The 55,846-nt window shown below is 72.9% G+C and carries 53 protein-coding genes, 1 tRNA gene and 1 pseudogene (2 of these 55 cut by a window edge); 36 read left to right on the forward strand and 19 right to left on the reverse strand.

All coding sequences use genetic code 11. The annotated features are described in order from the left end of the window. From ROT00_RS08205 to ROT00_RS08230, 6 genes are all read left to right on the forward strand, one after another. Window positions 1-995: the 3' portion of a LacI family DNA-binding transcriptional regulator gene (locus ROT00_RS08205; RefSeq protein WP_404773863.1), read on the forward strand. Its footprint begins 10 nt before the window's first position; 995 of the gene's 1,005 nt are visible here — the last part of the coding sequence; its start codon lies beyond the left edge, outside the window; its stop codon occupies window positions 993-995. A 154-nt stretch (window positions 996-1,149) separates the two neighbouring features. Continuing rightward, entirely contained in the window at window positions 1,150-2,664 is a 1,515-nt protein-coding gene (locus tag ROT00_RS08210; protein ID WP_404773865.1) for a sugar ABC transporter ATP-binding protein, read from the forward strand. Between the two features lie 50 nt (window positions 2,665-2,714). Continuing rightward, complete coding sequence (locus tag ROT00_RS08215; protein WP_404774076.1) at window positions 2,715-3,695, forward strand: ABC transporter permease; 981 nt, start codon at window positions 2,715-2,717, stop codon at window positions 3,693-3,695. Next, a complete protein-coding gene (locus tag ROT00_RS08220) occupies window positions 3,692-4,762 on the forward strand; it encodes an ABC transporter permease (RefSeq protein WP_404773867.1) in 1,071 nt (356 codons plus the stop codon). The genes ROT00_RS08215 and ROT00_RS08220 overlap by 4 nt, the downstream gene beginning before the upstream one ends. Before the next feature lie 67 nt (window positions 4,763-4,829). Next, window positions 4,830-5,870: a rhamnose ABC transporter substrate-binding protein gene (gene rhaS / locus ROT00_RS08225; protein ID WP_404773868.1), complete on the forward strand. Its 1,041-nt coding sequence runs from the start codon at window positions 4,830-4,832 to the stop codon at window positions 5,868-5,870. 119 nt (window positions 5,871-5,989) lie between these two features. Continuing rightward, entirely contained in the window at window positions 5,990-6,805 is an 816-nt protein-coding gene (locus ROT00_RS08230) for a hypothetical protein (protein ID WP_404773870.1), read from the forward strand. A 55-nt stretch (window positions 6,806-6,860) separates the two neighbouring features. Here the strand turns inward: ROT00_RS08230 and ROT00_RS08235 are convergent, their stop codons facing one another. The 8 genes and pseudogenes from ROT00_RS08235 to ROT00_RS08270 all read right to left on the reverse strand — a co-directional run bounded on the left by ROT00_RS08235 (window position 6,861) and on the right by ROT00_RS08270 (window position 13,521). Beyond that, window positions 6,861-7,601, reverse strand: coding sequence for a creatininase family protein (locus ROT00_RS08235; RefSeq protein WP_404773871.1), 741 nt, complete (start codon window positions 7,599-7,601; stop codon window positions 6,861-6,863). After that, a complete protein-coding gene (locus ROT00_RS08240) occupies window positions 7,598-8,578 on the reverse strand; it encodes an aldo/keto reductase (protein WP_404773873.1) in 981 nt (326 codons plus the stop codon). The genes ROT00_RS08235 and ROT00_RS08240 overlap by 4 nt, the downstream gene beginning before the upstream one ends. Window positions 8,579-8,750: 172 nt before the next feature. Then, window positions 8,751-9,617 (reverse strand): helix-turn-helix transcriptional regulator, encoded by an 867-nt coding sequence (locus tag ROT00_RS08245; protein WP_404773875.1) that lies wholly within the window; start codon window positions 9,615-9,617, stop codon window positions 8,751-8,753. Between the two features lie 26 nt (window positions 9,618-9,643). Then, window positions 9,644-10,888 (reverse strand): cytochrome P450, encoded by a 1,245-nt coding sequence (locus ROT00_RS08250; protein ID WP_404773877.1) that lies wholly within the window; start codon window positions 10,886-10,888, stop codon window positions 9,644-9,646. Window positions 10,889-10,902: 14 nt separating this feature from the next. Further along, window positions 10,903-12,108, reverse strand: a complete 1,206-nt coding sequence (locus ROT00_RS08255) for an NAD(P)/FAD-dependent oxidoreductase (protein ID WP_404773878.1) — start codon at window positions 12,106-12,108, stop codon at window positions 10,903-10,905. Continuing rightward, a pseudogene (locus ROT00_RS08260) lies at window positions 12,105-12,302 on the reverse strand (ferredoxin); the annotation flags it as partial. The pseudogene ROT00_RS08260 and the gene ROT00_RS08255, both read right to left, overlap by 4 nt. Window positions 12,303-12,543: 241 nt before the next feature. Beyond that, window positions 12,544-13,257: a M23 family metallopeptidase gene (locus ROT00_RS08265; protein WP_404773879.1), complete on the reverse strand. Its 714-nt coding sequence runs from the start codon at window positions 13,255-13,257 to the stop codon at window positions 12,544-12,546. Between the two features lie 190 nt (window positions 13,258-13,447). Then, window positions 13,448-13,521: transfer RNA gene (locus ROT00_RS08270), tRNA-Gly, on the reverse strand. A gap of 52 nt (window positions 13,522-13,573) precedes the next feature. Between ROT00_RS08270 and dcd the strand changes: the two genes are divergently transcribed. The 3 genes from dcd to ROT00_RS08285 all read left to right on the forward strand — a co-directional run bounded on the left by dcd (window position 13,574) and on the right by ROT00_RS08285 (window position 16,502). Further along, window positions 13,574-14,179 carry a dCTP deaminase gene (dcd, locus tag ROT00_RS08275; RefSeq protein ID WP_404773880.1) on the forward strand — a complete coding sequence of 202 codons (606 nt, stop codon included), beginning with the start codon at window positions 13,574-13,576 and terminating at the stop codon, window positions 14,177-14,179. A 165-nt stretch (window positions 14,180-14,344) separates the two neighbouring features. Beyond that, complete coding sequence (locus tag ROT00_RS08280) at window positions 14,345-15,322, forward strand: alpha/beta hydrolase (RefSeq protein ID WP_404773881.1); 978 nt, start codon at window positions 14,345-14,347, stop codon at window positions 15,320-15,322. Between the two features lie 118 nt (window positions 15,323-15,440). Next, entirely contained in the window at window positions 15,441-16,502 is a 1,062-nt protein-coding gene (locus ROT00_RS08285) for a helix-turn-helix domain-containing protein (RefSeq protein ID WP_404773883.1), read from the forward strand. Here the strand turns inward: ROT00_RS08285 and ROT00_RS08290 are convergent. Next, window positions 16,468-17,391 (reverse strand): alpha/beta hydrolase, encoded by a 924-nt coding sequence (locus tag ROT00_RS08290; RefSeq protein WP_404773884.1) that lies wholly within the window; start codon window positions 17,389-17,391, stop codon window positions 16,468-16,470. The genes ROT00_RS08285 and ROT00_RS08290 overlap by 35 nt on opposite strands. A gap of 90 nt (window positions 17,392-17,481) precedes the next feature. On the opposite strand from ROT00_RS08290, the gene ROT00_RS08295 reads away from it, so the two are divergent. Then, window positions 17,482-18,162, forward strand: coding sequence for a TetR/AcrR family transcriptional regulator (locus tag ROT00_RS08295; RefSeq protein ID WP_404773886.1), 681 nt, complete (start codon window positions 17,482-17,484; stop codon window positions 18,160-18,162). Between the two features lie 376 nt (window positions 18,163-18,538). Here the strand turns inward: ROT00_RS08295 and ROT00_RS08300 are convergent, their stop codons facing one another. Beyond that, entirely contained in the window at window positions 18,539-19,480 is a 942-nt protein-coding gene (locus tag ROT00_RS08300) for a MarR family winged helix-turn-helix transcriptional regulator (RefSeq protein WP_404773887.1), read from the reverse strand. A 102-nt stretch (window positions 19,481-19,582) separates the two neighbouring features. On the opposite strand from ROT00_RS08300, the gene ROT00_RS08305 reads away from it, so the two are divergent. Then, on the forward strand, window positions 19,583-20,239 hold the full coding sequence (locus ROT00_RS08305; protein ID WP_404773889.1) for a MarR family winged helix-turn-helix transcriptional regulator: 657 nt from the start codon (window positions 19,583-19,585) through the stop codon (window positions 20,237-20,239). A 6-nt stretch (window positions 20,240-20,245) separates the two neighbouring features. Here ROT00_RS08305 and ROT00_RS08310 read toward each other — a convergent pair whose 3' ends face one another. After that, entirely contained in the window at window positions 20,246-21,679 is a 1,434-nt protein-coding gene (locus tag ROT00_RS08310; RefSeq protein WP_404773890.1) for an MFS transporter, read from the reverse strand. Window positions 21,680-21,870: 191 nt separating this feature from the next. Between ROT00_RS08310 and ROT00_RS08315 the strand changes: the two genes are divergently transcribed. Then, a complete protein-coding gene (locus ROT00_RS08315; protein WP_404773892.1) occupies window positions 21,871-22,359 on the forward strand; it encodes a hypothetical protein in 489 nt (162 codons plus the stop codon). A gap of 52 nt (window positions 22,360-22,411) precedes the next feature. Here the strand turns inward: ROT00_RS08315 and ROT00_RS08320 are convergent, their stop codons facing one another. Next, the gene (locus ROT00_RS08320) at window positions 22,412-23,284 is read right to left on the reverse strand and encodes a serine protein kinase RIO (protein WP_404773894.1); all 873 of its coding nucleotides are present in this window, start codon (window positions 23,282-23,284) and stop codon (window positions 22,412-22,414) included. A 342-nt stretch (window positions 23,285-23,626) separates the two neighbouring features. On the opposite strand from ROT00_RS08320, the gene ROT00_RS08325 reads away from it, so the two are divergent. Beyond that, window positions 23,627-23,899: a DUF4190 domain-containing protein gene (locus tag ROT00_RS08325; protein WP_404773895.1), complete on the forward strand. Its 273-nt coding sequence runs from the start codon at window positions 23,627-23,629 to the stop codon at window positions 23,897-23,899. Window positions 23,900-24,124: 225 nt separating this feature from the next. On the opposite strand, the gene ROT00_RS08330 is transcribed toward ROT00_RS08325, so the two are convergent. From ROT00_RS08330 to ROT00_RS08340, 3 genes are all read right to left on the reverse strand, one after another. Next, window positions 24,125-24,910, reverse strand: coding sequence for a sulfite exporter TauE/SafE family protein (locus ROT00_RS08330; protein WP_404773896.1), 786 nt, complete (start codon window positions 24,908-24,910; stop codon window positions 24,125-24,127). After that, a complete protein-coding gene (locus tag ROT00_RS08335; RefSeq protein ID WP_404773898.1) occupies window positions 24,907-26,487 on the reverse strand; it encodes a gamma-glutamyltransferase family protein in 1,581 nt (526 codons plus the stop codon). The genes ROT00_RS08330 and ROT00_RS08335 overlap by 4 nt, the downstream gene beginning before the upstream one ends. A 200-nt stretch (window positions 26,488-26,687) precedes the next feature. Then, a complete protein-coding gene (locus ROT00_RS08340; protein WP_404773900.1) occupies window positions 26,688-27,443 on the reverse strand; it encodes a FadR/GntR family transcriptional regulator in 756 nt (251 codons plus the stop codon). Between the two features lie 181 nt (window positions 27,444-27,624). Here ROT00_RS08340 and ROT00_RS08345 point away from each other — a divergent pair, with 181 nt between their 5' ends. The 6 genes from ROT00_RS08345 to ROT00_RS08370 all read left to right on the forward strand — a co-directional run bounded on the left by ROT00_RS08345 (window position 27,625) and on the right by ROT00_RS08370 (window position 34,122). Then, a complete protein-coding gene (locus ROT00_RS08345) occupies window positions 27,625-28,806 on the forward strand; it encodes a M24 family metallopeptidase (RefSeq protein ID WP_404773902.1) in 1,182 nt (393 codons plus the stop codon). A gap of 91 nt (window positions 28,807-28,897) precedes the next feature. Beyond that, window positions 28,898-30,550 carry an ABC transporter substrate-binding protein gene (locus tag ROT00_RS08350; RefSeq protein ID WP_404773904.1) on the forward strand — a complete coding sequence of 551 codons (1,653 nt, stop codon included), beginning with the start codon at window positions 28,898-28,900 and terminating at the stop codon, window positions 30,548-30,550. Window positions 30,551-30,591: 41 nt separating this feature from the next. After that, on the forward strand, window positions 30,592-31,542 hold the full coding sequence (locus ROT00_RS08355; RefSeq protein WP_404773906.1) for an ABC transporter permease: 951 nt from the start codon (window positions 30,592-30,594) through the stop codon (window positions 31,540-31,542). Continuing rightward, window positions 31,539-32,411, forward strand: coding sequence for an ABC transporter permease (locus ROT00_RS08360; protein ID WP_404773908.1), 873 nt, complete (start codon window positions 31,539-31,541; stop codon window positions 32,409-32,411). The genes ROT00_RS08355 and ROT00_RS08360 overlap by 4 nt, the downstream gene beginning before the upstream one ends. Beyond that, window positions 32,408-33,292 (forward strand): ABC transporter ATP-binding protein, encoded by an 885-nt coding sequence (locus ROT00_RS08365; protein WP_404773910.1) that lies wholly within the window; start codon window positions 32,408-32,410, stop codon window positions 33,290-33,292. Before ROT00_RS08360 ends, ROT00_RS08365 begins: the two co-directional genes overlap by 4 nt. Further along, the gene (locus ROT00_RS08370) at window positions 33,289-34,122 is read left to right on the forward strand and encodes an ABC transporter ATP-binding protein (RefSeq protein WP_404773912.1); all 834 of its coding nucleotides are present in this window, start codon (window positions 33,289-33,291) and stop codon (window positions 34,120-34,122) included. The genes ROT00_RS08365 and ROT00_RS08370 overlap by 4 nt, the downstream gene beginning before the upstream one ends. 31 nt (window positions 34,123-34,153) lie before the next feature. Here ROT00_RS08370 and ROT00_RS08375 read toward each other — a convergent pair whose 3' ends face one another. Further along, on the reverse strand, window positions 34,154-35,029 hold the full coding sequence (locus tag ROT00_RS08375) for an IclR family transcriptional regulator (protein WP_404773914.1): 876 nt from the start codon (window positions 35,027-35,029) through the stop codon (window positions 34,154-34,156). Between the two features lie 130 nt (window positions 35,030-35,159). Between ROT00_RS08375 and ROT00_RS08380 the strand changes: the two genes are divergently transcribed. The 10 genes from ROT00_RS08380 (at window position 35,160) to ROT00_RS08425 (ending at window position 45,469) form a co-directional block, all read left to right on the forward strand. Continuing rightward, on the forward strand, window positions 35,160-35,825 hold the full coding sequence (locus tag ROT00_RS08380; protein WP_472974908.1) for an ABC transporter permease: 666 nt from the start codon (window positions 35,160-35,162) through the stop codon (window positions 35,823-35,825). Continuing rightward, window positions 35,818-36,864 carry an ABC transporter ATP-binding protein gene (locus tag ROT00_RS08385; protein WP_404773915.1) on the forward strand — a complete coding sequence of 349 codons (1,047 nt, stop codon included), beginning with the start codon at window positions 35,818-35,820 and terminating at the stop codon, window positions 36,862-36,864. The genes ROT00_RS08380 and ROT00_RS08385 overlap by 8 nt, the downstream gene beginning before the upstream one ends. Continuing rightward, a complete protein-coding gene (locus ROT00_RS08390) occupies window positions 36,861-37,649 on the forward strand; it encodes an ABC transporter permease (protein ID WP_404773917.1) in 789 nt (262 codons plus the stop codon). Before ROT00_RS08385 ends, ROT00_RS08390 begins: the two co-directional genes overlap by 4 nt. Window positions 37,650-37,734: 85 nt before the next feature. Next, the gene (locus ROT00_RS08395; protein ID WP_404773918.1) at window positions 37,735-38,670 is read left to right on the forward strand and encodes a glycine betaine ABC transporter substrate-binding protein; all 936 of its coding nucleotides are present in this window, start codon (window positions 37,735-37,737) and stop codon (window positions 38,668-38,670) included. After that, window positions 38,670-39,185, forward strand: a complete 516-nt coding sequence (fae, locus tag ROT00_RS08400) for a formaldehyde-activating enzyme (RefSeq protein ID WP_404773920.1) — start codon at window positions 38,670-38,672, stop codon at window positions 39,183-39,185. Before ROT00_RS08395 ends, fae begins: the two co-directional genes overlap by 1 nt. Continuing rightward, a complete protein-coding gene (locus ROT00_RS08405) occupies window positions 39,182-40,285 on the forward strand; it encodes a mandelate racemase/muconate lactonizing enzyme family protein (RefSeq protein ID WP_404773921.1) in 1,104 nt (367 codons plus the stop codon). Before fae ends, ROT00_RS08405 begins: the two co-directional genes overlap by 4 nt. 22 nt (window positions 40,286-40,307) lie before the next feature. Next, window positions 40,308-41,804 carry an aldehyde dehydrogenase gene (locus ROT00_RS08410; RefSeq protein WP_404773923.1) on the forward strand — a complete coding sequence of 499 codons (1,497 nt, stop codon included), beginning with the start codon at window positions 40,308-40,310 and terminating at the stop codon, window positions 41,802-41,804. Between the two features lie 40 nt (window positions 41,805-41,844). Next, window positions 41,845-42,771 (forward strand): NAD(P)-dependent oxidoreductase, encoded by a 927-nt coding sequence (locus ROT00_RS08415; RefSeq protein ID WP_404773925.1) that lies wholly within the window; start codon window positions 41,845-41,847, stop codon window positions 42,769-42,771. Further along, entirely contained in the window at window positions 42,768-43,961 is a 1,194-nt protein-coding gene (locus tag ROT00_RS08420; protein WP_404773927.1) for an iron-containing alcohol dehydrogenase family protein, read from the forward strand. The genes ROT00_RS08415 and ROT00_RS08420 overlap by 4 nt, the downstream gene beginning before the upstream one ends. Further along, window positions 43,958-45,469 (forward strand): NAD-dependent succinate-semialdehyde dehydrogenase, encoded by a 1,512-nt coding sequence (locus tag ROT00_RS08425; protein WP_404773928.1) that lies wholly within the window; start codon window positions 43,958-43,960, stop codon window positions 45,467-45,469. The genes ROT00_RS08420 and ROT00_RS08425 overlap by 4 nt, the downstream gene beginning before the upstream one ends. A 68-nt stretch (window positions 45,470-45,537) precedes the next feature. On the opposite strand, the gene ROT00_RS08430 is transcribed toward ROT00_RS08425, so the two are convergent. Further along, complete coding sequence (locus ROT00_RS08430) at window positions 45,538-46,137, reverse strand: hypothetical protein (RefSeq protein WP_404773930.1); 600 nt, start codon at window positions 46,135-46,137, stop codon at window positions 45,538-45,540. Between the two features lie 113 nt (window positions 46,138-46,250). Between ROT00_RS08430 and ROT00_RS08435 the strand changes: the two genes are divergently transcribed. Then, complete coding sequence (locus ROT00_RS08435) at window positions 46,251-47,753, forward strand: dihydrolipoyl dehydrogenase family protein (RefSeq protein ID WP_404773932.1); 1,503 nt, start codon at window positions 46,251-46,253, stop codon at window positions 47,751-47,753. A gap of 110 nt (window positions 47,754-47,863) precedes the next feature. Here ROT00_RS08435 and ROT00_RS08440 read toward each other — a convergent pair whose 3' ends face one another. Further along, the gene (locus ROT00_RS08440; RefSeq protein ID WP_404774079.1) at window positions 47,864-48,880 is read right to left on the reverse strand and encodes a magnesium and cobalt transport protein CorA; all 1,017 of its coding nucleotides are present in this window, start codon (window positions 48,878-48,880) and stop codon (window positions 47,864-47,866) included. Between the two features lie 427 nt (window positions 48,881-49,307). On the opposite strand from ROT00_RS08440, the gene ROT00_RS08445 reads away from it, so the two are divergent. From ROT00_RS08445 to ROT00_RS08465, 5 genes are all read left to right on the forward strand, one after another. Next, complete coding sequence (locus ROT00_RS08445) at window positions 49,308-49,682, forward strand: VOC family protein (RefSeq protein ID WP_404773934.1); 375 nt, start codon at window positions 49,308-49,310, stop codon at window positions 49,680-49,682. Window positions 49,683-49,961: 279 nt separating this feature from the next. After that, window positions 49,962-51,851: a molecular chaperone DnaK gene (gene dnaK, locus ROT00_RS08450; RefSeq protein ID WP_404773936.1), complete on the forward strand. Its 1,890-nt coding sequence runs from the start codon at window positions 49,962-49,964 to the stop codon at window positions 51,849-51,851. 2 nt (window positions 51,852-51,853) lie between these two features. Next, on the forward strand, window positions 51,854-52,459 hold the full coding sequence (locus ROT00_RS08455; RefSeq protein WP_404773938.1) for a nucleotide exchange factor GrpE: 606 nt from the start codon (window positions 51,854-51,856) through the stop codon (window positions 52,457-52,459). Window positions 52,460-52,649: 190 nt separating this feature from the next. Further along, on the forward strand, window positions 52,650-53,636 hold the full coding sequence (locus ROT00_RS08460) for a DnaJ C-terminal domain-containing protein (protein WP_404773939.1): 987 nt from the start codon (window positions 52,650-52,652) through the stop codon (window positions 53,634-53,636). Between the two features lie 3 nt (window positions 53,637-53,639). Then, the gene (locus tag ROT00_RS08465; RefSeq protein ID WP_243570092.1) at window positions 53,640-54,056 is read left to right on the forward strand and encodes a heat shock protein transcriptional repressor HspR; all 417 of its coding nucleotides are present in this window, start codon (window positions 53,640-53,642) and stop codon (window positions 54,054-54,056) included. A gap of 30 nt (window positions 54,057-54,086) precedes the next feature. Here the strand turns inward: ROT00_RS08465 and ROT00_RS08470 are convergent, their stop codons facing one another. Further along, window positions 54,087-54,833, reverse strand: coding sequence for a hypothetical protein (locus tag ROT00_RS08470; protein WP_404773941.1), 747 nt, complete (start codon window positions 54,831-54,833; stop codon window positions 54,087-54,089). 73 nt (window positions 54,834-54,906) lie between these two features. Between ROT00_RS08470 and ROT00_RS08475 the strand changes: the two genes are divergently transcribed. After that, window positions 54,907-55,846 carry the 5' portion of a class I SAM-dependent methyltransferase gene (locus ROT00_RS08475; RefSeq protein WP_404773942.1) on the forward strand. 227 nt of this gene lie beyond the right edge of the window, so only the first 940 of its 1,167 coding nucleotides appear in the window; the start codon lies at window positions 54,907-54,909; the stop codon falls past the right edge of the window.

Consider the following 55,846-nt stretch of genomic DNA (forward strand, 5'->3'; position numbering starts at 1 on the left):
GCGTGAAGGACGTCGCGGCCGCCGCCGCGGTGTCGGTCGGCACGGTGTCGAACGTGCTGAACCGCCCCGACAAGGTGGCGCCCGCCACGGTCGCCCGCGTGCAGGCCGCCATCGACCGGCTCGGCTTCGTCCGCAACGACGCGGCCCGGCAGCTGCGCGCCGGGCGCAGTCGCAGCATCGGCCTCGTCGTGCTCGACAGTGCGAACCCGTTCTTCGCCGAGGTCGCCCGCGGGGCGGAGGAGCGCGCCGCCCGCGAGGGCATGTCGGTGCTGCTCGGCAACAGCGATCAGACGCCGAGCCGGGAGCGCGCCTACCTCGAGCTGTTCCGCGAGCAGCGGGTGAACGGCGTGCTCCTGACGCCGACCGATCTGGAGGCCGCCGCCGTGCGCCGGCTTGCCGAGAGCGGCATCCCGCTCGTGATCGTCGACGGCGAACTGCCGGGCGGCGGGGTGCCGTCGGTGGCCGTCGACGATGTGCAGGGCGGCATGCTGGCCGTCGCGCACCTGCTGGAGCAGGGGCGTCGCCGCATCGCCTACATCGGGGGGCCGCGCTCGATCCGCCAGGTGGCCGACCGCCTCGAGGGGGCTCGCCGCGCCCTCGCCGCGGTCCCGGAGGCGACGCTCGAGGTGATCGAGCTCGACGCCCTGACGGTGCTCCACGGCCGGGACGCCGGCGAGGAGATCGCCCGCCGCGCCGCGGCCGATCGCCCCGACGCCGTGTTCTGCGCGAACGATCTGCTCGCGGTCGGGGTGCTGCAGGGCACCGCGATCCTCGGCGAGGTGCGGGTGCCCGACGACCTCGCCCTCATCGGCTACGACGACATCGACTTCGCGCAGTCCGCGGTGGTGCCGCTCTCCTCCGTGCGGCAGCCCGCGCGCGCGATCGGCGCCGCGGCGGTCGAGCTGCTGCTCGAGGCGCTCGACTCCGAGGGGGCCGCCATCCGGCACGTCCGCTTCCAGCCCGAACTCGTCGTGCGGGCGTCGACCGGCCGGTGATCGCGGCCGCGGGTCGGGTCGCGGGGGCCGTATCCGATCCGTGACTTGACCGACGGGCGACGGATGCCTACAGTTGCCCTGAATCGAAAGTGAATCGATTCATACCGACCAGTGATCCACCGATCCCCCAACACCCTCAACGAGGAGGAACCCCGTGCCGAGCACTGACGCACCTGTGGTCCTCGAGCTCTCGGAGGTCGTCAAGTCGTTCGGCGCCGTCGTGGCGCTGCGCTCCGCCAGCCTGCAGTTGCAGGCCGGCTCGATCCACGCCCTCATCGGCGAGAACGGCGCGGGCAAGTCCACGCTCGTGAAGATCGTCGCCGGCCTCTACCGCCGCGATGCCGGCGAGTTCCGGCTCGACGGCGAGGACGTCGACTTCACCTCCACCGCCCAGTCGAAGGCCGCGGGCGTCGCGGTCATCTACCAGGAGCCGACGCTCTTCCCCGACCTCTCCGTGACCGAGAACATCTTCATGGGCCGCCAGCTCACCGGCCGCTTCGGCCGGATCGATCGCAAGGCGATGCGCCACGAAGTGGAGCGCCTCTTCACCCGGCTCGGCGTCGTCATCGACCCGGACCGCCCGGCCGAGGGCCTGTCGATCGCCGACCAGCAGGTCATCGAGATCGCCAAGGCCGTCTCGCTCGACGCGAAGGTCCTGATCATGGACGAGCCGACCGCGGCCCTGTCCGGCGTCGAGGCCGAGCGGCTCTTCGCGATCGCCCGCAGCCTGCGCGACGAGGGCCGCGGCCTCATCTTCATCTCGCACCGCTTCGACGAGGTCTTCGCCCTCTGCGACACGGTCACCGTCATGCGCGACGGCTCGTACATCGCGACCACGCCGATCGCCGAGACCACGCCGGGCGAACTCGTGCGCCAGATGGTCGGCCGCGAGGTCACCGAGCTGTTCCCCAAGCAGGAGACGGTCGTCGGCGAACCGCTGCTCGAGGTCGAGGGGCTCACCTCGCCCGGTGTCTTCCACGACATCAGCTTCACCGTGCGCGCCGGCGAGATCGTCGGGCTCGCGGGCCTCGTCGGCGCCGGCCGCAGCGAGGTCGCCCGCGCCGTGTTCGGCGTCGACCAGTACCGCGAGGGCAGCGTCACGCTCAAGGGCCGGCGCATCCGCCGCGGACGGCCCACCGAGGCCATGCGCGCCGGACTCGCCCTCGTCCCCGAGGACCGCCGCAAGCAGGGCCTCGTCATCGACTCCGGCGTCGGCCGCAACATCACGATGGCGATCCGCCGCGAGCTCTCCCGCTTCGGCCTCATCACCACCGGCCTCGAGAACCGCGCCGCCCGCGTCTGGGCGAGCCGGCTCGAGGTGAAGTCCTACGCCCTCGACACCGTCGCGGCGACCCTCTCCGGCGGCAACCAGCAGAAGGTCGTCCTCGCCAAGTGGCTCGCGACGAAGCCCGACGTGCTCATCGTCGACGAGCCCACGCGCGGCATCGACGTCGGCACGAAGTCCGAGGTGCACCGCCTGCTCTCGGAGCTCGCCGGTCAGGGCATGGGCATCCTCATGATCTCCTCCGAGCTGCCAGAGGTGCTCGGAATGGCCGACCGCGTGCTGGTCATGCGCGAGGGCCGCATCACCGCCGAGATCGACCGTGCGGACGCCACCAGCGAGAACGTGATGTTCGCCGCCACCCACGCATCGGAGCAGCACTCGTGACCTCCTCTCCCCCCACCACGGTGATCCCCGTCTCCGGGATCACGAAGCACATCGGCGCGCTCGGCAAGGCGCGCGAGTTCGGCATCCTGATCGCCCTCGTCCTCGTGGTGATCGCCGCGACGACGATGAACCCGAGCTTCCTCTTCTCGAGCGACGGCTGGCGCGACCTGCTGCTCACCCCGTCGATCCTGGTGCTCGTCGCCGCCGGGCAGGCGATCGTCATCATCACCCGCAACGTCGACCTCTCGGTCGGCTCCGTGATGGGGCTGTCGGCCTACCTCACCGGCCGGCTCTTCATCGACGTGCCCGGCCTGCCGATCCCCGTGGTCGTGCTGCTGGCGGTGCTGTTCGGCGCCTTCCTCGGCCTCGTCAACGGCTCGCTCGTGGCGTTCGCCCGCGTGCCCGCCATGGTGATCACGCTCGGCACGCTCTACGCCTACCGCGGCATCAACGTGATGTGGGCCGGCTCGACCCGGGTGAACGCGTCCGACATGCCGAAGGAGTTCCTCGCCATCGGCACCGGCCAGTTCCTCACGATTCCGATCCTCGCCATCGTCGCGTTCGTCATCCTCGCCGCCGCGGCCTGGTACATGCGCAACACCCGCGGCGGCCGCGAGTACTACGCGATCGGCTCCGACCCGGCCGCGGCCGAGCTCTACGGTCTGAAGGTCACCCGCCGCGTGCTCACCGCCTTCACCCTGTCGGGCGCGCTCGCCGGACTCGCCGGCGTCTTCTACGTCGCGCGCTACGGCACCGTCAGCTCGCAGGCCGGCGCCGGCTGGGAGCTCGACGCCGTCGGCGCGGCCGTCATCGGCGGCGTCGCGATCACGGGCGGCATCGGCACCGTCTGGGGTGCCGCCATCGGCGCCGTGCTGCTCATGACCATCAACCGGGCGCTCCCGATCCTCGGCATCCCCGACTTCTGGCAGCGCGCCGTCGTCGGCGTGCTCATCATCGGCGCCATCGTGCTCGACCGCTGGCTCGCGGTGCGGCAGAGACAGCGACTCATCGAAGCGAGGGACGAGTCATGACCACGACGACCACCCCGGCGACCCCGACCGCCACGACCAACCGGGTGAGCCGCGACTTCGAGAAGCCGCTCTGGCGGCGGGTGCTGCTCACCCGCGAGATGGCGATCGTGGTGCTCCTCGTCCTCGTCGTCGCCTACGCGATGCTCACGGTGCGCGGCTTCGCGCAGCCGATCACCCTCAACTACCTGCTGCTCGACATCGCGCCGATCCTGCTCATCGCGCTGCCGATGACGCTCGTGATGATCACCGGCGAGATCGACCTGTCGGTCGGCAGCATGGTCGGCCTCGCGAGCGTCGTCACGGGCGCCGGGGTGCACGCCGGCCTGCCGTTCGAGCTCGCCGCCGTGCTGGCGCTCCTCGTCGGCGCCATCGGCGGCGCGTTCAACGGCTTCCTCGTGACGGTGGTCGGCCTGCCCTCGCTCGCGGTCACGATCGGGACGCTCGCGCTCTTCCGCGGCCTCGCGGTGGGCCTGCTCGGCACCACCGCCGTGACCGACTTCCCCGAGGGCTGGACGGCCCTCGCGAAGGCGAAGATCGCCGGCACGACGATCCCGTACATCATGATCCCGTTCCTGATCCTGCTCGTGATCTTCGTGGTGGTGCTGCACTTCACGCCCTTCGGCCGCGGCATCTACGCGATCGGGCAGTCGAAGGACGCCGCCCGGTTCTCGGGCGTGCACCTGGAGCGCACGAAGTTCCTGCTCTTCATGGCGGCCGGGCTCGTCGCGGCGTTCGCGGGCGTCTTCTACACGCTGCGCTTCGGCAGCGCCCGCGGCGACAACGCCACCGGGCTCGAGCTGCAGGTCATCGCCGCGGTCGTGCTCGGCGGGGTCTCCGTCTTCGGCGGACGCGGCCAGCTCTACGGGGTCGTCGCCGCGGTGCTCCTGATCGGCGTGCTCTCGAGCGCCCTCCGCCTCGCGAACGTCACCTCCGACGTCATCAACGTCATCACCGGCACGCTGCTGGTGGTCTCGGTCGTCAGTGCGAGCCTGCTCGCCTGGCTGCAGAAGGTCCGGCGACGACGCTCGGGCCCGGTCTCCTCCGTCGCAGCACCCACAGCATCTTGACGACGCTGCGCGTCCCCCGGCCGACGGCATCCGTCTCGGTCGCCAGCACGAAAGGAATGGAAGAACAATGAAGTTTGCACACAAGCGTGCGACCGCCGTGGCCGCGGCCGCGGTGGCGGCTGCCCTCGCGCTCTCCGGCTGCGCCGACACCGGCTCGACGGGCGGCGGGTCCGGCGAGGGCGGCGGCGGCAGCGACAACCTCTCGATCACCTTCCTGCCGAAGAGCCTCGGCAACCCGTACTTCGACACCTCGAGCAAGGGCGGCAAGGCGGCCGTCGAGGAGCTCGGCGGCACCTTCGCCGAGGTCGGCCCGGCGGAGTCCGGCCCCGACGCCCAGGTGAGCTACATCAACACCGCCACCCAGCAGGGCGTCGGCTCGCTCGTCGTCTCGGCGAACGACCCGAAGGCGATCTGCGACGCGCTCAACGAGGCTCGCGACGCCGGCGTCAAGGTCGTCACCTTCGACTCCGACACGAACCCCGACTGCCGCGACCTCTTCGTGAACCAGGCGACCGCCGACGGCATCGCGAAGGTGCAGGTCGACCTCATCGCCGAGCAGATCGGCGACGCGGGCGAGATCGCGATCGTCTCGTCGACGGCGAACGCCACGAACCAGAACACCTGGATCGACAAGATGAAGGAGCTGCTCGCCGCCGACCACCCGAACATCCAGCTCGTGGACGTCGTCTACGGCGACGACGACGAGCAGATCTCGTTCGACAAGACGGCGGCCGTGCTGCAGTCGCACCCGAACCTGAAGGGCATCGTCTCGCCGACGACCATCGGCATCTCGGCGGCCGCGCGCTACCTCTCGACCTCGGACTACAAGGGCAAGGTCGCGCTGACCGGCCTCGGCACGCCGAACCAGATGCGCGAGTACATCGAGGACGGCACCGTCACCGCCTTCGCCCTCTGGAACCCCGAGGACCTCGGCTACCTGTCGGCGTACGCCGCCGCCGCGCTCATCAACGGCGACATCACTGGCAAGGAGGGCGACACCTTCACGGCCGGCAAGCTCGGCGAGTACACCGTCGGCGCGGACGCCACCGTGCTCCTCGGCGACCCGTACGTGTTCGACAAGGACAACATCGACGACTTCGACTTCTGAGTCGTCGCCGGGCCTCCCGGCACCACCGCAGGAGCGCCCCGGCCGGGATCGGCCGGGGCGCTTCGCCGTGGGGGCGCGGCGCGCTTGCCGGATGGCTCCCGCTCGACCATCCTCGGATCATGCGCCCTCCCGCCCGCCGGGCGACGCGCGGCCTCGCCGTCGCCGTCATCGGCACCGCCGTCCTCGGCCTGATCGGGTGCGGGGACGGGCGGCCCTCGGCGGACGCGGCGTCGCACGCGGCCGCACGATCCGCGGTCGCCGATGTCTCGCGCGGGCTGTACCGGGGCGGCACCGACCTCATCGACGACTACGCGCGCTGGGCCGACGCCGATACGCGCGGCGCGAGCGTCGAGCTCATCGGGTACGAGGCGTTCCCGGGCGCGGAGCACGGCGAGCCGTTCGGCGCGCTGCAGTTCCGGGCCTCCGTGCAGCGCCCCCAGCAGGGCGAGCCGTACGTCGCCTGCTTCGAGTCGGAGTTCGACTTCTGGGGCGTGGTGATCGGCGACGGCTCCGGATGGGACGACGACGAGGCGGTCGCCCGCGACATCGAGTGCCCTCCCGGCGCGAGCCGCATCCCGCCGCCCGTCGACACCCGCACGGTGCACGTGGTGCCGGAGGGCGCGGAGGCGGTGGTGGTCGAGGTCCTCACGAATGCGCCGGTCTCCGCGTCGGCCGACGCGATCACCGCCGAGATCGTCGAACGGATGCCGCAGCCGACGGGCGAGCGCGAGGCGCCGTTCGAGCCCGAGACGCTGGTCGTCGACGGTGAGATCGGCTTCGCGATGGGCGACGCCGACGACTGCCTGCTGGTGAAGCGCGACGCGGCGGGCGTGCAGGTGCTGTCCGTGCCCGGCGTCCTGTTGCAGCCCGGCGAGCTCGGGTGCGGCCCGGACACGGCGCTGCGGCCGGTCGACCAGCTGCGCTCGCCGCACTGACCGGGTGCCCGACGTTCAGGGAGGTCGGGCAACCCGGGTGGAAGTGGTGGCCGGCTCAGCCGGCTTCCGCGAGGCCCGCGACCCAGTCCACGAGGTGGGCGAGGAGCGGTTCGGCGTGCTCGGTGTCGAGCCGGCGGGGATCGGCGCCGAAGACGCCGTGCAGCGGGTGGTCGGCGCGGTGCCGGTCCTGGCCGTAGGGATCCTCGCCCGCCGGCGCCGGGTGCGTCTCCGGGTCGGGCAGTGCCTCGACGCGCACGAGCTCGGGGGAGAGGGCGTGCAGCACGAGCGATTCGAAGCGGCCGGCGTGGTCCGGCGCGACCGGCGGGGTCGGCGCCTGGCCGAGCGTGCGGGCGACGGCGCGCAGCGGGGCATCCGTGCCGTTCCAGCGATCCGCCACCCGCTCGACGAGCTCGCGCTGCTCCTCGGCGAAGTGACCGCTCAGGATGACGGCGCGGCGCACGCCGAGCTCCGACAGCCGGGCGAGGCTCTCGCCGAGCAGCGCCTCGATCGCCTCGGGGGTGTCGCTCATGATCGTCCACGGGTAGCGCGAGTGCTCGCCGCCGACGGCCTGGTAGTACGGGGGCAGCACGACGCCGCCGTGCCGCCCGGCGGCCCGCAGGCAGATGCCGTACGCGGTGAGGGCGTCGAGTCCGATCGGCAGATGCGGGCCGTGGAACTCGAGCGAGCCGAGCGGCAGGTACGCGACCGAGGCGAGCGACAGTCGCGCCTCGATCTGCTCCGGGCTCAGCCGCTCGATCGCGGGGGCGACGGCCATCGCCGCAGTGGTCTCGGTCATACGTAGAAGTTCCTCTCCCATCCGAAGCCGGTGAGCTGCTCGCGCAGCCCCTCGGCGAGCCCGCGCCCGTCGGCGAACGACAGGTTGCGGGCGATGCGCCGCTGCGAGGTCATGCCGACGATCGCGGTCGAGACCTCGGGGCGGTCGAGCACGAAGCGCACGGCGGCCTCGTCGAGCCCGTCGTAGTGCGGCGCCGTGACCGCCTTGATCGCCTCGACCCGCTCCAGCGTCTCGCTGAAGCGCTCGCCGCGGAACATCGTCTTCAGCACCGAGTCATCCGCCCACTGCGCGTACGTCTCCGGCGTCCACGCGCCGCTCAGCGAGCCGGAGTCGAGCGCGACGCGCACGATGATCGCCGTGCCGGAGGCCGCGGCCGCCGGCAGCAGCGCATGCTCGGGCCGCTGCTCGAACAGGTTGTAGATGACCTGGATGGAGTCCACCAGCCCCGACTCGGCGAGGGCGACGCCCTCGTCGGCCCGGTAGTCGCGCAGGGAGACGCCGATGCGGTCGATCTTGCCCTCGTCGCGCAGCTCGTGCAGCGTCTCGAGCCAGCCGAGCTCGTGGATGCCGCGAGGCATCCAGCAGTGCAGCTGGTAGAGGTCGATGCGGTCGACGCCCAGCCGGCGCAGCGACTGCTCGGCCTGCGAGCGCAGGTACTCGGGGCGGTAGGCGGCGGCGATGTCGGGGTCCTCGACCGAGGGGTGCGGCCACTCGGGCGGCTGCACCTTCGTGGCGACGTAGACGCGCTCGCCGCCCCACTCCCGCAGCGAGCGGCCGACGACCTCCTCGCTGTGGCCGGAGCCGTACATCTCGGCGGTGTCGACGAAGTTGATCCCGCGCTCGTAGGCGTCGAGCAGGGCGCGGACCGAGGCGTCGTCGTCGACCGGCCCCCACTGGCCGCCGAGCTGCCAGGCGCCGAAGGACACCTCGCTGATCTCCCACCCCGTGCGACCGAACGGTCGGCGATGAACGGTCATGTGCTGGTGCGCTCCTTCACGCTCGGGCGCGCGGATCGCGCGCGGCGGCGCACGAGCTGCGCGCCGGGCCGCGCACCCGGCGCGGCCCTTCGAATCTACGAAGGCCGGGTGGTCCGCCGAAGGACACCGGAACGCCGAAACATGGACTGGACGAGCAGCGTCCGCCGTGACGTCAGGGCCGCACGGTGTCGCGGGCGAACTGGGTCGGCGCGACCCCGTACGCCCGCCGGAACGCGCGCGAGAAGTACAGCGGGTCGGGGTAGCCGACGAGCTGCGCCACCTCGCTCACCCGCATGCCGGTGGTGCGCAGCAGGCTGCCGGCCTCGCGCAGCCGCACGTGCCGGATCCACGCCTGCATGGACTCGCCGGTGTGCCGGGTGAACAGGCGCTGCGCGGTCGTCTCGCTGCACCTGGCCGCCTCCGCGACCCGGGCGACGGTCAGCGGCTCGGCGATGTGGTGGCGGATGAACGTCATCATCAGCTCGAGCGAGCCGGGCACCGCGGTCTGCTGCGCGTGACTGTCGGCCCAGGCCGCGTTCTCGAAGAGGATGAGACGCCCGAGCGCCCGGAAGTACTCCTCGTCGAACGCGCCCTCGCCGAGCCGCTCGATCGCGATCGTGCCGAACTCGGTGATGCGCCGCGCGGCCGCGTTGCGCATCGTCGAGAGCCCGGGGCGGAACGCCGTCGCGTCGCCGCGCCGCGCCGGGTCGTCGAGCAGCGGATCGCCCGGCAGGTGCGCGACCCTGGGGATGACGGCCGCCGAACGGTCGTAGCGGGGCACGACGTGCAGGGTGCCGATGTGGAACGGCCCGCGCCGGTTCGCCCGGTACTCGACGTGATGGTGCCACGGCAGGCGCACGACGTGCTGCGCGTCGACCGTCCAGCTCTGCCCGCCGGCGCGGATCTCGCCGCCGCCGCTCACGATCCAGATGAACGAGACGCTCATCACGTGCGGGTTCACGATCTGCTCGCCCGAGGTGAAGCGGTACCAGTTCGCGCCGACGACGACGGGGTCGTCGTCGGGGTGCAGCAGCGTCACATCGACCATGGTAGGTCGCATGAGCGTCAGGCGGCCGCCTCCAGACGCACCGCGACGGTCCCCGCCTCGTAGACGGCGACCGGGTGCGCGAAGGGCTGCGGGGTGAGCTGCTCGGCGTCGACGAGGGCGAGCTCCGGGAACGCGTCGAGCAGCGCCGTGATCGCCTCGCGGATCTCCACCCGGGCGACCTGCTGGCCGACGCAGCCGTGGATGCCGTAGCCGAAGCCCAGGTGGCCGAACGCGTCGCGGGCGACGTCGAACTCCTCCGGGCGCTCGCCCCAGTGGGCCGGGTCGCGGTTCGCGGCGACGGGCGAGACGGACACCGAGGTGCCGGCGGGGATCCGGGTGCCCTCGATCTCGACGTCCTCGAGCGCGGTGCGGGCGAAGAGCGTCACGAACATGGCGCCGGCGCGCATGAACTCCTCGACCGCCGGTCGGATCTGCTCGGGATCCGCGCGCAGCGCTGCCAGCTGCTCGGGGTTCGTGAGCAGGGCGACCGAGGCCGTCGCGATCAGGTACGCGACCGAATCGCGGCCCGCGCCCATCAGCAGGCGCAGCAGCGCCTCGACCTCGATGCGGTCGAGTTCGGGGTTCTGCAGCAGATCGGTGATGACGTCCTCGCCGGGCGACTCCGCGCGTTCCGCGAGGAGGGCGCGGATGAAGTCGTACTTCTGCTGCGCGGTCGACTCCTCGACGAAGAGCGAGACGAAGCGCTCGTAGTGGTGCTCCGGGATGCCGATGACGTGGCAGTGCGTGCGGGCCGAGATCGGCATGGCGTAGTCGCGCCAGAGGTCGACGACCGGACCGCGCTCGCGCAGGGCCGCGATCTGCTCGGCCACCATCGCGCGGATCCACGGTTCCCGGGCGCGCGCCTGGCGCACGGAGAAGCGGGCGGTCACGGCGCGCCGGAGCTTCGCGTGCTCCTCGCCGTCGAGGTTCAGGAGATTCAGCTCGTCGGAGGCCTGCCCCGCGGCATCCAGCTCGCCCGGCGCCTCGAGCGGCACGGCGGCGCTCTCGGCCTTGTCTCCCTCCCCGTGCGCGGGCGGGCCGACCGGCATCCGCGAGGGACGCATGCTGAACCGCGGGTCCTGCAGCACCGCGACGGCGGCCTCGTAGCGCGTGGCGACGAGACCCTCGTGGCCGTCCTGGAAGTCGAGCGGCACGAAGGCGCCGGCCTCGCGCCACGCGGCGAGCTGCGGCGACGGGGCGAGCGGAGTGCCGTCGCCGGGGAGCGAGCGGGCGTGGAAGGGGCATTCGGCGGGGATCGTCATCGATCTGGCTTCTCTCAGGAGTGGGGGACGAGGGGACGGGTGGTGGTGACGACGGCCGCTCGGGCCGCGCGGAAGTCGCGCGGCGGAGCGTTCCAGCCGACGACGCCGCGCAGCGCTCCGGCGTCGTCGCAGCTGCCGGAGACGGTGCCGGCCGATTCGGCGGTCGTGGGCAGCTCGGTGAGCGGCCGCTCGGGGTCGAACCAGCCGTAGGCGTGGATGCGGGTGCCGTGGATCTCGGACCAGAACAGCGGCACCGGCTGCGGGGCCTCGGCGCCGTGCGCGATGCGGCCGGCGACGGCGATGGCCTGCTCGATGGCGTTGCTCTGGTGCTCGACCCGCCGGTGCCGCCCGCTGACCGGGTCGAACCACGCGGCGACGTCGCCGACCGCCGAGACGCCCGGTGCCGCGGTGCCGAGGCGGTCGCAGGCGACCCCGTCTGCGAGGTCCAGGGTCGAGGAGGCGAGCCAGTCGGTGCGCGGGGTGCCGCCGATCATGGTGACGACGAGGTCGACGTCGCGGGTCGTGCCGTCGGCGAACTCGAGCGTCGTGGCGCCCCCGGCGCTCGCCGGGTCGGCGGCGGCGCCGTCGTCCCGGGCGGCGACGAGCTCGGTGCGGAGGGCGAGCTCGACGCCGTGCGCCTCGTGCAGCCGCACGAGCTCCGCGCTCAGCAGCGTGCCGACGCCGCCGAAGCCGAGCAGGCCGGAGCGGCCCACGAGCAGCACCTCCGCGTCGCGCTTTCGCGCGGCGCTCGCGATCTCGGACCCGAGGATGCCGGAGCCGATCACCGCGACCCGGCGGGCCGCGTCCATCCGCTCGCGCAAGCGGAGTGCGTCGTCCATGGTGCGGAGCGTGGCTGCCTCCGCCAGCACGGGATGCCGCCGGGGCTCCGTGCCCGTCGCGATGACGAGTTCGTCGAAGGGGAGCGCGCCGTCGGCGGTGTGCACGGTGCGCGCGCCGACGTCGAGGCCGGTCGCGCGGCGGCCGGTGAGCACGCGGATGCCGAGGGCGTCGAGCTCCGTCGCCGTGCGGATGGCGGCCTGCTCGGGCTGCCACTCGCCGCCGAGGATCTGCTTCGACAGCGGCGGCCGGGTGTACGGCAGGTGCGGCTCGTCACCGAGCAGGGTGATCTCGCCGTCGAAGCCCTCGTCGCGCAGGGCCTCGGCGACCGTGAGCCCGCCGATCGAGGCGCCGACGATGACGACGCGGGCGGGGGAGCTCATGTCGCCGAGATCGCGATGGCGCGGGCCGGGCAGAGCCGCACGGCGCGGGTGGCGGCGTCGAGGTCGGCGCCCTGGGGGTCGGGCTCGAGCAGCAGGACGATGCCGTCGTCGTCCTGGTCGAACACGTCGGGGGCGACGAGGGCGCACTGCCCGGCGCCGACGCAGGCGTCGGTCTGGACCAGGATGCTCATCGGTACTCCTCTGTACTAGGTGCGATGGAGTCAATCCAAGCCGTGGCAGCCACGGAATCCCATGCCCCGCGCACCCAGAACATGGACTGGACGATCAGCTGCCGCGCGCACGCGGGAACGGAGAACGCCCCGTCCGCCGGGTGGCGGGGCGGGGCGTTCTCGCGGTGAGCGCGGGCGGGTCGTGCGGTCGCCGGGCGCTGGGGCGCCCCCTCCCGGCGGGGAGGGGGCGCCATTCGGGGAACGCTCAGACCGTGCGCGAGGTCTGACCGCTCGCGGGCACGAAGCCCGAGGAGACCGCGGCCTTGAAGGCGCGGTCCCACTCGGCCCAGGTGACGCTGGCCGAGCTGCCGGTCGTGCTGCCGAAGCGGGTCGCCAGGTTGTTCGCGACGGCCACGGTGCTGGTCACGAACCAGAAGCCGGGGCCCACGAGGGCGTAACGGTTCGCCGGGTTGGCGGCGGCGTCGTTGGCGTTGATGAGGAACAGCATGTCGATCTCTTCTTTCTTCGGGGTGGGGGTGGGGGTGGTGGTGCCGTTGGTGAAGTAGTCCCAGGGGATGCGGCGGATCCCGCTGGGGTCGAGGCGGTGCCAGTGCAGGTGCGGTGGCACATCGCCGGTGTCGCCGGAGGTGCCGACTCGCCCGCCGTAGGGGACGAACGCTCCGTCGGGGACGGCGATCGAGCTGAGGTGGTCGAAGACGTCGCTCCAGCCGGAGCCGTCTGCCGCCCACATGCGGACGGCGATGCCGGCGCCGCCGGAGTAGTGCTCGACGTGGCAGTCGATCGGCGCGTACACCGGCACCCACCTCGCCGTCATGTCGACACCGCCGCGACCATTGGTGCGGTCGAGGTGGTACTGCCAGCTGACGTACGGGTCGTTGGTGACGGTGCCCGGCACGCCCTCGATGTCGTCCCAGACGACGGTCGGATTCCCGGGCGGGATTCCGTACTTCAAGGCCATGTCTTCTCCTTTCGTTCCGTAGCTTCCGGGCCGCCGGTCGGCGACCCGGTTATTCGAATGCATGTTCGAAATTACGGATGACGACAGGACGATGAGAACCCGACACGCCGCGCGGATATCCGGGTGGCGCCGCAAAGGAAAACGCCCCGCGGCATCCGGCGAGTGCCGGCGCCCGGGGCGATCGAGAAAGTGGAGCCGAAGACGGGAATCGAACCCGCGCTGTCTGCTTGGGAAGCAGAAGTTCTACCATTGAACTACTTCGGCGTGCGACATCCTGCGACGTCACGGAGACCATCGTAGCAACTAGGCTGGGCGCGTGCTGCTCTCCGATCGCGACATCCGTGCCGAACTCGAACGCGAGCGCATCGGCATCGAGCCGTCCGACCCGGCGATGCTCCAGCCGTCGAGCGTCGACGTGCGGCTCGACCGGTACTTCCGGCTGTTCGACAACCACAAGTACCCCTTCATCGACCCGGCCGCCGACCAGCCGGAGCTCACCCGCCTCATCGAGGTGAAGCCCGACGAGCCGTTCATCCTGCACCCGGGCGAGTTCGTGCTCGGCTCCACCTACGAGCAGGTCACCCTGCCCGACGACATCGCCGCCCGCCTCGAGGGCAAGAGCTCGCTCGGGCGGCTCGGGCTGCTCACGCACTCGACGGCGGGCTTCATCGACCCCGGCTTCACCGGGCACGTGACGCTCGAGCTCTCGAACGTGGCGACCCTGCCGATCACGCTCTGGCCCGGCATGAAGATCGGGCAGCTGTGCTTCTTCCGGCTGAGCTCGCCCGCCGAGCGGCCGTACGGGTCCGCCGACTACGCGAGCCGCTACCAGGGTCAGCGCGGGCCGACCGCCTCGCGCTCGTTCCAGAACTTCCACCACACCGACGTCGGCGCGAGCGACGCGGGAGCGCGCGGCAACTAGCGCCACCCGAGCGGCGGCCGCCACCGTGCCGATCGGGACCATCCCCGCCGATCGGCGGGGTTGCACCCGCGGATCCGCCGCGCTCGGCGGGTGCCCGTCGCCGCGGGAAGCGGCGAGCATGGCGGCACGCGCCACGATGGAGTGGCCCCGGACGATGGAGTACCGATGACCGACATCCTTTCCCGACCGCCGTTCGACCCCGAGCTCGAAGCCGCGCTCTCCGTGCTCGGCGACCAGCTGCCCTCGACGATCACCCCCGAGTTCATCCCCGTGATGCGGCAGGGCCAGGCCGGCCCCGTCGTCTTCGACCAGCTCGCGCCCCTGCTCGCCGAGCACGACCTCGAGACCCGCGACGTGACGATCCCCGGCCACGACGGCGACGAGATCGCCGTCTCGATCGTGTCCCGGCGCGGTCGCACCGGCATTGGCCCGGGCATCTTCCACACCCACGGCGGCGGCATGATCGTCGGCGACCGCTGGGTCGGCGTCGCGAGCTTCGTCGAGTGGATCGCCCGCTACGACGCCGTGCTCGTGACCGTCGAGTACCGGCTCGCCCCCGAGTTCCCCGATCCCTACCCCGTCGAGGACTGCTACGCCGGCCTCGTCTGGACCGCCGAGCACGCCGCCGAGCTCGGCATCGACCCCGACCGCATCCTCATCGCCGGCGCGAGCGCGGGCGGTGGACTCGCGGCCGGCACGGCGCTGCTCGCGCGCGACCGCCGCGGCCCGGCCCTCCTCGGCCAGCTCCTCATCTGCCCCATGCTCGACGACCGCGACACGACGGTCTCGACGACGCAGATCGACGGCGTCGGCGTGTGGGACCGCGGCTCGAACGTGACCGGCTGGTCGGCGCTGCTCGGCGAGCGGCGCGGGACGGCGGATGTCTCGATCTACGCCTCGCCCGCGCGCGCCACCGACCTCTCGGGGCTGCCGCCGGCGTACATCGACTGCGGCAGCGCCGAGGTGTTCCGCGACGAGGACGTCGCCTACGCGACGAAGCTGTGGGAGGCGGGGGTGCAGGCCGAACTGCACGTCTGGGCCGGCGGCTTCCACGGCTTCGACCTGCTCGCCCCGCAGGCGGCGGTCTCGCAGGCCTCGACGGCCGCCCGTGACAACTGGGTCTCCCGCATCCTCGGCGACTGACCCCGGCGTCCGCCGCCTTCCTCACCGCTTCCGCCGCCGCGGCGGGCACCGCCTGCCCACCGCCGCGGCGGCGGAGAACCACCCGGGATATCGTGGTCGCCAGAGCTTGGAGCGCACCATGCAGGAACTCGTCGGGCGACTCACCGCCCTCGACCCGGAGGCGAGCGAGACGCTGAAGGTGGTCTCGTACTTCGACGCCCTCGTCGCCGCGGGGGTCGGGGCCGAGGCCCTCTTGCGCGGTGCCGCCGCCCTGAGCGGCGCCCCGGTCGGGTTCCTCGCCCCCGCGCGTCGGCTCCGGGTCGGGCAGGACGGCGGCCGGCTGCCGAGTCCCGTCGCCCCGCCGAGCGGGGCGCGCCTCCGCACGGTCGGCGAGGCATCCGTCTGCTGGATCGAACGGGCCGGCGACCCGCACGCGAACGACGCCATGGTGATCGAACGGCTCGGCATCGCGCTCGGCATCGCCGAGGCCCGCCGTGCCGCGGGCGGCTCGGGGCTCGCCGGAGCGGTCGAGATCGCCGTGAATCCGCACGCGACGGCCGAGGAGCGCGGTGCCGCGCTCGCCCGGCTGAAGCTGGCTGCCGAGCCGCGCGTGCGCGCGATCGCCGCGCCGCACGAGGCGGAGGCGCCGGTGGATGCCCCGAGCGCCGTCGTCGCCACGCGGCACGGCCTCGTGCGCGCGGTGCTCCGGCGGGCCGAACAGGATGGCGGTGCGGACGGCGGTGCGACGGCGCATCCGCCGGCCGTCCTCGGCGGGGCGGATGCCGGGCATCTCGGCGTCGGGCTCGCGCTGGCTCCCGAACGCCTGCCCGAGTCCTGGGCCTCCGCGCTCGTCGCCCTCCGCCTCGCGGACGACGTGCGCCCGGTCGTCGACGCCTCGGCGCTCGGCGGGCTGCTGCTCCTCGCGGAGGCGGCCGACGCCCGCACCGAGCCGCACCCCGACGCGCTCGCCCTCGCGGCGCTCGACGCCCGCACGCTGGCGCTTCTCGACGCGCTCGCCGAGACCGGCAGCGTGCGCGGGGCTGCGGCCCGCTGCGGCATCCACCACTCCACGGTGCAGGAGCGGCTGCTCGTGCTGGCGCGCCGGTTCGGCTACGACCCGCGCTCGCCGGAGGGGCGAACCCGCTACGCGGTCGCGCGGGTGCTGCTCACGCTGTCGGGTGCGGCTCCGAGCCCGCGCTGACGGTCGCGAGCTCGTCGACGCCCGCCGGCCCGCGGAGCGCGAAGGCGGTGACGGCGTCGAGCGTCGTGTCGTGCCCGAGCACGCGCGAGTGACCGGAGCCCGTGACGATCACGGCCCGGGCGCGGTCCTCGTGCGCCGCGCGCAGGCGCTCGCTCTCCGTGGCCGGCACCTCGCGGTCCGCGGCGTCGTGCACCAGCAGGAGCGGCACCGGGGCCGGGATCGGGTGCGCGACGCGATCGAAGCGGCGCCACACCTCGGCGGGATCGAGGCCCGGCGCGACGCGGTGGATGAACGCCGTCGCGAGATCGGCGGCGGCGCGGTCGCCGAGGCCGAGCGCACCGGCGAAGACGTTCGTCGTGACCGCCGCGTCGCCGACGCTCGCGATGGCGACGACGCCGCCGGCGCTCGTGCCCTCCGCGACCGCGGTCATCGCCGCGAGCCCGCCGAGGGAGTGCCCGACGATCGCGCTGAAGCGCCCGTGCCGCTGCTGCAGCGCCTCGATCGCGGCGATCCAGTCGCGGATATCGGCCCGGCGGCCGGGGGAGTCGCCGTGCGCCGGGGCGTCGAAGGCGACCACGCGGAATCCCTCGGAGCGGAGCTCCCGCACGAGCGGGGCGAACTGGCTCGCCCGCCCGCGCCAGCCGTGCACGAGCAGCACGACCTGGGCGCCCGTGCCCCACTCGTAGCTCACGAGCTCGTGGCCCGCGGCGTGGAACGTGCTGCGGCGGGCGATCTCATGGATGGCCTGTTCGCGTGGCGAGACGCGGCGGCGCGGACGGGTGGACGTGAAGAGGGGGAGCACGGCACGCGCGGCGAGGCGCGGGCTGCGCGGGGCGGCGGCGCGGGCGACCGCGATGCGGGCGGCGACGGACGCGGGGAGCTTCGGCATGACGGCCTCCGAGGGGCGGGCAATGAATACGAACGATCGTACGGATTACTTTACGCACGATCGTGCGTAAAATCGAGTGGAGGAGGCGACATGGAGCAGCAGACGGTGATCGACGGTCGTCGCGCACGCGGGGATGCCTCGCGCCGACTCGTGCTCGCCCAGGCCGTCGACCTCGCCTCGATCGAGGGACTCGACCAGCTCTCCATCGCCCGCATCGCCGAGGCCGCCGGCGTCGGCAAGTCGAGCGTCGCGACGCTCTTCGGCAGCAAGGAGCGGTTGCAGCTCGCCACCGTCGAGACCGCGGGCGTGCGCTTCGCCGAGACGGTCATCGCGCCCGCGCGCGTGCACCCTCGCGGCGTGCGCCGCCTCGTCGCGCTGCTCGACCGGGTCGTCGCCTACTCGCAGGACCGGGTGTTCCCCGGCGGCTGCTTCTTCTCCGCCGCCGCCGCCGACTTCCACGCGAAGCCCGGCCCGGTGCGCGACGCCGTCGCCGCCCAGCTCGACGACTGGCTCGGCTACCTCGCCCTCACCGCCCGCTTCGCCGCCGAGCGCGGCGAGCTGCCCGGCCTCGACCCCTCGGGCGACGAGCCCGAGCAGCTCGCGTTCGAGATCCAGGGCACCTTCGAGTTGATGAACCTCCTCGCCGTCATCCGCGACGACGAGCTGCCCTACCTCCGCGCTCGCCGCGCCTACCGGGCGAGGCTCGTCGCCCTCGGCGTGCCGGACGAGCTCGCCGAGCGCGTGCTGGTGCCCGGCGCCGCCCTGCGCTGAGTGGTCGTCTGCTCCTGTCGGGTTCGGCCGGCTCCGGCCCGGCCCGGCCCGCTCTCCCGCCCGGCCGGCTCTCGCGCCCGGCTCGCCCGGCCGGCCCCGACCGCTGACGTCGCGCAAACTGCTCTCCGTGCCCGAACGGAAGGGCGAGATGCGCGACTCCACGAGGCGGAGTCGCGCACACGGCGCCTGGCGGAGTCTCGGAAGCGCCGTTCGCGCGACTTCGCGAGGTGGCGGGGCGCCGGGGCGCCGGGGCGCCGGGTGGCCGGGTGGCGAGGTGGCCGGGAGGCCGGGCGCGCGCGGACACGGCGAAGCGCCGGCCCCGTTCGGGACCGGCGCTCCTGGACGGATGCCGCGGTGAGGCCGCGGTAGTGCCGGCTCAGTGGTGCAGGTGCACGTGGACCTCGAGCTGCTCGCGGTGCGGGCGACGCCCGGGTCCGCGGCGGCCCCGGTGGCCGTCACGCCCCTCGTGCCGCTCGTCGTGCGAGTCGTGGCAGCGCTCGGCCGGTGCGCCGGGGTGCCGGCGGCCGCCGCGCGGCTCGCGGTGCCAGGCCGGTCCGCCATCACGGTCGTGCCCGCCGACGCCGTGCTCGGGATCGAATCCCGGAGCCGGCCGGCGGCCGTGGAAGCCGTCCCGCTCGCCGCGGAATCCGTGGTCGTGCCCGAAGCCGTCGCGCTCGCCGCGGAATCCGCGGTCGTGCCCGAAGCCGCGCTCGTGCGGGAAGCCCCCGCGCTCGCCGCGCTCGTGCGGGAAGCCCCCTCGCTCGCCGTGGAAGCGGCGGCCGCCGCGACGGCCGCGGGGCATGGGCTGGGACTCGTCCCAGCCGAGCTCGCGGGCGATCGCCTCGAGGGTGCGGAGCGTGGTCGCGAAGTCCTCGTCGGACACCGCGCCGGAGACGCGTTCGCGGAACCCGTCGACGCGGGCCTGCAGGCGCTCGCGCGCCTCGCGGCCCTCCTCGGTCAGTTCGCCGCGGGCGATCCAGCCGTGCTCGGCGAGTCGGTGGGCGAGCTTCGGTCGCTCGGCGAGGCGGGCGGCGAGCCGCTCGTCCGCCGCGGCTCCGGCGAAGAGGTTCAGCGCGCGCCAGTCGCGGCGGCTGAGGCCTTCGTCGGCGAACAGCTCGGCCATCTCCTCGGAGAGGCGGCGGTCGACGAGCTTCAGCCAGAAGCCGAACGGGCGGGTGCCGGTGCGGCCGTCGCGGGCCTCGCCCGGCTCGGTCGGAGCGGTCGATGCCTCGGCCGGCTCGGTCGGGGCATCCTGCTCGTCCTGCGGGCGGGCGTCGTCGGGCTGCTCGGGGGTGGGGTGGTCTTGGTGGGTGGTCATGGTGGTTCCTCTCTCGGTGGCCCGCCTCGGCGGGTCCCGGCGCGCGGTGCGCGGTGATTCGCATTTGCATGCCTTATGACATGTATATGTACTATGACATGTATGTCGGATCGTGGTCAAGGGGCACCCAGCGAACTCTCGGATTCGGGCGATCCGGTCTCGCGCATCGAGGCGGCGCTCGGGATGCTCCGCGGCGGGCCGCGGGGCTTCGGCCCGCGCGGCGGGGGCCCGCAGAGCGACGACGAGCGCGGCGGACGCCACCACGGCCGCGGCCCGCACGGCGGCGGGCACCACGGCGGCCCGCACGGCGGCGGGCATCGGGGCCACCAGGGCGATGCGCCGCACGGTCATCAGGGCGATGCGCCGCACGGAACCCAGTCCGGCGATCCGGCGCGCGGCGGCTGGCGCGGACCGGGGGGACGCGGCGGCCAGGCGGCGCTCCGCGTCCTGCACCTCCTCGACGAGCACGGCCCGGCCTCGGTCGGGGAGCTCGCCGAGCGCATCGGCGTCGATCAGCCGCGCGCGAGCCGGCTCGTCGCCGCGGCGGTCGCCGCGGGCCACGTGCGACGCGAGCCCGACCCGAACGACGCGCGCCGGGCCATCCTCGTCATCACCGACAGCGGCCGCGAGGCGCTGCGATCGCTGCTCGGTCGCCGACGCGGTGGCGTCGAGCGCGCGCTCGACGGCTTCAGCGATGCGGAGCGGGCGCAGTTCGCCGAGCTGTTCGCGCGCTTCGCCGAGGGCTGGCGCCGCGGCTGACCGCGGTCAGTCGCGCGCCGGGGCCGGCGCGTTCCGCGTCGCCTTCACCGGGATGAGCAGCACGAGCCCGATGGCGATCACGAGCACGATGCCGATGATGCCGAAGTAGGCGTGATTCCCGCTGAGGGTCACGAAGATCGCGAACGCGGTCGGGGCGAGGAAGCTCACCGCCCGCCCGGTCGTCGCATAGAGGCCGAACACCTCGCCCTCTCGCCCGGCGGGGATGAGCCGTGCGAGGAAGGTGCGGCTCGCCGATTGCGCCGGCCCGACGAAGAGGCAGAGCGCGAGCCCGGCCGTCCAGAAGACGATCTGCCCGCCGTCGTGCAGGAAGAAGACGAGCAGCCCGCTCACGATGAGGCCCGCGAGGGCGACGACGATGACGGGCTTCGCCCCGAGCCGGTCGTCGAGCACGCCGACCGCGATGGTCGAGATGCCGGCGACGACGTTCGCCGCGATCGCGAACACGATCACCTCGCCCGCGGAGAAGCCGAAGACTGAGGCGGCGAGCACGCCGCCGAACGTGAACACGCCGGCGAGGCCGTCACGGAACACCGCGCTCGACAGGAGGAACCAGACGGTGTTGCGGTCCTCCTTCCAGAGCTTCGCGATGTCCTTCCCGAGGCGCTTGTACGAGGCGAAGAAGCCGACCCGCTCCCGCCGCACCGCGGGGCCGCGGTACTCCGGCACCGCGAAGAGCACCGGCAGGGCGAAGATCCCGAACCACAGCGCCGAGACGAGCATCGACACGCGCACCGCGAGCCCGTCGTCGCCGGTCACACCGAACCAGCCGACCTCGGGGTGGATGAAGCCGAAGTACACGATGAGCAGCAGCACGATGCCGCCGACGTAGCCCATGCCCCAGCCGAATCCGGAGACCTTGCCGATCGAGCGCGGCGTCGACACCTGCACGAGCATCGCGTTGTAGTTGACGCCGGCGAACTCGAAGAAGATGTTGCCGGCCGCGACGAGGAAGAGGCCGAGCAGCAGGTACTCGGGCGCCGGCAGCACGAAGAACATCGCGAGCGTGCAGGCGACCACGAGGTACGTGTTCACGGCGAGCCAGAACTTGCGCCGTCCGCTCGTGTCGGAGCGCTGCCCGGTGATCGGGGCGAGCAGGGCGATGAGGAGCCCGGCGATCGCGAGCGCCCAGCCGAGCTGCGCCTCGACCGTGCCGTTCGGGCCGAAGGATTCGCTCGTGAGGTAGACCGTGAAGACGAAGGTGGTGACGACCGCGTTGAACGCCGCCGAGCCCCAGTCCCACAGCCCCCAGGCCAGGATGCGCCCGCGGCGCGCGCCGGCGGCCGAGACCGCCTCGACCTGCTCGGTGTCGACGCCGATGGTGGCCGCGGCCCCTTCGGCGGTCGTCATCGGCGCGGGCGGGAAGTTGCGCGGGCGCCCGCCGGCGGCGTCGCCGTCGTGCGGGGCGGTCGGGTCGGTCATGGCGGCAGTCTCCCGAGGTCCGGTGAACGGGTGGTGACGGCGCACGTCCGGGGATCGGCGTCGATCGTCTGCACTGTATCGCGCGGGGCGGCGGATGACGTGCTTTCACGGATGCCGGACGCCGAACGCGCTGCGAGGCTCGACGGTGGGCGCCGGATGCCGCGGCGCGCGAATCGATCGAGGAGCGAATCATGAAGAAGTCTGCACGGGCCGCCCTGGCGGCGGGCGCCGGCGGCGCACTGCTCGCGGCGACCCTCGTGGTGCTGCCCGCGACGACGGCCTCGGCGAGCGACACGGGCTGCGGCTCGGCGGGGGCCGGTGCGCCGGTGCGGAACACCTGGTACACGCCGAGCGGCCACTACCAGGGCACGCGGATGGTGTACCGCGACCAGGTCGCCGGCCACGCGACCGACGTCTACGAGACCTACGGCGACGGGTTCCGCCAGATCGAGGTCTGGGACCGGAACGGCTACAACCCGGCGTCCGATCAGCGCACCGAGTGCTACCGCCAGCCGGCGCCGCCGGTGGCGGTCCCGCCGGAGCCGGTGATCACCGAGCGCTCGGGCGGCTGGGAGGTCGACATCCGCTTCGAGGGCTTCCACCGGACCGTCACCGCGCCGCGCAGCTGGGGCAACCGCGGCGGCGGCGAGGTGCGGATCGGGGAGATCGAGGCGTACTAGTCCGGCGAGCCGGCGGAGCGGTCGGTCGGTCGCCCGACCGCTCCGCCGCCGGCTACCAGTGCAGCACCCCGACCAGCTCGCCGAACAGCTGCTCCGGGTCGCACTCGAGCCGCCGCCGCGTGAACCACTCGCAGATGTTCACGCAGTCGCGGTGCAGCAGCTCGAGACCCGCGGGGTTGGCGATCACGTCGACCACCTGCGGCAGATCGATCACGACCACCCGCCCGTGGTGCACGAGCACGTTGTACGGCGAGAGGTCGCCGTGGGCGAGCCCGGCGCCGGCCAGCACGTGCATGAAGTCGACGAGCTGGTGGAAGAGCTCCCGGAGCTCCGCCGGCTCCGCCCGAACCTGGGCGAGGCGCGGCGCCGCCACCCGGTCGTCGCCGATGAACTCCATCAGCACCTCGGTCTCCTGCACCTGCACCGGGTAGGGCACGGCGGCACCGAGGCGCGTGAGCTCGCTGAGCGCCTGGAACTCGGTGCTCGCCCACTGCACCCGCGCGACCTCGCGGCCGAAGGTCGAGCGCTTGTCGATCGCGCGCTGGTCGCGGCTGCGGCGGGTGCCGCGGCCGTCGGTGTAGATGGCGGAACGGTGGAAGTCGCTGCGCTCGCCGCTGCGGTAGCGCTTCGCGGCGAGCACGACGTGCTCGCCGAGCGCACCGGGAGCGGCGCCCGGCACGGCGCGTTCGAGGAGGAACAGCTCGGCCTCCTTGCCGCTCTTCACGACGCCGAGCTCGGTGTCGATCGCGCCGGCCGAGGTGACGAGCCAGTCGGGGCGCGGCTCGGGACCGCGCTCGGTGGGGATGGTCGCCGGCCAGGTCGACCAGCGCTGGCCGTCGCCGGGCTCGGCGGCGGCGAAGAAGAGACCGGATGCCGCGTCGAACGGCGCGCCGGCGGAGTCGTCGAGAGACGAGAGGAAGTTCACGGTGGTGGCTTTCGGATCATGAGGCCACCGGGTGCCGCGACGGGCTTAGACGGCGGCGGCCTCGAGGAGGGTGTCCGCTGAACGCGCGACGAAGGCGTCGGTCATCACTCGCTCCTCTCTCTCGATCCTGCTGGCCGTCGAATCGGCCGAGGCGGGCCGCGCAGGCGGCCGAACACGCAGCTTACGCCTGTGCTCCGGACATGTCCATGCCCCGTTCCGGACGAAACGGGGGTCATTTCGTACCGTCACACGGCGAAATCGTTGCCGCACCGCCGTTTCCCCCGATACGCTCTCGGGTGCGCTCCGCGGGAGCGCGTGATCCCTACCAGAGAGGTACCCCTCATGAGCAACACTCCCGCTCAGCCGCCGGCCGACTACCCCGGCAAGACCCTCGGCATCGTCGGCCTCGTGCTCGCGATCATCACCCCGCTGATCGGTCTGATCATCAGCGCGGTGGCGCAGTCGCAGTCGAAGAAGGCGGGCTACCCGAACGGCCTCGCGAAGGCGGGCGTCATCGTCGGTGCGATCCTGACCGCGCTCGGCGTCATCTTCTTCATCATCTACATCGTCATCATCGTGGCCGCCGTGAACTCCGGCACCGTCACGAGCTACTGAGCGACGAGACGAAGGGGGACCGCCGTCCGGCGGGCCCCCTTCGTCGTCTCCGGACGCGGTCACGCGGCGGCGCGGGGCGGGACGCCGCGATGCGTCGTCTCCGGACGCGGTCACGCGGCGGCGCGGGGCGGGACGCCGCGATGCGTCGTCTCCGGACGCGGTCACGCGGCGCGACGCCGCGATGCGTCACGCGGCGCGACGCCGCGACGCGTCACGCGCGATGCGTCACGCCGCGGCGCGTCGGGCCTTCAGGTGCTTCTGCACGAGCTGCCAGGCGGCGAAGGCCAGCAGCACGGAGAAGGCGACGTTCGAGACGAACGGGGTGATGGCCTGCGCCGTCCAGGTGCCGAGGGGCGAGGCGACGCACGCGGTCACGCCGATGATGGCCGCCATCCGCAGGTCGACGTTGCGCCGGCGGGCGTTGCCGATGGTCCCCGAGATCGAGCCGGGCACCATCATCGCGAGCGAGGTGCCCTTCGCGACGAGGTCGCTGGCGCCGAAGAAGAACATCAGCACGGGGACGACGACGATGCCGCCGCCGACGCCCATCAGGCCCGAGAGGATGCCGGTGAGCACGCCGACCGCGACGAGCGCGGCCCCGAGCCAGACGTTGAGCGCGATCTCGGCGTCGCGCTGCGGCACGACCAGCCAGAGGCTGACCGCCACGACCGCGAGGAAGCCGAGGAAGCCCCAGAACAGTGCGCTGCGGGGCAGGCGGGCGAGCAGGTAGGTGCCGAGCTGGGCGCCGACGATCATGCCGACGGCGATGAGCGCCGCGGCGATCCAGTCGACGTGCCCGGTGACGCCGTAGGTCACCGTGCCGACGATCGCCGTCGGCAGGATCGCCGCGGTCGAGGTGCCGGCGGCGATCCGCTGGTCGACGCCGAAGAGCATCAGCGTCGGCACGAGGACGATGCCGCCGCCGACGCCGAAGAGGCCGGAGAAGTAGCCCATCATCACGCCGAGGAGGATGAGGATCCAGATCGACAGGCGGGTGCGCTCCTGCATCATCGCGCGGCCTCCTCGAGCAGTTCGGCGGCGGCCTCGACGACGATCGCCGAGCCGTCCGACCGCGGGTCGCTGGCGGCGTCGTAGCCGCCGTCGACGACGCGGACGAGGTTCGAGTGGCCCAGGTTCTCGTCGCGCGGCGGCACGAGCCGGGGCTCGAGCCCGCTCGCGTGGAGCGAGGCGAGCGTCGTCTCCGGGACGTCCCGCTCGATCGTGATCGTGGCCTCGACGTCGCCGGCGTCCTGCACGCCGACGACCCAGCGCGGCGAGCTCGTCGCCTCGAGGGCGGATGCCCCGTCGAGGGTGCGCAGCAGCAGGTGCGCGTGGATCTGCGGCTGCGCCTGCCCGCCCATCGTCGCCTGCGCCTGCAGGAGCTTGCCGTCGCGCAGCACGAGCACGGGCATGAGCGTGTGCGGCGGGCGGAGGCCCGGGCCGAAGGCGGCGGGGTGGCCCGGGTCGAGCGAGAACGAGGTGCCGCGGTTCTGGAACAGCACGCCGGTGCCGGGCTCCAGCACGCAGGCGCCGAACGCCCAGTAGACGGACTGCACGAGCGAGACGGCCCAGCCGTCGGCGCTCACGGCGGTGAGGCCCACGGTGTCGCCCGTCGCGGGGAGGTCGGCGCGGAGCGCGTCGAGCGGCGGCGCGTCGGCGGACACGAGGCCGGCGGCGTCGATCGCGGCGACGTCGGGATCGGACAGCCAGGCACCGCGGACGCGGTTGTTGTCGTGGAAGACGGCCGCGAGGGCGCCGGCGTTCGAGCCGAGCGCGTCGGCGGGGGTGCCGAGCAGCCCGTTCGCGAGGGCGCGGACGGTGCGCAGGAGGGAGAAGCCCTGCGTGTTCGGCGAGGCGGTGACGACTTCGAGCTCATCGAGGCGCTCGGAGATCGGGGCCTCGACGACGACGCGGGCGGATGCGGCATCCGCTGCGGTGATGCGGCCGCCGAGCGCGGCGAGCCCGGCGATCCAGCGTTCGGCGGTCTCGCCGGTGTAGAACTCGTCCGGGCCGTTCGCGGCGATGCGGTCGAGGGTGTCGGCGAGCGCGGGCTGCACGAGCGGCTCGCCCTCGTCGAGCGGGCGGCCGCCGGGCAGGAAGAGCGCGCGGCATCCGGGGTCGGCTTCGAGCGCCTCGCGTTCGTCGCGGATCGCCCGGGCGACCGAGGTGGCGGTCGGCACGCCGTCGCGGGCGTAGCGGCGGGCCGCGTCGAGGCGGTCGGCCCAGGGCAACCGGCCGCCGATGGCGGCGAGCGCCTCCCAGCCGCGGATGCCGCCGGGCACCGTGACGGTGTCGACGCCGCGGGACGGCAGGCCGCCGCCGTGGCGGGCGCGGAGCGCGTCGAGCGACTCGGCCGCGGCGGACCGGCCGGTCGCGTTCACGAAGCTGATCTCGCCCTCGGGGCTGCGGACGAGCGCGACGAGGTCGCCCCCGAGGGCCACGTTGTTGGGGTAGACGACGCAGAGGGCCGCGGCGGCGGCGATCGCGGCGTCGACCGCCGTGCCGCCGGCTCGGAGCGCGGCGGCGCCGGCCTCGGTCGCGAGGTAGTGCGAGCTCGCGACGGCGCCGAGGGCAGGGCTGGTGGTCATGGGCTGGGCCTTCTCGTTGCGTTCGGCGACGCGTCGATCCGCCTCGCGGATGCGTCGGTGCTGACAGCGTCGCACTTGGTCCTACCAACTGTCAAACTTCGCGAAACGCGGTGGCGCGATGCTTGAGGCATCCGGAATGCGAGCCCGCTCGGGGACGACGAGCCGGCTCAGCCGAGCCGGCTCAGCCGGGCCGGGCGGCCTCAGCCGGCGCGGTCGTCGCCGGCCTCGGCATCCGCCTCGGCCGCGAGCGCCGCCGCGGCGTGCTGGATCTGCTCGCGCACCGCACCGATGTGCAGCGCCGCCTCGTGCTCGGCCGCCGTGGCATCGCCCGAGGCGATCGCGGCGAGGATGCGCCGGTGCGCCGCCGTCGAGGTGTCTCGACGCTCCTGCGTCTGGAGCGCCGTCGAGCGGCTCGGGGCGATGAGGATCGCGATCTGCTCGTTCAGCATCGCGAGCAGCGGGTTGTGCGTGTACTGCGCGATCGCCTGGTGGAAGGCGCGATCGAGCTCGGCGTAGTGCTCCTTCGACTCGGGGGCGGCCATCTCGTCGACGAGCTGCTCGAGCTGCACGAGGTCGCGCGGCGTCGCGCGCTGCGAGGCGAGGGCGGCGATGGGCGGCTCGATGATCGAGCGGAGCTCGAGGATGTGCGCGATCTCGCCGCCCGTCGAGCCGAGCACCTCGGCGAGCGCGGCACCGGAGGCATCCCGCGCGTCGGCGGGCGAGAGCACCACCGTGCCCCGGCCGGGCTTGCGGTCGATGAGCCCCCGCCGCTCGAGCTCGTGCAGCGCCTGGCGCAGCGAGACCCGCGAGACGCCGAGGCGCTCGGTGAGCTCGAGCTCGGGCGGCAGCTTCTCCCCCGGCTGCAGCGTGCCGTCGAGGATGAGGCGTTCCAGCCTGATCGACAGCCGGTCCGGCACCGACAGCGTGCGACCCTGCTCGATCTCCGTCCAGTCCATGCCGTTCCCTTCCGAGTCGATTGAAGCAGCTCGGACGCCCGCATGGCGGAAATCCGGACCGGTCCGTCCCCGGTCGTCGGGGCCGGACGTTGACGGCGCGGGTCCGCGCCGGTACTCTCCGACTAATCGTCCTACAAACTAACCAGCAGTCAAGTGGATGAATCAACGAAGGAGTTCCCGCGTGTCCGTCGACGATGAGCAGATCAGCACGAGCGAGTACGCCGCCCGCATTGCAGCGGTGCGCACCCGGATGGCCGAGGCCGATCTCGACGCGATCGTCGTCTGGGGCCGCGGCGGCGGCACGATCGAGCGCTACGGCAACGTGCTCTACCTCTGCGGCCACTACGCCGTCTTCCCCACCATCCGCGACGTCGCGGGCGTCTGGAGCGACCGTGGCTACGCCGCCGTCGTCGTCACCGCCGACGAGGTCGTGCTCTGCTCGGAGGACGTCGACGCCGAGCCCATCGGCACCACCCGCCACCTCGCGCTCGACGGGCGCACCGGCGGCACCCTCGCCGAGCTCGTCGGCGAGACCCTCCGCGGCGGGAACGGCCTCCGCGTCGGCGTCGTCGGCAGCGACACCATGACCGCGAAGCAGTTCGCCGCCGTCGACCGCGCCACCGAGGGGCTGCGCCGCGGCGAGCTCGTCCTCGCCGACGACCTCGTCGAGTCCGTGCGGTCCATCAAGTCCCCCGCCGAGATCGCGCTCCTCCGCCGCGCCGGCGCCATCGGCAACCTCGCCCTCACCGCCGGGGCCGAGTTCCTCGTGCCCGGGGCCCGCGAGACCGACGCCGTCGCCGCGATGGTGGCCGAGCTCACCCGCCACGAGGCCGTCATGGCGAACGCGTTCGTCTACACCTTCGGCGCCGAGGCGCCCGGCATCCCCGCCCCGCCCACGTACTCCAACCGCGTCCTCCAGGCCGGCGACCTGTTCACCGTCGACCTCACCGGCGCCTACCGCGGCTACTTCTTCGACTTCGCCCGCAGCCGCGTGGTCGGCGCCGAGCCGACCCCCGCGCAGGAGGCGGCCTACCGGCTCGCACGCACCTCGATCGACGCCGCAGTCGACGCCGCGAAGCCCGGCGCCACCGTCGGCGACCTCGCCCGCGCCGCGGACGAGCTCCTCGCCGAGGGCGGCTACGACTTCGAGCACGCCGAGTTCCAGGCCGGCGGTCACGGCCTCGGCCTCGGCTTCGAGGCGCCGTGGATCCGCCCGGAGAACGACCGGCCGATCGAGGTCGGCATGACCCTCGCCTTCGAGCGCTTCGTCGTGATGGGCGGCACCGCCGCCACCTTCGAGCGCAACGTGGTCATCACCGCCGACGGCGCCGACGACCTCGCCCCCGTCCTCGACCTCTGGTAGGCCGGCGACCCGCCCCGATCCGTCCGCCACGCAGCACCTGGCACCGACTGCAGCACCAGCACCGCTCCCGCACCCCCGAAGGAGTCCTCACATGTTCCGCACCTCACATCGCGTCGCCGCGGCGGCGCTCGTCATCCCGCTCGCGGTCGGCCTCGCCGCCTGCTCCGCCGAGCGGCCCAGCCCGAGCAGCAGCAGCGGCCCGGCGGGCAGCGGCCTCGAGCTGATCACCACGACGCCGGCGGCGTCCGGCCCGATCGACTCGTTCACCTGGAACCTGACGAGCGGCGAGCCCGCCTCGCTCGACTGGATCTACGCGTACAGCGACTCCGAGAACACGACCCTCGCCAACATGTGCGAGAGCCTCATGCTGCAGACGCCCGACTTCGGCCTCGAGCCCGGCCTCGCCGAGAAGGTCGACCGCCCCGACGACACCACGATGGTGCTCACCATCCGCTCGGGCGTCACCTTCTGGGACGGCAGCCCGCTCACCGCCGAGGACGTCGTCTTCAGCCTCTCCCGCAACCTCGACGACGCCGCCGGCTCGTACTGGGGCGTGCCGTTCTACGACCGCGTCGCCTCGATCGAGCAGACCGGCGAGCTGCAGGTCACGATCCGCTTCACCGAGCCCGACGCCCTGTTCGAGCGGATGCTCGCGACCGCGGCGGGCGTCATCGGCTCGAAGGCGTACGTCGAGCAGGCCGGCGAGGCCTACGGCACCGCGTCGGGCGGCATCATGTGTACCGGGCCGTTCCAGTTCGAGGGCTGGAAGCCGGGCACGAACATCACCATGTCGCGCTACGCCGACTACTGGAACGACGACCGCGCCGCGCTCGCCGACTCGGCCACCCTCACCTTCGTCACCGACGAGTCGACGATCGCGTCGAGCCTGCTCTCGGGCGACATCGACGGCACCTACCGCGTGCCGCTCTCGGCGACCGAGCCGCTCATGAACTCCGACTCGGGCAGCTTCTATCTCGGCGCGAGCACCGACTGGCTCGCCGTGCGCCCGACGGAGAAGGACGGACCGTTCCAGAACGCCGACGTCCGCCGTGCGCTGAGCCTCGCCTACGACCGGCAGGCGCTCGCCGACACCGTCTTCCGCGGCACCGCCGCCCCCTCGGTGACCCCGATCCAGCCGGGCGCCTGGGGCTACGCGAAGGACGTCTGGGAGCAGGGCGCCGCCGAGCTGCCCTCCGCGGCGCAGGACGTCGACGCCGGCAAGAAGCTCATCGACGACGGCGGATTCGCCGGGCAGAGCATCACCGTCGCGCTGCCGGCCGAGACCGAGGCCGACAACAAGGCCGCCGAGCTGCTGGCCGCGGCCGGCAAGGCCGTCGGCATCGAGGTGAAGACCGAGACGCTGCCGATCACGAGCTTCAACGCGCTCTACTTCGACGCCGCGGCCCGTGCCGAGTACGACGCCTTCATCGTGAACGAGTACGGCGCCGGCGTCGCCGACCCGATCGTGTCCCTGAGCGAGTTCACCCCGCTGAGCGCCTACAACTACGGCCTGCTCGACGAGCCGAGCGTCACGGACAACGTGGCTGCCGCCTTCGGCGAGCTCGACGACACCGCCCGGGCGGAGAACCTCGTCGCCGCCCAGGCCGGGCTCGTCGAGGTGACCGGGCTGATCAACCTGGTGAACCCCGGCATGCGCGTGTACCTCAACGACCGCATCTCGGGCGCCACGGCCTCGCTCGCGTTCCTCTACTACCCGTGGGCGGCGGGCATCGGCGCCAAGTAGCGCCGATCCCGTCCGCGAACCGACCGAGGAGGGTCGTCGTCTTGCCCCGCTTCATCGCCATCCGCGTCCTCGAGGGATTGGCGACCCTCCTCGTGTCCTCGTTCCTGATCTTCGGCGCGCTGTACCTGGCGCCCGGCGACCCGTTGAGCTACCTCATCGGCAACCGGACGCTGAGCGACGAGGCGATCGCCGCGCTGCGCGAGCAGTACCACCTCGACGATCCCTTCCTCGTGCGCTGGGTCGCCTGGCTCGGCGACGTGCTGACGGGCGACCTCGGCCGCTCGATCACGTACCGCGACGACGTGCTGTCGCTGCTCGGCCCGCGCCTGGCGACGACGACGCTGCTCATCGCGTACGCGCTCGTCGTCATCGTCGTCATCGGCGTGGGCCTCGGCATCGTCGCGGCCCTCTCGCGCCGGGCGCTCAGCGACGTGATCCTCGCCGGCACCTCGATCGGCGTCGCGATCCCGTCGTTCGTCGCGGCCTCGACGCTCATCTCGGTGTTCGCGGTGGGGCTCGGCTGGTTCCCGGCGTTCGGGCCGGGAGACGGCTTCTTCGATCGGCTCTACCATCTGACGCTGCCCGTCATCGCGCTCACGCTCGCGGCCGGCTCCTACGTGATCCGGGTCACCCGGGCGGCGCTCCGCGAGGAGGCGGCCCGCGACCAGGTGAAGGCGGCGGTCGCCCGCGGCCTGCCCCGGCGCACCATCATCGGCCGGCACATCCTGCGCAACGGCCTCACGCCGGTCGCGACGGTCGTGGGCCTCACGCTCACGAGCCTCATCGTCGGCTCGGTGGTCGTCGAGCGGGCCTTCGCGCTCGACGGCATCGGCGCACTGCTCACGGAGGCCGTCGCGAAGAAGGACTTCGGCGTGGTGCAGGCGATCTGCCTGCTCCTCATCACCGCCGTCGTCATCGTCGTGCTCATCGTCGACGTCATCCAGGTCGTGATCGATCCGCGGGTGCGCGAGCGTCAGGGGATCGCCGCATGACCACCGTCGTCTTCGAGGCGCTCCGGATGCGCCGGCGCCGCACGCGCCAGAACCGCGGGTTCGGGGTCGCCGGCATCGTCGCCACCGTCGTCGTCGGCCTCGCCGTGCTCGCGGCGGTGCTCGCCCCCCTCATCGCCCCGTACGACCCGAACGAGGTCGACTTCGGCCTCACCTACCGCCCGATGGAGCCGTGGGCGCTGCTCGGTACGGACGGCTCCGGCCGCGACATCCTGAGCCGACTGCTCTACGGCGCCCGCACGAGCCTCCTCGGCCCCGCGGTCGTGGTGCTCGTCGCGGCCGTGGTCGGCACGCTGCTCGCGCTCGTCGCCGCGATCTCCGGGGGCTGGGTCGACCGCATCCTCAGCCGCATCTTCGACATCGGCTTCGCGTTCCCCGGGCTCCTGCTCGCGATCCTCGCGGTGTCGGTGCTCGGCGCGGGCTTCACGACGGCGGTGATCGCGCTCGCGGTGGCGTACATCCCGTTCATCGCGCGGATCGTGCGGAGCGTCGCGGTCGGCGAGATGTCGCTGCCGTACCTGAGCGCGCTCGTCACGGTGGGGCAGTCGCGCACCCGGATCGCCCTGCGCCACCTGCTGCCCGCGGTCATGCCGACCGTGCTCGCGCAGTCGACGATCTCGTTCGGCTACGCCATGGTCGACCTCGCGGCGCTGTCGTTCCTCGGGCTCGGCGTGCAGCCGCCCGACGCCGACTGGGGACTCATGGTGTCCGAGGGGCAGCGCGGCGTGCTGCAGGGGTACTGGGAGGAGGCCACCTTCGCCGGTCTCGCCATCGTGATCGTCGTGGCCGCCGTCTCGCTCATCGGCGACCGGCTCGCCGATCGGATCAGCCTGAACCGGGAGGTGCGATGACCGCGCTGCTGGAGGTCGAGGACCTCGCCGTCGAGCTCTTCGACGGCACCGAATGGGTGCGCGCCCTCGACGGCGTGAGCTTCTCCGTCGCCCCCGGCGAGATCGTCGGCTTCATCGGCGAATCGGGATCGGGGAAGTCGACCGCGGTGAACGCGGTCGCCCGGCTGCTGCCCGCCTCCGCGCGGGTGAGCGGCAGCATCCGCTTCGACGGTCGCGACGTGCTCGCCTTCCGCCCGCGGGAGCTCGCCCGCTTCCGCGCCGACGAGCTCGGCATGGTGTTCCAGGACCCGCGCGCCTCGGTGAACCCGGTCACGACGGTCGGCGAGTACGTCACCGAGGCGCTGCGCACGGCGAAGCGGATGACCCGTGCCGCAGCCTACGCGCGCGCCGAGCAGCTGCTCGGCGAGGTCGGCATCGCCGAACCGGCGCAGCGGCTCGCGGAGTACCCGCATCAGCTCTCGGGCGGCATGCTCCAGCGCGCGGTCATCGCCGCCGCGCTGTCGACCGACCCGCGGCTGATGCTCGCCGACGAGGCGACGACGGCCCTCGACGTGACCCGGCAGGCCGAGATCGCCGCGATCCTGCGGCGGGCGACCCGCGAGCGCGGGCTCGGCACCGTGTTCATCACCCACGATCTCGAGCTCGCCGGCGCCCTCTGCGACCGCATCTGCGTGATGTACCGCGGCCGGATCGTGGAGCAGCTGCCCGCGGAGGAGCTGCACGGCGGTGCGAGGCATCCCTACACGCTCGCCCTGCTGCGCTCGCGGCCGAGCATCGAGGAGCGGATGCCGCGGCTGCCGACCATCACCGCCGTCGACCGCGAACAGTTCCTGGCCGCGCCCGCGGTCGGCGAGCCCGGGCCCCAAGGAGGAGCGCGATGAGCGTCGAGCAGCCCGGCGGCGAGCCCGCCGTCGTCGTCGAGGACGTCACCCGCGTGTTCAGCCGCCGCGGCCGTCGCACCGTCGCGGTCGACGGGGTCTCGTTCACCATGCGTGCGGGGCGCGACCTCGGCATCGTCGGCGAATCGGGGTCCGGCAAGTCGACGCTCGCCCGCATCATCATGGGCCTCGACCAGCCGACGAGCGGGCGGGTGCTCGTGCACGGCGAGGACCTCACCTCGAAGTCCCGCTCCCGGGCCGAGCGCCTGCGGCGGGCGAAGCTCGTGCAGATGGTCTACCAGGACCCGTTCGGCTCGCTCGACCCGCGGCAGACGGTGCGCTCGTGCCTCGTCGAGGTGCTCCGGCTGCACCCGCCGCGCGGCGGTGACATCGGCGCCAGGGCGAGTGAGCTCGGCGACCTCGTCGGGCTCACGCCGGGCCAGCTCGACCGCAGCCCGGTGGGGCTCTCGGGCGGGCAGCGGCAGCGCGTCGCGATCGCCCGGGCGCTCGCGGTCGAGCCGCGGCTGATCATCCTCGACGAGGCGGTCGCGGCGCTCGACATCTCGATCCAGGCGCAGATCCTGAACCTGCTCGCCGAACTGCGGGACGACCTCGGCACCGCCTACCTGCTGATCTCGCACGACCTCGCGGTCGTCCGCCAGCTCACCGACGACGTCGTGGTGCTGCACCACGGCCGGCTCGTGGAGCAGGGCGAGACCGGCGCGGTCCTCGACGACCCCGCCGAGGACTACACCCGTCGGCTCCGCGACAGCATCCCGAGCCGGCACTGGCGCGAGCCCGGCATGCTCGAGGAGCTCACCCGGGTGGGGTGAGCTCCGGCCGGGGCGGTGACGGGCGGATGCCTCAGCCGAGGGTGCCGGATCCGGCCCCGAGCTGGGCGGAGAGCTCGGCGGCGCCGCGGGCGGCCAGCCTGCCGGCGGCGTCGAGGTGGTCGCCGAGCCGCGCCTTCGGGGCGCTGATGTTCACGGCTGCGATGATCTGCCCGCGGAAGTCGTAGACGGGCGCCGAGACCCCGACGACGCCCGCCTCGAACTCCTCGTCGACGGTCGCGTACCCGCGTTCGCGGATGCGCCGGATCTCCGCGAGGAGGCTGTCGAAGTCGGTCACGAGGAGCTTGCCGGGCGGCGGTGGCGGCGGCGGCACGATGCTCGGCCCCGACGGGCGCGAGGAGGCCGGGCTCACGATCGCGTCGTCGTGGCCGTGCAGCTCGTACCAGGCCGCGAGCTCCGCGTCGGACCAGCCGCTCACGAGGACGCGACCGGCGGAGGTGCGCCAGGCGGCGGTGCTCACCCCCTCCCAGCCGAGGCCGCGGAAGGCGTGCTCGCTGAGCTCGCTCGCGAGGGTCAGCACGCTCCCGCCGCGGAGCACGCAGAGGTGCGTCGTCTCGTGCGTCGCGGCGACGATGCGGCGGAGGTAGCCGGTGGCCTCGCGCACGAGTCGCGCCTCGGCGGTGCGGGCCGCGAGGGCGTAGAGCTGGTACCCGAGGCTGTAGCCGAGCGTCACCGGGTCGCGGGCGACGAGCCCGGCGTCGGCGAGCGTCGCAAGGGTGCGCGAGACCTGCCCCTTGTCGCGACCGACGATCTCGGCCAGGCGCACGACGCCGAGCCCGCCGTGCTGCAGGGCCTCGTCGGTGCCGAGCGCCTCGAGGAGCTCGAGGTCGCGGCGGAGCCCGGCGGAGTTGCGCCGCTGCCCGTTCGCGGACGTCGTCGGTGAGGTCATGCGCTCAGCGTAGAGGTCAGTTGACATTCGCGCAACACGAGTTGCGCATATCGTGACCCCCCACGTATCGTCGCAGCATCGACCACCGAGCCGCTCGGCGGTTCTCGACGACGAGAAGGGAGCACGAGACGTGAACGCACTCGACCTCGACGGTCTGCTCACGTTCTGGGGCCGCCGGTGGGACGACATCCTCGAGCTGGTGCTCCAGCACCTCGCGGTCGTCGCGCTCTCGCTCCTCATCGCCACGATCGTCGGCGTGCTCGTCGGCATCCTCGTCTGGAACCGGCCGGTGCCGCGCTCGCTGACGATCGCCGCGGCGGGCGTCGCGCTGACGATCCCCTCGCTCGCCCTCCTCGCACTGATCACGCCGGTGTTCGGGCTCGGCTGGACGCCGACGGTGCTCTCGCTCGTCTTCTACTCGCTGCTGCCGATCGTGCGGAACACGGTCGTCGGGCTGCGCGAGGTCTCGCCGGCGATCATGGAGTCCGCGAAGGGCATGGGGATGTCGCCCGCCAAGATCCTGTTCGCGGTGCAGCTGCCCATGGCCTGGCCCATCATCCTCACCGGCGTCCGCGTCGCCGCGCAGCTCACCATCGGCATCGCCGCGATCGCCGCCTACGTCGCCGGACCCGGCCTCGGCCAGTTCATCTTCCAGGGGCTGTCCTCGCTCGGCTCGAAGAACGCGCTGAACTTCGCGCTCACCGGCACGCTCGGCGTCGTCATCCTCGCGCTCGTCGTCGACGGCGCCTTCGTCCTCATCAGCCGCTCCACGACGTCAAGGGGTCTCCGTGTCTGAATCCACCGCCACCGGCATCACCGCGATCGCGCAGCACACGAGCGGGGTCGAGATCGTCCTCGACCAGGTCGTGAAGGTCTACCCCGGCCAGCAGGCGCCCGCCGTCGACGACTTCTCGATGACCGCCGCACCGGGCGAGCTCATCATGTTCGTCGGCCCGAGCGGCTGCGGCAAGACGACCACGATGAAGATGATCAACCGGATCATCGAGCCGACCTCCGGCTCCATCTCGATCGGCGGCCGGGACGTCCTCTCGCTCGACCCGAACGAGCTGCGCCGCCACATCGGCTACGTCATCCAGCAGATCGGACTCTTCCCGCACATGACGATCGCCGAGAACATCGCGACCGTCCCCAAGCTGCTCGGCTGGTCGAAAGCACGCATCGCCGAGCGCGTCGATGAGCTCCTCCAGACCGTGCAGCTCGACCCCGGCACCTTCGCCGGCCGCTACCCGAAGCAGCTCTCCGGCGGCCAGCAGCAGCGCGTCGGCGTCGCCCGCGCGCTCGCCGCGGACCCGCCCGTCATGCTCATGGACGAGCCGTTCGGCGCGACCGACCCGATCACCCGGGAGAAGCTGCAGGCCGAGTTCCTCCGCCTCCAGGAATCGATCGGCAAGACGATCATCTTCGTCACCCACGACTTCGACGAGGCGATCCGGCTCGGCGACCGCATCGCCGTGCTCTCCGATCGCAGCCGGATCGAGCAGTTCGACACCCCGGCGAACATCCTCGCCGAGCCCGCGAACGACTACGTCGCCTCCTTCATCGGACACGGGGCCGCGCTCAAGCGCCTCGCCCTCGTACCCGTCGCCGAGGCGGCCTTCGGCGCCGCCGTCGGCACGAGCGGTGCGCCGACGATCGAGCTGGACGGGAACCTCAGGGACGCCCTCGACGTGCTCGTCCTCACCGGGCTGCCGGCCGTGGACGTCGTCGACGGCGGCGGGCGCGCCGTCGGCTCCCTCTCGGTCGAGCGCATCTCCGCGGTCCTCGGCGCCGAGCTGCCCGGCCGACCGGCCGACTCCCGAGCGGGCGCACGATGACCGTCACCACCGAGACCCAGGCGATCGGCGCCACCCGCGCCGCCGAGGCATCCCCGCGCCCGCGGTTCTTCACGTGGCGCCGCTTCGCCACCCCCATCGTGGTCGTGGTCGTGCTCGCCCTGCTGCTGCTCTGGGTGTCCACCCTGCAGCTCGACTCGATCGAGCAGCGCACCCTGAACTGGACCTACATCACCCTCCGCGTCGGCGAGCACCTCAGCCTCACCGTCGTGGCCTCCGCGCTCGTCGCGGTGCTCGCGATCCCCACCGGGATCCTCCTCGCGAAGACCCGCTCCGCGACGGTGCGGAACGTCATCCTCGCCATCGCGAACATCGGCCAGGCGACCCCGGCCGTCGGCGTCGTGATCCTGCTCGCCATCCTCTGGCAGACCGGGTACACGACGGCGCTCGTCGCGCTCGTCGTCTACGCGTTCCTCCCGGTGCTGCGCAACACCATGATCGGCATCCAGCAGGTCGACGCGAACGTCCGCGAGTCCGCCCGCGGCATGGGCATGACGCCCAACCAGGTCCTCACGCGCATCGAGGTCCCGCTCGCCGTCCCGGTGATCCTCGCCGGGCTCCGCACCGCCCTCGTGTTCTGCGTCGGCGTCGCGACCATCGCGACCTTCATCAACGCCGGCGGCCTCGGCGACATGATCGTCAACGGGCTGAAGCTGCAGCGCTACCCCGTCCTCGTCGTCGGCGCCGTCCTCGTCGCCTGCATCGCCCTGCTCATCGACTGGATCGCCGGCTTCGCCGAAGACCTGCTGAAGCCGAAGGGCATCTGACCGGGGCATCCGCCCCGCCGGGCCGCACCGTCCGGAACCCGGATCGCAACGCACCCCCGCAACACCGCAACCAAGGAGTCCATCAATGAAGACGCGCACCCTCCTGTCCGCGCTGGCGCTCGCCGCGGCCGGCGCCCTCGCCCTCTCCGCCTGCTCCTCCGGCGGCGCCGCCACCGGCAGCCAGGGCACCGAGCTCGAAGGCCTGAAGGGCGACATCGGCGCCAAGGACTTCTCGGAGCAGTTCATCCTCGCCCACCTCACGAGCCAGCTGCTGAACGCCCACGGCGCCGAGACGGTCGCCAACACGAAGCTCGTCGGCTCGGCGAACGTCCGCCAGGCGCTCGAGAACGACGAGTTCCTCGGCTACTGGGAGTACACGGGCACCTCCTGGATCACCTACAACGGGAACACCGAGCCGGTGAAGGGCGAGGAGGCGCAGTTCGAGGCCACCAAGGAGGCCGACGCCGCCAACGGGATCGCCTGGCTCGACCCGGCGCCGCTGAACAACACCTACGCCTTCGCCATCCGCGCCGACAAGGCGAAGGAACTCGGCGTGAAGACGCTGAGCGACGTCGCCGCGCTGCCGGTCGAGGAGCAGAGGTTCTGCGTCGAGAGCGAATTCTCCACCCGCGACGACGGCTGGCCCGGCCTGAAGGCCGCGTACGGCATCGACGTGCCCGACTCGAACGTCGCGCTGCTCGACACCGGCGTCATCTACACCGCCACCGCGAAGGGCGACGACTGCAACTTCGGCGAGGTCTTCCAGACCGACGGCCGCATCCCCGCCCTCGACCTCGTCGTGATGGAGGACGACCTGCAGTTCTTCCCCGCCTACCAGGGGGCCTTCACGCTCAAGCAGTCGACGCTCGACGAGTACCCGGAGATCGCCGACGTCATCGGGCTGATCACGCCGCTGCTCACCACCGAGGAGATGCAGAAGCTCAACGCGCTCGTCGACGTCGACGGCGAGGACCCCGAGGACGTCGCCACCGACTGGCTGACCGAGCAGGGCCTCATCTGATGACCGAGGGCCTCCGGATCGGCGAGAGCTTCGTCGGCGACGGCGTGAACGCCGCGCACGTGAACACGGTGTTCGGCCACCGGGACGGACCGGCCGGGGTGGCGTGGGCGACCGCGCTCGCCACCCCGAGCGCGGGGCACGTGCCCTTCGTGACCGTGCTGCGACCGTCGCTCCCGGTGAAGCCGCTCACGCTGTTCGTCACGAAGTCGGCCCCGGCCGGCGACGAGCACGGGCTGCTGATCTGGGGGCCCGCGCAGGCGGGCATCGCCGCGGGCGTCGCCGACGCCCTCGCCGACGGCGTGATCACCAGGGAGGAGGCGGACAGCCACGTGCTGATCGCCGCCGTCTGGGTGAACCCCGGCGCCGACGACGCCGACGCGGTGTTCGAGCACAACCGCCGCTCCGTCCGCACCGCCCTGGAGAACGGGGCCAGGCACCTCCCCGGGACCGACGAGGTCATCGCGGCCCGTCACACGCCGTCGAACCCCTTCTACACGCCGAAAGACCGAGCATGAAGATCACCGCCATCACCCTCACCCGGCTCCTGCAACCGCTCGATCCGCCGTTCGCGGCGGCCTGGGACCCGAACCCCCGCACGGAGTTCGCGGCCACGCTCGTCACGGTGCACACCGACGAGGGCGTGACCGGCTACGGCTCGGGCGACACCATGGACGGGTTCGAGGCCTTCGAGCACCTCTTCATCGGCACCGACCCGCTGCAGATCCTGAACCAGGTCCGCCGCATCGAGACGATCAACTTCCACGGCGGTCGGTACTGGCCGCTCGAGGCGGCGCTCTGGGACATCATCGGCCAGGTCGCCGGACTCCCCGTGAGCGTCCTCTTCGGCGGTGCGCGAGACCGGCTCCCCGCCTACGCCTCGAGCGGCGAGCTGAAGGCCCCGGAGGCGCGGGCCGAGTCCGCGCTCGCCGCGAAGGAGCTCGGCTTCCGCGCCATGAAGATCCGCATCGCCCGGCACCGCCTCGCGGAGGGCGTCGCCTCGGTGCGCGCCGCCCGCGAGGCCGTCGGCGACGACTTCGAGCTCATGGTCGACCTGAACCAGATGTGGCGCATGTCGGGCGACATCGAGGCGGCGCTGCCGCTCGCGAAGGTCCAGCGGGTCGCCGCGGAGCTCACCGAGCTCGGGGTGCTCTGGCTCGAGGAGCCGCTCCCGCAGGTCGACGTGGTCGGCGCCCAGCGGGTGCGCGCCGAGACCGGCATCCAGATCGCCGGTGGCGAGATGGTGCGGAGCCTCCCCGAGATCACGGCGCTCATCGAGGCCGACGCCTTCGACGTCTACCAGCCGGACGTCGCCCTCGCGGTGGGCATGTACCGGGCCCGCCAGGTCGCCGAGTCCGCGAACCTCAGGCACCGCCTGTTCACGCCGCACACCTGGTCGAACGGGCTCGGCCTGCTCGCGAACCTCCACGTCGCCGCCGGCGTCGATGCGGGCCCGTACCTCGAGTTCCCGTTCGACCCGCCCGGCTGGACGCCCGAACGGCGAGACTTCTTCATGACGCCGTTGATGATCGACGCGGCCGGCGACCTCGCCGTGCCGGACGCGCCGGGACTCGGCGTCGAGATCGACCACGACGCCGTCGCCCGGTTCACGGTCTAGCGGCGAGGACGAGGAGCAGCGCATGACCGACTGGATCGCCGCGGCCGCGGCACTCGCACCGGAGACCCGTCTCTTCGTGGACGGCGCCTTCCGGGATGCCGCCGACGGAGCCGTCTTCGACACCTTCGCACCGCGCGACGGTCGACGCATCGCGAGCGTCGCGGCGGCCGGCGAGGCCGACGTGGATGCCGCGGTGCGCGCCGCCCACCGCGCCTTCGAGGCCGGCGTCTGGTCGCGGGCCGACCGGCGGGAGCGTCAGCGCGTGCTGCTCCGGCTCGCCGAGCTCATGCTCGAGCACCGCGAGGAGCTCGCGCTCCTCGAGGCCCTCGACTCCGGCCATCCGATCGGCGACTCGCTCAACGTCGACGTGCCGAACGCGGCCCGGGTCGTGCGCTGGTACGCGGAGGCCATCGACAAGATCACCGACGAGGTCGCCCCGGCGCCCGAGCAGGCGCTCGCCCTCGTCACGCGCGAGCCGCTCGGCGTCATCGGGGCGGTCGTGCCGTGGAACTACCCGCTCATCATCACGGCGTGGAAGATCGCCCCGGCGCTCGCGGCCGGCAACTCGGTCGTGCTGAAGCCCGCCGAGCTCACCAGCCTGTCGGCGCTCAAGCTCGCCGCGCTCGCCGCCGAGGCGGGCGTCCCCGAGGGGGTCTTCAACGTGGTCCCGGGGCTCGGTCCCGTCGCGGGCCAGGCGCTCGGCCGCCATCCGCTCGTCGACAAGATCGCCTTCACCGGGTCACCCGCCGTGGGCCGCGGCTTCCTGCGCTACGCGGGCGAGTCGAACGGGAAGCAGGTGAGCCTCGAGCTCGGCGGCAAGTCCCCGCAGCTCGTGCTCGCCGACGTCGCCGACCTGCAGGCGTGCGCCTCCGCCGTCGCCTGGGGGATCTTCTACAACGCCGGGCAGACCTGCCACGGCGGCAGCCGGCTCATCGTCGACGAGCGGGTGCACGACGAGCTCGTCGAGGAGGTGCTGAAGGTGGGGCGCTCCCTCGTGCAGGGCGACCCGCTCGACGAGCGCACCCAGCTCGGCACGATCGCGAGCGAGGCCCAGCTCGAGCGGGTGCTCGGCTACGTCGACGTCGCCCGCGCGGAGGGGGCCACGGTGCACGGCGGCGCACGCGTCCGCCCGCCCGGGCTCGAGCAGGGCTATTACGTCGAGCCGACCGTCTTCGACGGCGTCGACAACGCCGGGCGCATCGGCCAGGAGGAGATCTTCGGGCCGGCGCTCGCCGTCACCACGGTGCGCGACGCGGAGGAGGGCGTGCGCGTCGCGAACGAGTCGAGCTACGGCCTCGCGGCGAGCGTCTGGACCTCCGACGTCAGCCGGGCCCACCGGGTCGCGCGCCGCCTCCGCGCCGGCACCGTCTGGGTGAACGCCTTCGACGTGGCCGACGTGATCACGCCGTTCGGCGGCTTCAAGCAGTCGGGCGCTGGCCGCGACCGCTCGCTGCACGCCTTCGACGCGTACACGGGCCTCAAGACCACCTGGATCAACCTGGGCGACGGCGAACTCTGACGCCCGCCCGAACTGCGAGAGAAACGCGAGAGAGAGCAGAATGACGCAGTCAGCACTGCCCACGGTCGGCTTCATCGGCCTGGGCAACATGGGGTCGGGGATGACCCGCAACCTGCAGCGGGCCGGGTTCCCGCTCGTGGTGAACGACCTCCGCCGCGAGTCCGCCGCCGAGCTCGTGGCCGGCGGCGCCCGCTGGGCGGCGACGCCCGCCGAGGCGGCCGCGGCGAGCGACGTGGTGATCACCATGCTGCCCACTCCGCGGCACGTCGACGCGGTCGTGAACGGGCCCGACGGCATCCTCGCCGGCATCGCCGACGGCGGCACCTGGGTCGACATGTCGACCTCGGTCCCCGAGGTGGCCGACGCCGTCCGCCGGACGCACGGCGACCGCGGCCTCCGCATCCTCGACGCCCCGGTCAGCGGGATGTCGGTCGGCGCCGCCAACGGGATGCTGCAGATCTTCGTCGGCGGCGAGGCCGAGGACGTCGCGCGGCTGCGCCCCGTCTTCGAGGCGATGGGCGACCCGGAACGGATCCTGCACGTCGGCGCGGCGGGGGCCGGCTACGCCGTGAAGCTCATGATCAACCAGCTCTGGTTCTCGCACCTCGTGGCGACCGCCGAGGTGCTGGCGATCGGCGTGAAGGCCGGAGTCGACCTCGAGGTGCTGCGCGACTCGCTCGTCGCGAGCCCCGCGAACTCGAACTTCGTCGAGCGCGACGTGCTCTCGATCCTCGATCACGGCGACTACGACGAGGGCTTCGCGATCGCGCTCGCCTGCAAGGACCTCGGGCTGTCGATCGACCTCGCCCGCTCGGTGGGCGTGCCCGCCGAGCTCTCGGCGGTCGTCGAGCAGATCTACCGCCGGGCGAAGGCCCAGTACGGCGACCTCGCCGGCGAGATGACGCCCGTGAAGCTCTACGAGGACCTCATCGGCCGGACGCTGCGCCGCGAGGCGGTGCACGCATGACCGGCACCCGGCTCGCCCCGCTCCCGCGCCCACTGGCCGACACGGAGCTCGTGCTCGACCCGAAGCCCATCGCCTACTTCGGCCGCGGCCGGGTCGCCGAGGCGGGGGCGATCGTCGCCGCCCAGGGCGCCACGACGGTGCTCGTCGTCACCGACCCCTTCCTCGCCGGTTCCCCGATCGTCGCGGCGGTGCGGACCTCCCTCGAGGCGGCCGGCCTCGCCGTGCACGTCTACGGCGACGTCACGCCGAACCCGACGACCACGAACCTCGACGCGGGCAGCGATCTCGCGGCCCGCGTCGGTGCGGACGCGATCGTCTCCGTCGGCGGCGGCTCCTCGCTCGACGCCGCGAAGGGCATCGCCCTCGGCGCCGTGAACCCGGAGCGCGGCGTCGAGCTCGACTACAGCACCGCCTTCGCCCGCGCGGCCCTGCCGATCGTCGCGATCCCGACGACCGCGGGCACCGGGGCCGAGGTGAACGCCTTCGGGGTCATCACCGACGTCGTCGGGCACCGGAAGTTCTACGTCGGGCACGACAGCGCGCTGGCGAAGGCGGCGATCCTCGACCCCGAGCTCACCCTCGGCCTGCCGGCGACCGCCACGGCCGCCACCGGCTTCGACGCGCTCACGCACGCCCTGGAGTCCTATCTCTCGGTGCGGGCGAACCCGTACTCCGACGGCATCGCGCTGCAGGTGCTCGCGACCGTGTCGACCCAACTGCCGCGCGCGGTGCTCGACGGCTCCGACCTCGAGGCGCGCTCGGAGCTGCTCCTCGCGAGCCACGTGGCGGGCGTCGGGTTCTCCCACACCGGCCTCGGCCTCGTGCACGGCATCGCGCACCCGCTCGGCGGCCGTTTCGACATCCCGCACGGCCTCGCCCTCGCGATCGTGATCGGCGGGGTCCTGAGACTGAGTCGCGACGCGCGGCTCGCGCGGCTCGCGCGCGCCGCGTTCGCGCTCGGCGTCGGCGACACCTCCGCGACGGACGCCGAGAACGCCGACGCGGCGATCGAGGCCGTCACCGGCCTCGCCGAGTCGATCGGCCTGGTCGGCCCGCTCGCGCGCTTCGGCGTGACCGAGGACGCGCTGCCCTCCCTCGCCGCTGACACCCTCGCCGATGCGGTCACGGCGAACGCCCCGGTGCAGCCGAGCGTCGAACAGATCGTCGAGATCCTGCGGGCGGCGCTGTGAGCGGCATCGCGGCAGGCGCCGCCACCTCGCTCCGCCCGGTCGAGCGCGCGCTCCTCGCCTCGCTGCCCACCGGGCTCCTGATCGACGGCGAATGGCGGCGATCCGCCGACGGCGGCACCTTCTCGGTGGAGGACCCCGCCACCGGCGCCGCCCTCCTCTCGATCGCCGACGCGACGCCCGCCGACGGGGAGGCCGCGCTCGCCGCGGCCCACCGGGCCCAGGCCGGCTGGGCTCGGACCGCGCCGCGCGAACGCGCCGAGATCCTCCGCCGCGCCTTCGACGCCGTGACCGCGCGCGCCGAGGACTTCGCGCTGCTGATGACGCTCGAGATGGGCAAACCGCTTGCCGAGTCCCGCGGCGAGGTCGCCTACGGGGCCGAGTTCCTCCGGTGGTTCTCCGAGGAGACGGCCCGCGTCTCCGGCCGCTACGCGACCGCGCCCGACGGGCGGAGCCGCCTGCTCGTGCTGAAGCGGCCGGTCGGTCCGAGCCTGTTCATCACGCCGTGGAACTTCCCGCTCGCGATGGCGACCCGCAAGATCGCGCCCGCGATCGCGGCGGGCTGCACGATGGTGCTGAAGCCGGCGGCGCTGACCCCGCTCACCGCGCTGCTCTTCGCGTCGGTGCTCCAGGAGGCCGGCCTTCCCCCGGGCGTGCTGAACGTGATCCCGACGACGAGCGCGGGACGGGTCACCGGCCCCCTGGTCCGCGACCCGCGGCTGCGGAAGCTCTCGTTCACCGGCTCGACCGAGGTGGGCCGCCGGCTCATCGCGGATGCGGCGGAGCAGGTGCTCCGCGTGTCGATGGAGCTCGGCGGCAACGCCCCGTTCCTCGTCTTCGAGGACGCCGATCTCGACCAGGCGGTCGAGGGTGCGCTGCTCGCGAAGCTCCGGAACGGCGGCGAGGCCTGCACGGCCGCGAACCGCCTGCTCGTGCACGAGCGGGTCGCGGAGGAGTTCGCCGACCGCCTCACGGCGCGGATCGCGGCCTATCCGGTCGCCCGCGGCACCGAGCCCGGCGCGAAGCTCGGTCCGCTGGTCGACGCCGGCACCCGCGACAAGGTGCACGAGCTGGTCGAGTCCGCCCGCGCGGACGGCGCCACCGTCGCGCTCGGCGGCAGGGCGGTGCCCGGCCCCGGCTACTTCTACGAGCCGACCGTGCTCACGAACGTGCCGGCGCACGCGAGGATCCTCCGCGAGGAGATATTCGGGCCCGTGGCGCCCATCGTGACCTTTGCCGACGAGGCCGAGGCGATCGCGCTCGCAAATGCGACCGAGTTCGGGCTCGTCGCCTACGCCTTCACCCGCGACCTCGACCGGGGGCTGCGGCTCGCCGAGGAGCTCGAGGTCGGCATGTTCGGCCTGAACACGGGCATCGTGTCGAATCCCGCGGCGCCGTTCGGCGGGGTGAAGCAGTCCGGGATCGGTCGCGAGGGCGGCTTCGAGGGCATCGAGGAGTATCTGGAGACGACGTACGTCGGCATCGCGGACCCCTTCCGCGGTCGGGCCTGATCGGACGGGGCGCGGCCGGCGGCCACCGCCGGGTGCGGTGGCCGGGCGGTGGACGGCCGGCGGATGCCTCAGCCGACCACGCTCGGGTCGCCGACCTCGACGACCACGGGCGCCTCCGGCATCCCCGCCGTCCGCCACACCCGCACGGGTGAACCGACTCCGGGCACCTGCGTCTGCAGCAGGCGCTGGGACGCACGTTCCGGCTGCCACTCCGCGGTGAGCCGTCCGCCGTCCGGCAGCTCCACGTCGAGTTCGAAGGACGTCGGCGTGCCCTCCTCGGCGAGTTGCGTGCGTCGTGCGGTGACCCGCCCGGCGACGGGGGTCGCCCGCCCGCGGGCGGTGCGCCACGCGGCCTGCGCCTCGACGTCCTCCCGGGCCGCGGTGATCGAGCCGAGCAGCACGAGCCACGGCACCAGGCCGAGCGCGCCGAGCAGCACCGAGAAGAGCACGCTGAACCAGAGACCCGGCGTCTGCTCGGTCCAGAGCAGCGCGATGCCGGTCGCGGCGCCCGCCGTCGCGGCGAGGCTCACGAGGGCGAACGCGATCCGGCCGCCGGTGCCGAGGCGCCGCGGCAGGAGCAGCGCGGCGGGCGGCGTCGCGCCGGGGTCCGTGTCGAGCCGCTCGACGAGGTGCACGATGCTGCGCGGGGCGGTGGTCGTCGACGGCATGGGCGCATCGTAGCCCGTGCGGGTGTCGGCCGGGCAGAGGGTGGCGCTCGCCGGCCGCCCCGGCGACGATGGAGGGAGTGCCGCCAGGCCGCGGCACCGTCGAGGGGAGCAGCATGCAGCAGGAATTCGACCTCATCGTGATCGGCGGCGGACCCGTGGGGGAGAACGTCGCCGATCGTGCCGTCCAGGGCGGGCTCAGCACCGCGATCGTGGAGCATGAGCTCGTCGGAGGGGAGTGCTCCTACTGGGCGTGCATGCCGTCGAAGGCGCTGCTGCGCGCCGGTGCCGCGATCGCCGCGGCCCGCCGGGTGCCCGGCGCCGCCGAGGCCGTGACCGGGCAGCTCGACGTCCAGGCGCTGTTCGCCCACCGCGACGAGGTCGTGAAGCACTGGGACGACGGCGGGCAGGTCGACTGGCTCGACGGCGCCGGCATCCGGCTCGTGCGCGGCCACGGCCGGCTCGACGGCGAACGCCGCGTCGTGGTGACCACCCCCGACGGCGAGTCGGTCGAGCTCGTGGCCCGGGTCGCGGTGGTCGTCGCGACCGGATCCGACCCGCTGATCCCGCACATCGACGGCCTCGCCGAGGCGCGGCCCTGGACGAGCCGGGAGGCGACGAGCGCCGAGCTCGCGCCCGGCCGCCTCGCGATCATCGGCGGCGGCGTCGTCGGGGTCGAGATGGCGGCGGCGTACGCGTCGTTCGGCACGGAGGTCACGCTCATCGCGCGGAGCGGGCTGCTCGGCGGCTTCGAGCCGTTCGCGGGCGAGCTCGTCGGGGCGGGCCTCGCCGAGCAGGGGGTGCGCGTCGTGACGGGCGCCGCGCCGCTGCGGGTCGAGCGGACGGGGGCGGATGCTGCCAGCGCCCCGGATGCCGGGGGCGCGCCGGATGCCGGGGGCGCGCCGGCCGCCTCCTCGACCCCCGCCGGCGGCGAGGTGCGGATCGAGCTCTCCACCGGCGAGACGGTCGTCGCCGACGAGGTGCTCGTCGCGACCGGGCGCACGCCGCGCACCCGCGAGCTCGGGCTCGAGACGATCGGGCTCGAACCCGGGTCCTGGCTCGAGACCGACGACACGCTCCGCGTGCGCGGGCACGACTGGCTCACCGCCGTCGGCGACGTGAACCACCGGGCGCTGCTCACCCACCAGGGCAAGTACCAGGCGCGGGCCGCGGGCGACCGGATCGCGGCGGTCGCCGCCGGGCGCGAGACATCCGATGCGCCGTGGGGCGCGCACGTCGCGACCGCCGACCACCGCGCCGTGCCGCAGGTCGTGTTCGCAGATCCCGAGGTCGCCGCCGTCGGGCTGACGGCGGCCGGCGCGGAGAAGGCGGGCCTGCGCACGCGCGTCGTCGACTACGAGCTGGGCTGGATCGCGGGCGCCTCCGTGCACGCCGACGGGTACCGGGGCACGGCGCGCATGGTCGTCGACGAGGACCGCGGCGTGGTCGTCGGCGCGACCTTCGTCGGGCAGGACGTCGCCGAACTCGTGCAGGCGGCGACGATCGCGATCGTCGGGGAGGTGCCGCTCGACCGGCTGTGGCACGCGGTGCCCGCGTACCCGACGATCAGCGAGATCTGGCTGCGGCTCCTCGAGGAGTACGGCCGCCCCGCCGCCTGACCTTCCATGCCCTGGTCCGCTGAGCGGGTCGAAGCGTGCGGGGTCCGCTGAGCGTGTCGAAGCGTGCGGGGTTCGCTTCGACAGGCTCAGCGGACCAGCGGACCAGCGGGTCAGAGCCAGCGGCGGAGCTTGAACACGCCGTACAGGGCGGCGCTCATCCCGAGCATCAGCAGGAGCGCGAACGGGTAGCCGAGCGCCCAGTGCAGCTCGGGCATGACGTCGAAGTTCATCCCGTACACCGTGCCGATGAGCGTCGGCGCGAACAGGATCGCCGCCCACGAGGAGATCTTCTTGATCTCCTCGTTCTGGGCGAGGTTCAGCTCCGTCATCCGGCGCATCTCCTCGTTCTGCCGCTGCGCGACGAGCGTCGCCTCGACCTGCAGGGCGTTGTCCAGGATGGCCCGGAACGCGCCCGCCCGGTCCACGATCCGCAGCGCGTGGTCGAGCACGTCGCGCAGCGAGCGGCGCAGCTCGACGTCGACGCCGTACTTGTCGGACCCGCGGGCGAGCCCCTCGAGCATGCCGACGAGCGGCTGCGCCGCGCGCTGGAAGTCGAGCACTTCGCGGGCGAGCTCGTAGATCCGCCGGGAGACGCCCTCGACGCCGGAGAAGAGCTGGTCCTCGATCTCGTCGATGTCGTTCTCGAGGCCCGCGACGACCGGGCCGTACTCGTCGACGACCTCGTCGAGCACGGCGTAGAGCACCGCCTCCGGGCCCATCGCGAGGAGCTCGGGGGAGGCCTCGAGCCGCCGACGCACCCGCCGGAGGTCGGGGGCTTCGGCGTGCCGGATCGTCACGACGAAGTCGGGCCCGACGAACAGGTGCAGTTCGCCGAACTCGACCTCCTCGTGCTCGTCGACGTAGCGGGCGGGGCGGAGCACGACGAAGAGGGTGTCGCCGTAGCGCTCGAGCTTGGAGCGCTGATGGCCGGTGAGGGCGTCCTCGACGGCGAGGGGATGCAGGTCGAACTGCTCGGCGATGGAGCGCACCTCCTCGGCGCTCGGCCGGTACAGGCCGATCCACGCCATGCCCCCGCCGGAGCGCATCACCTCGGAGGTCTGCTGCAGGTTCTCGGGGCTGGCGGTGCGGAGGCCGTCCACGTACACGCCGTTGTCGATCAGGGTCATCATTCGTCTCACCTCGTCTGGGTCGATGGGCGACGTGCATCGACGTCGCGCTGGCTGCGCGCAGGGGCGCGCGTCGCGCGCGGTTCGGCGCGCGGATGCCACCGCTCGGACCAGCGAGGGGACGGATGCCTCGGGCGGATGTGCTCCCGCCACGGGCTCGGCGTCGGGGACGCGGAGCGGCGGGGGAGGATCAGTGCCGCGGGAGGCCGGCTCGAAGGGGCGAGGCGGTGGCGCGGCTACTATCACCGGACATTGCGCATCACCTGCCTTCGATCGGGGCGGCCTCTGCCGGAGTCGGCGTGAGGCCCGGGGCCGGAAGGGCCCCGGCAACCATAGGCCGGGGCATCCGACAAGTCAATGCGGGGCGTCCGAGCGATCGACGCGGGGCGGCGGCCGGCGTGTCGGTGGTGGGCGCGAGACTCGCGCCATGACGTCACACACCCACGGCATCCCGCGCACGATCGACTACATCGAGATCTCCGTCACCGACCTGCCGGCCGCGCAGGCGTTCTACGGCGCCGCCTTCGGCTGGGAGTTCACGCCCTACGGCCCGCAGTACGCGGGCATCCGTACGGCCGCCGAACGCGGCGGCGAAGAGGCCGGCGGGCTGTTGCAGGTCGACGAGGTCACCACCGGCGGTCCGCTCGTGCTGCTGTACAGCGACGATCTCGACGGCACGGCCGAGGCGATCGCCGCGGCCGGCGGCCGCGTGACCCAGGGGCCGTACGAGTTCCCTGGCGGTCGACGTCTGCACTTCGCCGACCCCAGCGGCAACGAGCTGGGCGTCTGGTCGGAGCGATAGGCGCTGCGACCAGGCAAATCCTCCTCCTGCGGGAATACCGCATGCGCTCCAGAAGTTGAGTCAACTGTGCTCAAGTTTCACCGGATCGACTTGACGCGTTCACTTCGATTTGCGACACTTGAGTCGTCGGGACTCAAGTCTCGACGAGGCCAGCGATGGCCGTCAGAGATGACAGAGACTTCGGCTGCGGGCCAGCACGGCCGAGCCGCGCGCTGAACCGGGGTCTCGCTCAGGCGCACGAGCGCCGCACGACACCGGTCAGCAGAAGGAGAGAAACACATGTCACGAGCAGTTGGAATCGACCTCGGCACCACGAACTCCGTGGTCAGCGTCCTGGAGGGCGGCGAGCCCACCGTCATCGCGAACGCCGAAGGCTTCCGCACCACCCCCTCGGTGGTCGCATTCACGAAGGACGGCGAGGTGCTCGTCGGCGAGACCGCCAAGCGCCAGGCCGTCACGAACGTCGACCGCACCATCTCGTCGGTGAAGCGCCACATGGGCACCGACTGGAAGACGCAGGAGATCGACGGCAAGCAGTACACGCCGCAGGAGATCTCGGCGCGCATCCTGCAGAAGCTCAAGCGCGACGCCGAGCAGTACCTCGGCGACACCGTGACCGACGCGGTCATCACCGTCCCGGCGTACTTCAACGACGCCGAGCGCCAGGCCACGAAGGAGGCCGGTGAGATCGCGGGCCTGAACGTGCTCCGCATCATCAACGAGCCCACCGCGGCCGCGCTCGCGTACGGCCTCGACAAGGGCAAGGAGGACGAGCTCATCCTGGTCTTCGACCTCGGTGGCGGCACCTTCGACGTGTCCCTCCTCGAGGTCGGCAAGGACGAGGACTTCTCGACCATCCAGGTCCGCGCGACCGCCGGTGACAACCGCCTCGGCGGCGACGACTGGGACGAGCGCGTCGTCGAGTGGCTGATCAAGCGCTTCAAGGAGTCGACCGGCGTCGACGTCTCGAACGACAAGATCGCGAAGCAGCGCCTCAAGGAGGCCGCCGAGCAGGCCAAGAAGGAGCTCTCGTCGAGCATGTCGACGAGCATCCAGCTGCCCTACCTCTCGCTCACCGAGAACGGGCCGGCGAACCTCGACGAGACGCTCACCCGCGCCCAGTTCGAGAACATGACGAGCGACCTGCTCGACCGCACGAAGAAGCCCTTCGAGGACGTCATCAAGGAGGCCGGCATCAAGGTCTCCGACATCGCCCACGTGGTGCTCGTCGGCGGCTCGACGCGCATGCCCGCCGTCTCGGAGCTCGTGAAGCAGGAGACCGGCAAGGACCCGAACAAGGGTGTGAACCCCGACGAGGTCGTCGCCGTCGGCGCCGCGCTGCAGGCCGGCGTGCTGAAGGGCGAGCGCAAGGACGTCCTGCTCATCGACGTCACCCCGCTCAGCCTCGGCATCGAGACCAAGGGCGGCATGATGACGAAGCTCATCGAGCGCAACACCGCCATCCCGACGAAGCGCAGCGAGACCTTCACGACCGCCGACGACAACCAGCCGTCGGTCGCGATCCAGGTCTTCCAGGGCGAGCGCGACTTCACGCGCGACAACAAGGCGCTCGGCACGTTCGAGCTGACCGGCATCGCGCCCGCGCCCCGCGGCATCCCGCAGATCGAGGTCACCTTCGACATCGACGCGAACGGCATCGTGCACGTGTCCGCCAAGGACAAGGGCACGGGCAAGGAGCAGTCGATGACCATCACGGGCGGCTCGTCGCTCTCGAAGGACGACATCGACCGCATGGTGCGCGAGGCCGAGGAGCACGCCGCCGAAGACAAGCAGCGCCGCGAGTCCGCCGAGCAGCGCAACCAGGCCGAGCAGCTCGCCTACTCGGTCGAGAAGCTGATCAAGGACAACGAGGACAAGCTCCCCGAGGACGTCAAGACCGAGGTCCAGGGCGATGTCGACGCGCTGAAGTCGGCGCTCGCCGGCGACGACGACGCCGCGGTGAAGACCGCGTTCGAGAAGCTCTCGCAGTCGCAGGGCAAGCTCGGCGAGGCGATCTACGCGCAGCAGCAGTCCGAGGCCCCCGCCGGTGACGGCGAGGACCAGGGCGCCAGCGGCCAGGCATCCGACCAGTCCTCCGACGAGGACGTGGTCGACGCCGAGGTCGTCGACGACGAGGACCCGTCGACGGGCTCCGGGCAGGCGAAGTAACCATGGCCGACGAGAACCAGAACCCCGAAGAGCCGATCGTCCGCGACAAGCGGAAGATCGACCCCGAGACCGGTGCGGTTCGCGAGCCCTCGGCTGAGACGGATGCCGCGGCCGACGCCGCGGCATCCGCCGACGAGGCCGAGCTGACCGTGGAGGACATCCTCAACGCGGCCGAGGCCGAGGTGGCGGAGCCGAACGACGAGCACCTCGCCGACCTCAAGCGCGTCACGGCGGAGTACGCCAACTACCGCAAGCGCACCGAGCAGAACCGCGAGCTCGAGCGCCAGCGCGCGGTCGGCCAGGCCGTCGCCGCGCTGCTGCCCGTGCTCGACGACCTCGACCGGGCGGAGAAGCACGGCGACCTCGAGGGCGACAGCGCCTTCGCGACGATCGCCGCGAAGCTCCGCCAGGCCACCGAGCGGCTCGGGCTGGCGCGCTTCGGCGCGGTCGGCGAGCCGTTCGACCCCCAGCTGCACGAGGCGATCTTCCAGCAGCCCGCCGATGACGTGGAGGTCGACACCGTCGCCGACGTCGTCGAGACCGGCTACCAGCTGGGCGAGGTCCAGCTGCGGCCGGCCAAGGTCGTGGTGAAGAGCCCGCAGGGCTAGCCCCCGGGCATCCGGCCCAGGCAGCTGGCCCGGGCACCCCACCCGGGCATCCCAGCCGGACATCCCACCCACGCGCAGCGGGAGGAGATTCGCACCAGGGGAGGACGGGATCGGCAGATCCCCCCTCCGCCGCAGTGAATCTCCTCCCGTTCCGCTTCAGATACGAGAGACTTCAAGAAAGGAGGTGCCGATGGCCAGTCAGGACTGGTTCGACAAGGACTTCTACCAGGTGCTCGGCGTCTCCAAGGACGCGAGCGACAGCGAGATCAAGAAGGTCTACCGCAAGCTCGCGCGCAAGTACCACCCCGATCAGAACCCGGGCGACTCGGCCGCGGAGGCGAAGTTCAAGGAGATCTCCGAGGCCAACGCCGTGCTGTCCGACCCCGAGCAGCGCAAGGAGTACGACGCCATTCGCGCGATGGGCTCCGGTGCGCGCTTCACGGCGCCCGGCGCCGGCGGCCAGGGCGGCTTCGAGGACGTCTTCGGCGGCATGTTCAACCAGGGCGGCGGCGGCCAGCGCTACACCTTCCAGCAGGGCGGCGACTACGACGACCTGCTCGGCGGGCTCTTCGGCGGCGGCCGCTTCGGCCAGCCGTCCGGCGGCTACCGCGGCTTCGGCGGGCCGACCCGCGGTCGCGACGTCACGGCGACGACCACCCTCGACTTCATCACGGCGACGAAGGGCGAGCAGATCACCCTGCAGACGTCCGACGGCAAGCCGATCACGGTGCGCATCCCGGCGGGCGTCGCCGACGGGCAGAAGATCAAGCTGCGCGGCAAGGGCCACCCCTCGCACGACGGCGGCGAGACCGGCGACCTCATCCTCACCGTGCACGTGCGCAAGCATCCGGTGTTCGAGCGCGACGGCCTGAACCTGCGGGTCACCGTGCCGGTCACCTTCCCCGAGGCGGCGCTCGGCGCCACCATCCAGGTGCCGACCCTCGGCGGCGATCCCGTGAAGCTGCGGGTCGCCCCGGGCACCCCGAGCGGACGCGTGCTGCGCGTGAAGGGCCGCGGCGTCGAGACGAAGAAGGGCACGGGCGACCTGCTCGCCGTCGTGCAGATCGCGGTGCCCTCGCACCTCTCCAAGGAGGCCCAGGAGGCGGTCGAGGCGCTCGCCGCGGCCCTGCCCGACGAGGACCCCCGCGAGGACCTCCTCGCGAAGGCGCGGAGCTAGCCCATGGACGAGACGAGCCCGCTCTTCGTGATCTCGGTCGCGGCCGAGCTCGCGGGCATGCACCCGCAGACGCTGCGCCAGTACGACCGGCTCGGGCTCGTCTCCCCCACCCGCACGGCGGGCAAGTCGCGCCGGTACTCCATGCGCGACGTCGTGCAGCTGCGCGAGATCGCGCAGCTCTCCGCCGAGGGCGTGAGTCTCGAGGGCATCCGCCGGGTGCTCGGCCTGGAGGACGAGGTGCAGGGCCTCCGCGCCCGCGTGCGCGAGCTCGAGGCCGCCCTCGCCGACGAGATGCTGAACCGGCCCGGCCGCAGGGTCTTCGCCGCCGGCTCGGCGGGCGAGGTCGTCACCCTGAAGGCGGGCACCCGCGTCCGGCGCGAGAACGCGCTCGTCGTCTGGCGCCCGCTCGAGCACGAGTAGCCCCGGGCGGGGCGAGAGCGAGGGCGGCGCTCAGCGACCCCAGGCGTCGGCGGGCGCCGGGATGACGTCGTAGGCGCGCGAGCTCCAGTGCGTGCCGTAGCCGTAGTGGCTCGACGCCCACGGCGAGGCCCAGATCGCCTGGGCGGTGGCATCGGCCGAGTCGCCCCGCTGCAGCGCCGCGTCGACGGCGGGGTAGCGGCCGGAGCGGAGGTTCTCGGCGGCGTAGTAGGCCGCGACCACGAGGTCGGGGTAGCTGCCGAGTCCCGATCCGCCGCCGGAACCCTGCCCGTTGTTCAGCGGGTTGTTGCGGTTCCACCAGTTGTCGGCGCCGTTCTCCTGCCGCATCCAGCGCATCATGAACGTGACGTTCTCGTCGCTCACGGGCCAGTCGCCCTCGATCAGCACGAGCTTCGCCCAGTCGACGTTGGTGCCGCTCGCGACGAGCGTCTCGGTGCCGGTGGAGGCGATGTACGACTCCTCGGCGACGCCGGGCAGCACCGCGGCATCCTGCACCTCGAGCGACTGCACCGCGTCGGCGAGCGTGTCGGCGGAGCCGTCGGCGACGAGGGCGACGAGCGCGGGATCGGGTGCGGGCGAGCTCGGCGCGAGCGCGAGTCCCGCGGTCGTGCCGAGCACGACGACGGAGGCGAAGAGGGCTGCGAAGCGGCGGGCGACGGGCGGCCGCTCGGCGCGGGTGCGGGGTCGCTCGCCCGCCGTCGCACCGTGCTTCGGGGCGGCGGCCGGATGGGTGGAGCGGGGGGACCGGCGGGGACGCATGCGGATGCGAGGGTAGCAAACCCCGCTGGATGCCTCCAGAGCGTGCGCAGCCCGCGCCGGGTAGCCTGCCCAGGTGGACTTCACTGCGCTGCGCCGGCATCCGGACGTCGAGGGGCCGGGGCTCGAGGCATCCGACGCCGCCGACCGGCTGATCCTCGACGAGGCGGCCCGGGCCATCGCCGCCGCCGCGCCCGGCGAACTCGTGGTGATCGACGACGCGTTCGGCGCGCTCGCGCTGGGGGCTGCGAGCCTCGGGGCGCGCGACGTCCGCGTGCACCAGGACCCGATCACCGGGGAACGCGCGCTCGCCGAGAACGCCGCCCGCCTCGGCCTCGCCGGCGCGGTGCGGTCGGAGCCCCTCGGCGCCGGGCTCCTCGCCGGGGCTCGCCTCGTGCTGCTGCGGCTCCCGCGCTCGCTCGACCGGCTCGACGAGCTCGCGGAACTCGTCGCCGCGCACGCGGCGCCCGACGTCGTGATCGTCGCCGGCGGTCGGCTGAAGCACATGTCGCCCGCGATGAACGAGGTGCTCGGGCGCTCGTTCGAGCGGATCGAGGCGAGCCTCGCGCGGCAGAAGTCGCGGGTGCTGCGGGCGAGCGGCCCGCGGCCGGCACTCCGGGACGGGTGGGCGGATGCCTCGGGCAGCGCCCGGGCCGCACCCCGCTGGCCCCGCCGGGAGCGTCACGGCGATCTCGGGCTCGAGGTCGTGGCGCACGGCGGCGTCTTCGCCGGGACGAAGGTCGACATCGGCACCCGGTTCCTGCTCGGCCATCTCGCCGAGGCGGTGCCCGACGCCGCATCCGCCGTCGATCTCGCGTGCGGGAGCGGCGTCATCGCGACGAAGCTCGCGCTCGCCCGCCCCGGCATCCGGGTGACGGCGAGCGATCGTTCGGCGGCGGCCGCGGCATCCGCCCGCCTCACCGCCGCGGTGAACGGCGTCGCCGAGCGGGTGCGGGTGGAGCGCGCCGACGGGCTCGAGCTGCTCGCCGACGCGAGCGAGCCGCTCGTGCTGCTGA

The organism is Agromyces mediolanus, from assembly GCF_044917495.1.
GTDB classification, from domain to species: domain Bacteria; phylum Actinomycetota; class Actinomycetes; order Actinomycetales; family Microbacteriaceae; genus Agromyces; species Agromyces mediolanus_B.

Coding starts and splice junctions, on each gene's coding strand:
- ROT00_RS08220 (WP_404773867.1), top strand. CDS start 3,692: ATGACCACGACGACCACCCCGGCGACCCCGACCGCCACGACCAACCGG.
- rhaS (WP_404773868.1), top strand. CDS start 4,830: ATGAAGTTTGCACACAAGCGTGCGACCGCCGTGGCCGCGGCCGCGGTG.
- ROT00_RS08230 (WP_404773870.1), top strand. CDS start 5,990: ATGCGCCCTCCCGCCCGCCGGGCGACGCGCGGCCTCGCCGTCGCCGTC.
- ROT00_RS08235 (WP_404773871.1), bottom strand. CDS start 7,601: ATGACCGAGACCACTGCGGCGATGGCCGTCGCCCCCGCGATCGAGCGG.
- ROT00_RS08240 (WP_404773873.1), bottom strand. CDS start 8,578: ATGACCGTTCATCGCCGACCGTTCGGTCGCACGGGGTGGGAGATCAGC.
- ROT00_RS08250 (WP_404773877.1), bottom strand. CDS start 10,888: ATGACGATCCCCGCCGAATGCCCCTTCCACGCCCGCTCGCTCCCCGGC.
- ROT00_RS08255 (WP_404773878.1), bottom strand. CDS start 12,108: ATGAGCTCCCCCGCCCGCGTCGTCATCGTCGGCGCCTCGATCGGCGGG.
- ROT00_RS08265 (WP_404773879.1), bottom strand. CDS start 13,257: ATGGCCTTGAAGTACGGAATCCCGCCCGGGAATCCGACCGTCGTCTGG.
- ROT00_RS08280 (WP_404773881.1), top strand. CDS start 14,345: ATGACCGACATCCTTTCCCGACCGCCGTTCGACCCCGAGCTCGAAGCC.
- ROT00_RS08285 (WP_404773883.1), top strand. CDS start 15,441: ATGCAGGAACTCGTCGGGCGACTCACCGCCCTCGACCCGGAGGCGAGC.
- ROT00_RS08290 (WP_404773884.1), bottom strand. CDS start 17,391: ATGCCGAAGCTCCCCGCGTCCGTCGCCGCCCGCATCGCGGTCGCCCGC.
- ROT00_RS08295 (WP_404773886.1), top strand. CDS start 17,482: ATGGAGCAGCAGACGGTGATCGACGGTCGTCGCGCACGCGGGGATGCC.
- ROT00_RS08300 (WP_404773887.1), bottom strand. CDS start 19,480: ATGACCACCCACCAAGACCACCCCACCCCCGAGCAGCCCGACGACGCC.
- ROT00_RS08305 (WP_404773889.1), top strand. CDS start 19,583: ATGTCGGATCGTGGTCAAGGGGCACCCAGCGAACTCTCGGATTCGGGC.
- ROT00_RS08310 (WP_404773890.1), bottom strand. CDS start 21,679: ATGACCGACCCGACCGCCCCGCACGACGGCGACGCCGCCGGCGGGCGC.
- ROT00_RS08315 (WP_404773892.1), top strand. CDS start 21,871: ATGAAGAAGTCTGCACGGGCCGCCCTGGCGGCGGGCGCCGGCGGCGCA.
- ROT00_RS08325 (WP_404773895.1), top strand. CDS start 23,627: ATGAGCAACACTCCCGCTCAGCCGCCGGCCGACTACCCCGGCAAGACC.
- ROT00_RS08330 (WP_404773896.1), bottom strand. CDS start 24,910: ATGATGCAGGAGCGCACCCGCCTGTCGATCTGGATCCTCATCCTCCTC.
- ROT00_RS08335 (WP_404773898.1), bottom strand. CDS start 26,487: ATGACCACCAGCCCTGCCCTCGGCGCCGTCGCGAGCTCGCACTACCTC.
- ROT00_RS08340 (WP_404773900.1), bottom strand. CDS start 27,443: ATGGACTGGACGGAGATCGAGCAGGGTCGCACGCTGTCGGTGCCGGAC.
- ROT00_RS08350 (WP_404773904.1), top strand. CDS start 28,898: ATGTTCCGCACCTCACATCGCGTCGCCGCGGCGGCGCTCGTCATCCCG.
- ROT00_RS08360 (WP_404773908.1), top strand. CDS start 31,539: ATGACCACCGTCGTCTTCGAGGCGCTCCGGATGCGCCGGCGCCGCACG.
- ROT00_RS08365 (WP_404773910.1), top strand. CDS start 32,408: ATGACCGCGCTGCTGGAGGTCGAGGACCTCGCCGTCGAGCTCTTCGAC.
- ROT00_RS08370 (WP_404773912.1), top strand. CDS start 33,289: ATGAGCGTCGAGCAGCCCGGCGGCGAGCCCGCCGTCGTCGTCGAGGAC.
- ROT00_RS08375 (WP_404773914.1), bottom strand. CDS start 35,029: ATGACCTCACCGACGACGTCCGCGAACGGGCAGCGGCGCAACTCCGCC.
- ROT00_RS08390 (WP_404773917.1), top strand. CDS start 36,861: ATGACCGTCACCACCGAGACCCAGGCGATCGGCGCCACCCGCGCCGCC.
- ROT00_RS08395 (WP_404773918.1), top strand. CDS start 37,735: ATGAAGACGCGCACCCTCCTGTCCGCGCTGGCGCTCGCCGCGGCCGGC.
- fae (WP_404773920.1), top strand. CDS start 38,670: ATGACCGAGGGCCTCCGGATCGGCGAGAGCTTCGTCGGCGACGGCGTG.
- ROT00_RS08405 (WP_404773921.1), top strand. CDS start 39,182: ATGAAGATCACCGCCATCACCCTCACCCGGCTCCTGCAACCGCTCGAT.
- ROT00_RS08410 (WP_404773923.1), top strand. CDS start 40,308: ATGACCGACTGGATCGCCGCGGCCGCGGCACTCGCACCGGAGACCCGT.
- ROT00_RS08415 (WP_404773925.1), top strand. CDS start 41,845: ATGACGCAGTCAGCACTGCCCACGGTCGGCTTCATCGGCCTGGGCAAC.
- ROT00_RS08420 (WP_404773927.1), top strand. CDS start 42,768: ATGACCGGCACCCGGCTCGCCCCGCTCCCGCGCCCACTGGCCGACACG.
- ROT00_RS08430 (WP_404773930.1), bottom strand. CDS start 46,137: ATGCCGTCGACGACCACCGCCCCGCGCAGCATCGTGCACCTCGTCGAG.
- ROT00_RS08435 (WP_404773932.1), top strand. CDS start 46,251: ATGCAGCAGGAATTCGACCTCATCGTGATCGGCGGCGGACCCGTGGGG.
- ROT00_RS08440 (WP_404774079.1), bottom strand. CDS start 48,880: ATGACCCTGATCGACAACGGCGTGTACGTGGACGGCCTCCGCACCGCC.
- ROT00_RS08445 (WP_404773934.1), top strand. CDS start 49,308: ATGACGTCACACACCCACGGCATCCCGCGCACGATCGACTACATCGAG.
- dnaK (WP_404773936.1), top strand. CDS start 49,962: ATGTCACGAGCAGTTGGAATCGACCTCGGCACCACGAACTCCGTGGTC.
- ROT00_RS08455 (WP_404773938.1), top strand. CDS start 51,854: ATGGCCGACGAGAACCAGAACCCCGAAGAGCCGATCGTCCGCGACAAG.
- ROT00_RS08460 (WP_404773939.1), top strand. CDS start 52,650: ATGGCCAGTCAGGACTGGTTCGACAAGGACTTCTACCAGGTGCTCGGC.
- ROT00_RS08465 (WP_243570092.1), top strand. CDS start 53,640: ATGGACGAGACGAGCCCGCTCTTCGTGATCTCGGTCGCGGCCGAGCTC.
- ROT00_RS08470 (WP_404773941.1), bottom strand. CDS start 54,833: ATGCGTCCCCGCCGGTCCCCCCGCTCCACCCATCCGGCCGCCGCCCCG.